At 39.1% G+C, this 47,390-nt stretch carries 39 protein-coding genes (1 of these 39 cut by a window edge); 18 read left to right on the top strand and 21 right to left on the bottom strand.

From position 1 onward, the window contains the following. The first annotated feature begins 219 nt into the window (after nucleotides 1-219). The 7 genes from L1283_RS06120 to L1283_RS06090 all read left to right on the top strand — a co-directional run bounded on the left by L1283_RS06120 (nucleotide 220) and on the right by L1283_RS06090 (nucleotide 9,472). Nucleotides 220-3,651 (top strand): response regulator, encoded by a 3,432-nt coding sequence (locus tag L1283_RS06120; RefSeq protein WP_429625952.1) that lies wholly within the window; start codon nucleotides 220-222, stop codon nucleotides 3,649-3,651. After that, a complete protein-coding gene (locus tag L1283_RS06115) occupies nucleotides 3,639-4,478 on the top strand; it encodes a CheR family methyltransferase (protein WP_232475681.1) in 840 nt (279 codons plus the stop codon). The genes L1283_RS06120 and L1283_RS06115 overlap by 13 nt, the downstream gene beginning before the upstream one ends. Before the next feature lie 6 nt (nucleotides 4,479-4,484). Further along, nucleotides 4,485-5,045, top strand: coding sequence for a chemotaxis protein CheB (locus L1283_RS06110; RefSeq protein ID WP_198386032.1), 561 nt, complete (start codon nucleotides 4,485-4,487; stop codon nucleotides 5,043-5,045). A 22-nt stretch (nucleotides 5,046-5,067) separates the two neighbouring features. Continuing rightward, nucleotides 5,068-6,669 carry a response regulator gene (locus L1283_RS06105; RefSeq protein WP_145327822.1) on the top strand — a complete coding sequence of 534 codons (1,602 nt, stop codon included), beginning with the start codon at nucleotides 5,068-5,070 and terminating at the stop codon, nucleotides 6,667-6,669. 176 nt (nucleotides 6,670-6,845) lie between these two features. Then, on the top strand, nucleotides 6,846-7,379 hold the full coding sequence (locus L1283_RS06100; protein WP_075991088.1) for a plastocyanin/azurin family copper-binding protein: 534 nt from the start codon (nucleotides 6,846-6,848) through the stop codon (nucleotides 7,377-7,379). 214 nt (nucleotides 7,380-7,593) lie between these two features. Further along, entirely contained in the window at nucleotides 7,594-9,000 is a 1,407-nt protein-coding gene (lpdA, locus tag L1283_RS06095; protein WP_075991087.1) for a dihydrolipoyl dehydrogenase, read from the top strand. A gap of 67 nt (nucleotides 9,001-9,067) precedes the next feature. Next, on the top strand, nucleotides 9,068-9,472 hold the full coding sequence (locus L1283_RS06090) for an acyl-CoA thioesterase (RefSeq protein ID WP_088160268.1): 405 nt from the start codon (nucleotides 9,068-9,070) through the stop codon (nucleotides 9,470-9,472). 85 nt (nucleotides 9,473-9,557) lie between these two features. Here the strand turns inward: L1283_RS06090 and L1283_RS06085 are convergent, their stop codons facing one another. Beyond that, nucleotides 9,558-9,857, bottom strand: a complete 300-nt coding sequence (locus tag L1283_RS06085; RefSeq protein WP_046674086.1) for a DUF3817 domain-containing protein — start codon at nucleotides 9,855-9,857, stop codon at nucleotides 9,558-9,560. A 245-nt stretch (nucleotides 9,858-10,102) separates the two neighbouring features. Here L1283_RS06085 and lpdA (L1283_RS06080) point away from each other — a divergent pair, with 245 nt between their 5' ends. Continuing rightward, nucleotides 10,103-11,491, top strand: coding sequence for a dihydrolipoyl dehydrogenase (gene lpdA, locus L1283_RS06080; RefSeq protein ID WP_070560650.1), 1,389 nt, complete (start codon nucleotides 10,103-10,105; stop codon nucleotides 11,489-11,491). A gap of 81 nt (nucleotides 11,492-11,572) precedes the next feature. Here the strand turns inward: lpdA (L1283_RS06080) and L1283_RS06075 are convergent, their stop codons facing one another. From L1283_RS06075 to L1283_RS06060, 4 genes are all read right to left on the bottom strand, one after another. Next, nucleotides 11,573-12,577 (bottom strand): LacI family DNA-binding transcriptional regulator, encoded by a 1,005-nt coding sequence (locus L1283_RS06075; RefSeq protein ID WP_145327823.1) that lies wholly within the window; start codon nucleotides 12,575-12,577, stop codon nucleotides 11,573-11,575. A gap of 127 nt (nucleotides 12,578-12,704) precedes the next feature. Next, a complete protein-coding gene (locus tag L1283_RS06070) occupies nucleotides 12,705-13,235 on the bottom strand; it encodes an HAD family hydrolase (protein WP_145327824.1) in 531 nt (176 codons plus the stop codon). A gap of 77 nt (nucleotides 13,236-13,312) precedes the next feature. Next, nucleotides 13,313-13,792, bottom strand: coding sequence for a hypothetical protein (locus L1283_RS06065; protein WP_145327825.1), 480 nt, complete (start codon nucleotides 13,790-13,792; stop codon nucleotides 13,313-13,315). Between the two features lie 29 nt (nucleotides 13,793-13,821). Continuing rightward, complete coding sequence (locus tag L1283_RS06060; protein WP_429625954.1) at nucleotides 13,822-14,472, bottom strand: ABC transporter ATP-binding protein; 651 nt, start codon at nucleotides 14,470-14,472, stop codon at nucleotides 13,822-13,824. 172 nt (nucleotides 14,473-14,644) lie between these two features. On the opposite strand from L1283_RS06060, the gene sucC reads away from it, so the two are divergent. From sucC to L1283_RS06045, 3 genes are all read left to right on the top strand, one after another. Next, entirely contained in the window at nucleotides 14,645-15,838 is a 1,194-nt protein-coding gene (gene sucC, locus L1283_RS06055) for an ADP-forming succinate--CoA ligase subunit beta (protein ID WP_046674091.1), read from the top strand. A gap of 319 nt (nucleotides 15,839-16,157) precedes the next feature. Then, nucleotides 16,158-17,603, top strand: a complete 1,446-nt coding sequence (gene asnS / locus L1283_RS06050; RefSeq protein ID WP_088160265.1) for an asparagine--tRNA ligase — start codon at nucleotides 16,158-16,160, stop codon at nucleotides 17,601-17,603. A 149-nt stretch (nucleotides 17,604-17,752) separates the two neighbouring features. Then, nucleotides 17,753-18,373 carry an L-threonylcarbamoyladenylate synthase gene (locus tag L1283_RS06045; RefSeq protein ID WP_120333498.1) on the top strand — a complete coding sequence of 207 codons (621 nt, stop codon included), beginning with the start codon at nucleotides 17,753-17,755 and terminating at the stop codon, nucleotides 18,371-18,373. A 365-nt stretch (nucleotides 18,374-18,738) separates the two neighbouring features. Here the strand turns inward: L1283_RS06045 and L1283_RS06040 are convergent, their stop codons facing one another. From L1283_RS06040 to tilS, 7 genes are all read right to left on the bottom strand, one after another. After that, a complete protein-coding gene (locus tag L1283_RS06040; RefSeq protein WP_286851550.1) occupies nucleotides 18,739-19,173 on the bottom strand; it encodes an SRPBCC domain-containing protein in 435 nt (144 codons plus the stop codon). 255 nt (nucleotides 19,174-19,428) lie between these two features. Continuing rightward, nucleotides 19,429-19,992, bottom strand: a complete 564-nt coding sequence (locus L1283_RS06035) for a Crp/Fnr family transcriptional regulator (RefSeq protein WP_088160263.1) — start codon at nucleotides 19,990-19,992, stop codon at nucleotides 19,429-19,431. 11 nt (nucleotides 19,993-20,003) lie between these two features. After that, a complete protein-coding gene (locus tag L1283_RS06030; protein WP_070560660.1) occupies nucleotides 20,004-20,330 on the bottom strand; it encodes a DUF721 domain-containing protein in 327 nt (108 codons plus the stop codon). Then, nucleotides 20,323-21,426 carry a DNA replication/repair protein RecF gene (gene recF / locus L1283_RS06025; RefSeq protein ID WP_088160262.1) on the bottom strand — a complete coding sequence of 368 codons (1,104 nt, stop codon included), beginning with the start codon at nucleotides 21,424-21,426 and terminating at the stop codon, nucleotides 20,323-20,325. The genes L1283_RS06030 and recF overlap by 8 nt, the downstream gene beginning before the upstream one ends. A gap of 33 nt (nucleotides 21,427-21,459) precedes the next feature. After that, complete coding sequence (locus L1283_RS06020) at nucleotides 21,460-21,780, bottom strand: DUF4834 family protein (protein WP_088160261.1); 321 nt, start codon at nucleotides 21,778-21,780, stop codon at nucleotides 21,460-21,462. Nucleotides 21,781-21,869: 89 nt separating this feature from the next. Next, nucleotides 21,870-22,364: a hypothetical protein gene (locus tag L1283_RS06015; protein ID WP_120333501.1), complete on the bottom strand. Its 495-nt coding sequence runs from the start codon at nucleotides 22,362-22,364 to the stop codon at nucleotides 21,870-21,872. 144 nt (nucleotides 22,365-22,508) lie between these two features. Continuing rightward, nucleotides 22,509-23,840 (bottom strand): tRNA lysidine(34) synthetase TilS, encoded by a 1,332-nt coding sequence (gene tilS, locus L1283_RS06010; RefSeq protein WP_088160259.1) that lies wholly within the window; start codon nucleotides 23,838-23,840, stop codon nucleotides 22,509-22,511. 54 nt (nucleotides 23,841-23,894) lie between these two features. Between tilS and L1283_RS06005 the strand changes: the two genes are divergently transcribed. After that, nucleotides 23,895-26,468 carry an OstA-like protein gene (locus tag L1283_RS06005; RefSeq protein ID WP_244294440.1) on the top strand — a complete coding sequence of 858 codons (2,574 nt, stop codon included), beginning with the start codon at nucleotides 23,895-23,897 and terminating at the stop codon, nucleotides 26,466-26,468. 162 nt (nucleotides 26,469-26,630) lie between these two features. Here L1283_RS06005 and L1283_RS06000 read toward each other — a convergent pair whose 3' ends face one another. Continuing rightward, nucleotides 26,631-27,206 carry a non-canonical purine NTP diphosphatase gene (locus tag L1283_RS06000; protein ID WP_088160258.1) on the bottom strand — a complete coding sequence of 192 codons (576 nt, stop codon included), beginning with the start codon at nucleotides 27,204-27,206 and terminating at the stop codon, nucleotides 26,631-26,633. A 201-nt stretch (nucleotides 27,207-27,407) separates the two neighbouring features. On the opposite strand from L1283_RS06000, the gene L1283_RS05995 reads away from it, so the two are divergent. Both L1283_RS05995 and L1283_RS05990 read left to right on the top strand, forming a co-directional pair. Further along, nucleotides 27,408-28,019, top strand: a complete 612-nt coding sequence (locus L1283_RS05995) for a hypothetical protein (protein WP_198386031.1) — start codon at nucleotides 27,408-27,410, stop codon at nucleotides 28,017-28,019. Between the two features lie 89 nt (nucleotides 28,020-28,108). Continuing rightward, entirely contained in the window at nucleotides 28,109-29,089 is a 981-nt protein-coding gene (locus tag L1283_RS05990; RefSeq protein ID WP_286852106.1) for an energy transducer TonB, read from the top strand. Between the two features lie 40 nt (nucleotides 29,090-29,129). Here the strand turns inward: L1283_RS05990 and L1283_RS05985 are convergent, their stop codons facing one another. From L1283_RS05985 to L1283_RS05965, 5 genes are all read right to left on the bottom strand, one after another. Further along, a complete protein-coding gene (locus tag L1283_RS05985) occupies nucleotides 29,130-29,792 on the bottom strand; it encodes a hypothetical protein (protein WP_232475679.1) in 663 nt (220 codons plus the stop codon). A 78-nt stretch (nucleotides 29,793-29,870) separates the two neighbouring features. Then, nucleotides 29,871-30,851, bottom strand: a complete 981-nt coding sequence (locus L1283_RS05980; protein WP_046674101.1) for a deoxyhypusine synthase family protein — start codon at nucleotides 30,849-30,851, stop codon at nucleotides 29,871-29,873. Between the two features lie 173 nt (nucleotides 30,852-31,024). Beyond that, entirely contained in the window at nucleotides 31,025-32,497 is a 1,473-nt protein-coding gene (locus tag L1283_RS05975; RefSeq protein WP_088160256.1) for a M56/M15 family metallopeptidase, read from the bottom strand. Next, on the bottom strand, nucleotides 32,490-32,861 hold the full coding sequence (locus L1283_RS05970; RefSeq protein ID WP_145327829.1) for a BlaI/MecI/CopY family transcriptional regulator: 372 nt from the start codon (nucleotides 32,859-32,861) through the stop codon (nucleotides 32,490-32,492). The genes L1283_RS05975 and L1283_RS05970 overlap by 8 nt, the downstream gene beginning before the upstream one ends. Nucleotides 32,862-33,115: 254 nt before the next feature. Beyond that, the gene (locus L1283_RS05965; protein WP_075991068.1) at nucleotides 33,116-34,213 is read right to left on the bottom strand and encodes a mandelate racemase/muconate lactonizing enzyme family protein; all 1,098 of its coding nucleotides are present in this window, start codon (nucleotides 34,211-34,213) and stop codon (nucleotides 33,116-33,118) included. Nucleotides 34,214-34,520: 307 nt separating this feature from the next. Between L1283_RS05965 and gltB the strand changes: the two genes are divergently transcribed. Further along, complete coding sequence (gene gltB / locus L1283_RS05960) at nucleotides 34,521-39,035, top strand: glutamate synthase large subunit (RefSeq protein WP_088160254.1); 4,515 nt, start codon at nucleotides 34,521-34,523, stop codon at nucleotides 39,033-39,035. A gap of 17 nt (nucleotides 39,036-39,052) precedes the next feature. Next, the gene (locus L1283_RS05955) at nucleotides 39,053-40,513 is read left to right on the top strand and encodes a glutamate synthase subunit beta (RefSeq protein WP_145327830.1); all 1,461 of its coding nucleotides are present in this window, start codon (nucleotides 39,053-39,055) and stop codon (nucleotides 40,511-40,513) included. 151 nt (nucleotides 40,514-40,664) lie between these two features. Here the strand turns inward: L1283_RS05955 and L1283_RS05950 are convergent, their stop codons facing one another. Continuing rightward, nucleotides 40,665-41,954: an esterase-like activity of phytase family protein gene (locus L1283_RS05950; protein ID WP_088160252.1), complete on the bottom strand. Its 1,290-nt coding sequence runs from the start codon at nucleotides 41,952-41,954 to the stop codon at nucleotides 40,665-40,667. A gap of 340 nt (nucleotides 41,955-42,294) precedes the next feature. Between L1283_RS05950 and L1283_RS05945 the strand changes: the two genes are divergently transcribed. Both L1283_RS05945 and L1283_RS05940 read left to right on the top strand, forming a co-directional pair. After that, complete coding sequence (locus L1283_RS05945) at nucleotides 42,295-43,848, top strand: VIT domain-containing protein (protein WP_380944241.1); 1,554 nt, start codon at nucleotides 42,295-42,297, stop codon at nucleotides 43,846-43,848. Further along, nucleotides 43,805-45,334 carry a DUF2135 domain-containing protein gene (locus L1283_RS05940; RefSeq protein WP_312350789.1) on the top strand — a complete coding sequence of 510 codons (1,530 nt, stop codon included), beginning with the start codon at nucleotides 43,805-43,807 and terminating at the stop codon, nucleotides 45,332-45,334. Before L1283_RS05945 ends, L1283_RS05940 begins: the two co-directional genes overlap by 44 nt. A 45-nt stretch (nucleotides 45,335-45,379) precedes the next feature. Here the strand turns inward: L1283_RS05940 and L1283_RS05935 are convergent, their stop codons facing one another. Both L1283_RS05935 and L1283_RS05930 read right to left on the bottom strand, forming a co-directional pair. Further along, complete coding sequence (locus L1283_RS05935) at nucleotides 45,380-46,291, bottom strand: DMT family transporter (protein ID WP_145327832.1); 912 nt, start codon at nucleotides 46,289-46,291, stop codon at nucleotides 45,380-45,382. Between the two features lie 97 nt (nucleotides 46,292-46,388). Next, nucleotides 46,389-47,390: the 3' portion of an LptF/LptG family permease gene (locus L1283_RS05930; RefSeq protein ID WP_145327864.1), read on the bottom strand. The gene runs 75 nt beyond the window's last position; 1,002 of the gene's 1,077 nt are visible here — the last part of the coding sequence; its start codon lies off the right edge, out of view; it ends in the stop codon at nucleotides 46,389-46,391.

The raw sequence follows: 47,390 nt of genomic DNA, 5'->3' as shown, positions 1-47,390 counted from the left end.
TCTCAGGCCGCCTATAAAAGGAAAAAAGGGACAGCTAAAGATCTTCGCAGATTGAAAAATAGGGGTCAATATCGAAATGATGAAAAAAGCTATGCTTGTACCACAGAAATCCAATCCTAAAATTTATTTAGGACACATATGATTTTACATATATCTTTTTCCCCAGGTACCATCGAAACACAATACCTACAGAAAAGTAAACGATAAACTCATTCTAACATGAATCGAAAAAATTATAGAAAGCAAATTACCATAGGAGTGATAATTTCTTTTTCGCTTATCTTCCTTTCAGCCCTATATTTTTTCATATCGCTGCATCATAATTTAAATAACGAGCGAAGTATTGTTCGTGTTGCCGAAAATAGATTCAATATTATTAATGAAATCAAATCAAGTGTAGACGAAGTAAATGACATCAAACTTGATTACCTGAATAAGAAAGACGCTTCACTATTTATTCCTTATAAAATGGAATTTAAAAAAATGGACGAACTGTTGCGATCTTTAAGTTTGAAAGATGATTTCTATCATGTTCAGCCAAACAGCACTGAAAACATCCGCAAAGATATCGTTGCATTTTACGACTTTGAGCAGGATATCGATCACACAAAGGAAACTCAATCCATATCACATAATATTCACGAGCGAAAGGCCTCGATATTAAATCAGATCGATCTCATGTCGAGAGATCTATTAGACCAACGGGCAAGACTCTTAGAAAAATCTAGAAATGAACTGCAACTGGCCCAGTACATTACTTACCTTTTCATCGCCATTGGCTTAAGTGGGTTCTTCTATATTCTCGCTAAAATTTCCTCGATCTCTAGATTTCTGAGGTCTACAGTGAAAAGTCAACAAGAATCCAATAAAAGTCTCCAACTATTGCAAGAACAGACCAATGGTGATAACTGGATTTTGAATGCGATTAATGGCATTGACGAACAATTACGCGGTGACTATACAGACAAGAAAATTGCCGAAATAAGCCTACATGCTATTGCTTCCACGACAAAAGCATTAGGTGGGACGATTTACATTTTCGATGATAACTATCAGGAGTATCAGCTTTGCCACAAAATTGGTATTTCCTCCACACAGTATATCAAACGAACGTTTAAGGAAAACGATGGTATTTTGGGCGAAGTCGCAAACAATCATGAAGTCGTTAAAATAAAAGACGTCGACCACAAGCATCTTATCTTAGAAACCTCGTTATCCGATCGTTTAGAAGCCGAGATCTATATTGTACCCTTCTCTTATGAAAACCATTGTGTCGGTATCATGGAAATTTGTTGCCCCATTACCAATGAGAAAGACGAGCAACTACGATTTAACTTCCTGGATAAAGCAAAAGATAACATTGCCGTTATCATCAAAGTAGCCCAAACTCATGGGAAGCTTGCCGATCTTTATGAGGAACTTCAACAACAAACCGAGGAATTAGAGACGCAACAGGAAGAATTGAGAACAACAAATGAGGAGTTAATCCATAAGACCCATTTGTTGGAGGCTTCTGAGGAAGAGCTTAGAGTACAGCAGGAAGAACTTATCCAAACCAATAATGAGCTTGACGAGAAGGCCAAATTGCTCTTTGCCCAAAATGAAGATCTGGAAAAAGCCCGTCAGGCCATAGCCCAGAAAATAGAGGAAGTAGAGCTGTCCAGCAAATATAAATCTGAATTTATGGCCAATATGAGCCATGAATTGCGGACACCACTTAATAGTATACTCATTCTTGCCAAATTACTTCAGGATAACAAAAAGAAAAACCTAAGTGAGGACCAAATAAAGTATGCTTCTGTTATTCACAGTGCTGGTTCAGATCTCCTACATTTAATTAACGAATTGTTGGATCTGGCAAAAATTGAATCGGGCAAAGTTGACGTCCAAAAGGAATGTATCAACACAAACTACCTTGTCAATTATATTAAAGATTTTTTCAGTGATACCGCAGCTTCGAAAAATATTCACTTCTTGCTCGATGTCAATGTAAATGCACCGCAGGAATTCATTGGTGATGAACATCGTATACAACAAGTCCTAAAGAATTTATTATCGAATGCGTTCAAGTTTACAGGTGAAAAAGGCGAAGTTTCTTTAGCGATAGAAGCTGAAGCAGAAAATCTTCTTTTTACGGTTAAAGATAGCGGTATTGGCATTGCTCCTGAAAAACAAGAGCTAATCTTTGATGCTTTTAAACAGGAAGATGGCTCAACGAGTCGTAAATATGGTGGAACTGGTTTAGGCTTATCGATATGCCGCGAAATTGCTAGCTTATTAAAAGGGAAAATAAACTTATCCAGTAAGGTTGGTGAAGGTAGTATCTTTACCTTCAGTATCCCGCTAGAACAGGAGATTCAAATTTCAGTCCCGAAAGTAACATCGATCGAAAAAGAAAGTAATCCGCCGCCACAAATTCCAAAGAAAAATCCTATAGTCGAAAAAACGAAGTCGATCGACAAGGATGGAAAACACAATAAACTGCTGATTATTGAGGATGATTTTATTTTTGCAGATATTCTAAAAGACTACGCCGAACAAAATGGCTACGATGTATACATCAGCTATGATGGGCAAGATGGTTTACAAAAGGCACAGAATTTACGACCTGCCGCAATTATCTTAGATATCATGTTGCCTAAAATGGATGGTTGGGAAGTTCTTCGTAACCTCAAAAAAATTGACAGCACCAAGGAGATCCCCGTGCACATGATGTCGGCAGGAACATTTTTACATGATGAACCTATTTCTGCCGGAGCCATCGGATTTATGGCTAAACCTGTGTCAGAAGAATCTTTGGCTGAAACATTCTTAAAAATAAAAGCATCGACTAGTCATCCATTGAAAAAAATTCTGCTGGTGGAAGATCAGGAAATCCAAAGCGATTTTATCAAACAATCTTTAGAAGAACAGCATATTCAGATATTTCAGGCCTTCAATGCAAAACAAGCCCTCGATCTATTAGATCAAGAGAAATTGTTTGACTGCATCATTATGGACCTGAATCTCCCTGACAAATCAGGCATTGAACTCCTGAATGAAATCAAATCGAACAATCAATTTAAGGATTTACCCATTATCATCAATACGGCAATGGAACTCACTACAGAGCAGACTTCCGAAATTTTGCATCATAGCCAGGCGATGGTCCTTAAATCGGCTAAATCAAATAATCGCCTGATTGATGAAGTTAATTTATTCCTAAATAAAATTCGCAGTGATAAGCACGAATACACGATGTTCAATCACTCAGGAGCCTCTGTAATTGCGGAAAACAATTTAGCTTCCAAAACAGTATTACTCGCAGATGACGATATGCGGAATATTTTCGCCCTGAGCACTGCATTTGAAAGCTATGATATGAACATTGAAATTGCCAACAATGGTCAGGAAGCTTTAGATATTCTTGAACGGAATAAACAGATTGACCTTGTTTTAATGGATATCATGATGCCCGTTATGGATGGTTATGAGGCTATTGAAAAAATAAGGGCAAACAAGAAATTTGCAAACCTTCCTATTATTGCTGTGACAGCGAAAGCAATGAAAGGGGATAGAGAAAAAACAATTGCTGTTGGAGCAAACGATTATATTAGTAAACCGGTTGATGTTGACAAATTAATATCTCTGATGCGCGTATGGCTGAGTTAACCGATAAAATAGTAGCAATGATAAGTTTTGAAGAGTTGGAAGAAGTTATTGATATAGTCAAAAATCTCCACGGCTATGATGTGTCCGGCTATACAAGAGCTTCCTTAAAAAGACGTGTGACTAGAATAATGGAACTTAACAAGCTCAATCTACAGGAGCTAAAGTCCAATTTGATTAATCAGCCCGGATTCAGCACCTATTTCCTACAGGAAATTACAGTCAATGTAACTGAAATGTTTAGGGATCCTGATTTTTATAAAGCTGTAAAAACGGATGTATTTCCCTATCTCGCTACTTATCCACATATAAAACTCTGGAGCGCAGGCTGTTCTACTGGCGAAGAAGTTTATTCGCTGGCCATATTGTTAGAAGAAGCAAATCTTTACCAACGTGCATTTATTTATGGTACCGACATTAACGGCAAAGTGTTAGAAAAGGCAAAACGCGGTATCTATTCGCTCGCGAAAGTTAAAGAATACTCGGAAAATTTTATTAAAACAGAACCAAAAAACTCACTGTCGGATTATTATACAGCGATGTACAACGCAGCTACCATTAATAATAGTCTGAAAAAAAATGTCCTTTTTTCCATGCATAGCTTGGTGTCCGATGGCGTTTTTAATGAATTTCAACTGATTACCTGCCGTAATGTATTGATCTATTTTGATACTGAACTGCAAAATAAAGTCCTGGATTTATTCTATCATTCACTATGCCATCTGGGCTTCTTATGTTTGGGAGCGAAAGAATCTTTAATCAACTATAAAGACGCTGCTAAATTTAAGGTCGTAAACAAAAAACAGAATATTTACCAAAAAATTGGTTAGTAGGTGATGGAAAGGAAAATTCTTTTGTTAGCGGGGTCTGCCGGTGGGTTTAGTGTCATTCTAAATATATTAAAGTCATTGGAACGACCAATCCGCATACCCGTTATTGTCATTGTACACAGAAACCCTAAATATGCTTCTAGTATTGAGGACACGCTTTCCAAAGCGCTTGTTCAAAAAATAAAAACTGCAGATGATAAGGAACCGATAGAAGATGGGACTATTTATTTTGCCCCTGCTGGCTATCATCTTTTAGTTGAACCAGACTATAGCTTTTCTTTGGATATCTCGGAACCTGTTCAATACTCAAGACCATCAATTGATGTAACTTTCGAATCTGTAGCCGAAATATATAAAGAAAATTGTACCGCTATCTTATTCTCTGGAGCGAATCAGGACGGTGCACAGGGATTATTAATGATAAAACGATACGGCGGGACGACTTTTGTACAAGACCCTACGACGGCTGAAGTTCCCATCATGCCCGAAGCAGCTATTCAACTCGATGCACAGGAACGCATTTTGAGCATTCAAGAAATAAAAGATTACATCAAGCAATTGACTTAAAATTGTATTTAGATTTGCTATAATGAAGAAGATAAATATATTGATTGTCGATGATAAAATTGAAAATATTATCAGTCTTACAGCACTGCTGGAGGATATCGAAAATATAAATATAGTGACGAGCACGGATCCCAACGAGGCTTTAAAAATCTGTTGGAAAGAGGATATTGACTTAGCGCTCGTTGACGTACAGATGCCAGAAATCAATGGTTTTGAATTTGTTTCCTTCCTAAAGAAGAATCCGAAAACAAACCATATTATCCCCATTATGGTAACAGCGATTTCAAAAGAAGACAAATACCTCATTCAGGGACTTAATAGCGGAGCTGTGGATTATCTATATAAACCACTGAACCCGGAAGCGACCATCGCAAAAGTAAAATCTTTTGTTCAGCAATTACTGATACAGCAGGAAATTAAAGAGAAAAACATTGCCTTAGAAGAATCAAAACAGGCCATTCTCAAAGCTAAAGAAGAGGCAGATCTTGCCAGAAAGTCGAAAGAAACCTTTTTAGCCAATATGAGCCATGAGATTCGTACGCCTATTAATGGTATTATGGGCATTACACAGATGTTAAAGAACTCCCAGCTCACTTTAGAGCAAGAAAACTGGATCAATAAACTGGACTCTGCCTCTCAAAATCTGTTGACTATTATCAACGACATATTAGACCTATCGAAAGTCGACTCAGGTATGATGAAACTTAACATGGAGTCGACATCAGTGCACGATATTACAGATGATCTAAACAACCTCTTTATTGATAAAGCCAACTACAAAGGGTTGAATTTTTCAATTGATGTAGACGATCGGATCACAAGTTATTTTCTGACAGATCCACTACGGTTGAAACAAATATTGACCAACTTTATCTCCAATAGTTTCAAATTCACCTCGGAAGGTTCTGTTGTATTAAAAATTCAGCTTCTAACAGAGGATAACCATAGCATCTGTTTACGGTTTCAGGTTATAGACACAGGAATCGGCATTGTAGAAGACGCCCTGGAAAAAATATTTATTGCGTTTGAACAGGGAGAAGATAGTATCACCAAAAAATTTGGCGGTACAGGATTGGGCCTCGCAATTGTAAAACGTATTGCTGCGCTGCTCAACGGTCGGGTTTTTGCATCGAGTGAATATGGTAAAGGAAGTATATTTTCCTTTGAATGTACTTTCGACAAAATCAAAGACAAACCCGTAGAAAAAGAAACGCAGATACTCTATACGGAATTGCCCAAGTTCAACTTTCCGATGATCCTGATTGCTGAAGACAATGAATTAAACAGTTTTATGCTGGCAAATATCCTGAAGAGCTGGAATTGCGAAATCACTTTGGCAACCAATGGCCTCATTGCATTAGAGGAAATCAATAAGAAAAAAATTGATTTGGTGTTTATGGATGCCCATATGCCGCTCATGAGTGGTTTTGAAGCGATCAAGGAAATACGTCGAAACACGAATCCGACAATCGCAAACATGCCGATTATTTCCATTTCAGCCTCTGTGCTCCAAGCCGAACAACAGGAAGCGCTCGATGCCGGAGCCAATGAAGTTGTCGGAAAGCCATTCGATCCTATCAAATTATATAAAACAATTGATACTTTATTGTCAAAATTGAAATGATAGTTTCAATTTATCAATGAAATCATTAATTTTAGAACATAATCAAGATGTTTTGATGTTATTTCTCATGAACGTGTATCCAGAAAGGAATTACGTTCGTCATAACTTCATCACTAAACCGCTAAAGGCTGCGGAAATGCCTACAATAAATAAAAGATAAACAAACAATCATTCAAATGAAAAAACTTTTTATGATACCAGCAGTTGCAGTTGCTTTATCAATTGCATCTTGTGGTGGAAACAGTGACAAGTCTGAAAAATCAACTAGTACAGAAGCGACAACTTCAACAGAAAGCCAAGCAACAGAAACAGTGCCTGGAATTGAAAACGTGGCTATTTCCAACAGCTTATCTTTAGAAGGTAACGATCAAATGAAATATAATAAGGATCTATTCCGTGTAAAAGCGGGTGAGCCAGTAGAATTATCTTTCAAAAATGCAGGTACTATGCCAAAAGAGTCCATGGGACATAACGTAGTTATCCTAAAACCAGGTGTTGACCTTCCAACTTTTGGTGCTGAGGCTGCTGCAGCTGCGGCAGACGAATATATTCCAAAATCAGCTTTATCTTCAATTGTTTCCCACACAAAATTATTGGGACCTGGGGAAACTGATAAAATCACTTTTACACTTGAAAAAGGAGTTTATACGTTTATTTGTAGCTTCCCTGGTCACTATGGTGTCATGCAAGGAAAAATTGTTGCAGAATAACGAATAAGTAAAAAAGGATATTCAAAATATGAATATCCTTTTTTCAATTTTATCCCCCCACTAGCACCGATTCATTGTTCCCCGAGGTGCATAATTTCCATTCTTTTATCAAAAAAATGTAAAGTAAGGATCTTTGGTCACAAATCGTAAGTTTTGATTTCCTATCCCATTAATAATCATTAAATTTGTGGTACAAAAAAATAAAACGTAATCAATGCAATACGACGTAATTGTAATCGGAAGTGGTCCAGGCGGATATGTAGGAGCTATCCGTTGTGCCCAATTAGGATTAAAAACAGCTGTTATTGAAAAATATAGCACATTTGGTGGTACTTGTCTTAACGTTGGATGTATTCCTTCAAAAGCGCTTTTAGATTCTTCGGAGCATTACCACAATGCTGCGCACAATTTTGATGCATTTGGCATCAGCTTGAAAGATCTGAAAGTAGACATGGCAAAGATGATTGCTCGTAAAGACGATGTCATTGCCCAAAATACTGCTGGTATTACCTTCTTATTTAAGAAGAATAAAATTGACAGTTTTCAGGGTGTGGGTTCATTTGTGGACAAAAACACCATCAAAATAACGAAAGCAGATGGTTCTACAGAGCAGATCACTGGTAAAAATGTAATTATCGCAACGGGATCGAAACCGACTTCATTGCCTTTCCTACCTGTTGATAAAAAAAGAATCATTACCTCAACCGAAGCACTTAACCTAAAAGAGATTCCAAAACACCTTATTGTCATTGGTGGTGGTGTTATAGGTTTGGAACTAGGTTCAGTTTATGCTCGTTTGGGTTCAAAAGTTTCTGTTGTTGAATTTGCAAAATCTATCATCGGTACAATGGATGGTGGCTTAGGAAAAGAACTACAACGTGTTTTGAAAAAATCATTGGGCATGGAGTTCTATTTAGGTCATAAAGTAACTGGAGCTTCCGCGAAAGGTAAAGTTGTAAAAGTAACTGCTGAAGATCCAAAAGGACAAGAAGTCACTTTAGAAGGCGACTATTGTATCGTAGCCGTTGGTCGTACCGCATATTCTGAAGGCTTAGGATTAGAAAATATCGGCATCACAGTAGAAGAAAGAGGTAAGAAAATCCCTGTTAATGCCCATCTGGAAACAGCTGTACAAGGTGTATTTGCAATTGGTGATGTGATCACTGGAGCAATGTTGGCACACAAAGCTGAGGACGAAGGTGTATATGTTGCAGAATATATTGCAGGTCAAAAACCACATATTGATTATAATTTGATTCCAGGTGTTGTTTATACTTGGCCTGAAGTTGCTTCTGTTGGAAAGACTGAAGAGCAACTTAAAGAGGCAGGTGTAAAATACAAAGCTGGATCATTCTCTTTCAAAGCTTCTGGTCGTGCAAAAGCATCTGGTGACACGGATGGTTTTGTAAAAGTACTGGCAGACGCGACAACTGACGAAGTATTAGGTGTACATATGATTGGTCCTCGTGCAGCAGATATGATTGGTGAGGCAACCGTAGCTATGGAATACCGTGCATCTGCAGAGGATATCGCACGTATTTGCCATGCACACCCAACCTATACTGAAGCAATCAAAGAGGCGGCGCTAGCAGCTACAGCAAACAGAGCAATACACGCTTAGGCGATAAATATCGGATACTCAAGGGGAAAAGGAAACTTTTCCCCTTTGTCATAAATACCTATACACGATGAATTTTTATACAAGAAAATGGGTCAAACCCGAAGACCTAAATCCCAATGGAACATTATTTGGAGGAACACTACTGCGATGGATTGATGAAGAAGCAGTCATCTATGCTATCGTTCAATTAGGAAATCCCAAAGTGGTTACGAAATTTATTTCAGAAATAAACTTTGTAAGCTCAGCCAAGCAAGGCGATATTCTCGAACTGGGTATTGAAGCGATCAATTTTGGAACAACATCTTTAACGATGCGCTGCGAGGTACGCAATAAAATATCCAGGAAAACAATTCTATCGATCGATAAATTGGTCTTTGTAAACTTGGATGACGATGGTAATCCAGCTCCTCATGGAAAAGATAGCATTACCTATGCGTATATGGGGATTGAAAAGACAGGTAGAGATGATTAAACATCTCCCCTGTCTTTATTAATTTGGTATCTCCCCCCTACCTAACCCTTTGCAAAAATTCATGCATTTGTATTTTTTAAACAAACTATGATTTCTGTCTCTTTCCTTCAATTTCTTTTTTAAGATCCAATTCCACCCAAAAGCCAAAAATAGGGATCAAAGAAGCCAAGAAATATTTCACCGCCTTTAATATAGGCCACTTGTATTCTACAGTTGACATGATCAGCATAACGACGAAGATAACGACAAAGAAGCCATGAATGGAACCAGCTATTTTGACTGCTTCGGGGATTCCCGCGAAATATTTCAACGGCATGGCAATAAAAAACAAGCAAATGGTGGAGATTGCTTCCCACAGGGCGATCTGTCTGAATATTCTTAACATAATGATAAACTGTGTATTGTGAACTTCAAAAATAAGACTCTAAAAACGCTTTAACTATTATTTTTCCCCCTTTGACCAGGATGTGACATTCAGCTAGAAACAGCGACAGTGTTTTATCAGAAACCGCCAATTTTACAATAAATAGTTCATATTCATCAGAAAAAATGCGTACTTTTGAATGAATATATGCTTCACAGATTTTGTCATTTGAAGCTATAACACTCAACTACAGAATATTTATTTATATGAATTACGACATCATTGTAATCGGTAGTGGTCCAGGCGGGTATGTTGCTGCCATTAGAGCCGCTCAGTTAGGGTTCAAAACAGCGATTATTGAACGCGAATCATTAGGCGGAATCTGTCTAAACTGGGGCTGTATCCCTACAAAAGCATTATTGAAAAGTGCTCAGGTATTTGAATATTTAAACCATGCCGCTGATTACGGCATCAATGTTCAAGGTGGTGAGGCTGATTTTGACGCTATTGTCAAAAGAAGTCGCGGGGTTGCTGAAGGAATGAGTAAAGGTATTCAGTTCTTGATGAAAAAGAATAAAATCGACGTCATCAATGGAACTGCAAAAATTAAAAAAGGTGGTAAAATCGATGTGAAAGGAGCAGACGGTTCTACTAAAGAATATTCGGCAAAACATACCATCCTAGCGACTGGTGCACGTTCACGTGAATTGCCTAATTTACCTCAAGATGGTAAAAAAATCATCGGCTACCGTCAAGCAATGACACTTCCTAAACAACCAAAATCTTTAGTTGTTGTTGGCTCAGGTGCTATCGGTGTTGAGTTTGCTTATTTCTATAATGCAATCGGAACAAAAGTAACTATCGTAGAATTTATGGATAGAATCGTTCCTGTTGAAGATGAAGAAATTTCAAAACAATTAGAGAAAAGCTTAAAGAAACAAGGTATCACCATCTTAACGAAATCTGAAGTTCAATCCGTTGACACAACAGGTGAGTTGAGCAAAGTTTCTATCAAAACAGAAAAAGGTATTGAAGTTATCGAAGCAGAGATTGTATTATCGGCTGTTGGTATCGCTCCAAATATCGAAAATATCGGCTTGGAAGAGGTTGGTGTAAAAACTGATCGCGGCCGTGTTGTTGTAGATGATTTCTACAAAACAAACATCGAAGGTGTATATGCGATCGGTGACATTGTTAAAGGCCAAGCCTTGGCTCACGTTGCCTCAGCAGAAGGGATCACTTGTGTTGAAAAAATCAAAGGTCTACATGTTGAGCCTATTGACTACAATAATATCCCTGGCTGTACATATTGTTCCCCAGAAATTGCTTCTGTAGGTTATACCGAAAAAGCGGCAAAAGAAGCCGGCTATGAAATTAAAGTTGGTAAATTCCCATTCTCAGCTTCAGGAAAAGCTTCAGCTGCTGGTGCGAAAGATGGCTTTGTTAAAGTTATCTTTGATGCTAAATATGGTGAGTTCCTAGGCGCACACCTTATCGGAGCCAATGTTACAGAAATGATTGCAGAAGTTGTTGTTGCCCGCAAACTGGAAACAACAGGTCATGAAATGATTAAAACGATCCATCCTCACCCAACAATGAGTGAAGCGATTATGGAAGCTTGTGCTGATGCTTACGGTGAAGTGATCCACTTGTAGTATTAAAACAACTAAAACTAAAAAGGGGAAAATCTAACGATTTTCCCCTTTTTAGTTTTATGATCGAATGGTTAATAGCGATTACATAACCAATCGCGACTTAAAGACGATCTGTTGATCGATAATTTCGGTGTTGTCAATGCGTTCAAATAAAATTTCAGCGGCTTTACGCGCTTGCATTCCCGGAAATTGCTCTATGCGTCCCATTGGCGGATTTTCCATATATTGCCATAACGGATAGTTGGCATAACTAATAAAGAAAATATCTTGATTTAAGACAAGCCCCTTCTGTCTGGCCGCTTTCATCAAATCAAGTGTAACAAAGTCATTAAAAGATATAATTGCAGAAGGTCGCTCAGACATCGCAAATATACTATCCATAGCCTTTTCATTTCCTTCCGTACTCAGGTCTGTTTCGATGATATTCTTTTCTAGAATATCCATACCATTCCTTTTCATGGCGGATAGATAAGCTACTTTTCGATCTTCACTAGCCGGCAAGGTTTTCGGCCCATTTACAAGGGCAATAATTTTATGTCCACGCGCTACGAAAGCATCCACAGCTTCGTTCATACCCGTAGAAAGATCGCTTTGTACTTTATTGATATTGGGTAAACTAGGCACACAGTCAAAGAAGACAATCGGGATACCAGACGCTTCCAATTTCTCAATGAATTCTAAATTGGTCGTCTTTTTACCTATAGACATCAAAATCCCATCGACACGATGGTTTTTAAATGTTTTTAAGATCTGTTCTTCACGCTCGGGGTCATCCAGTGATTGTCCCATCAGCACAGTATATCGGTGTTCTGATGCAACATTTTCAATTTCACTAATGGCGAAAGAAAAAAACGGTTCAGACAAACTCGGTAAGATAACAGCAATCGTAAATGTTTTACGCTGCTTGAAGAATATAGCCGTTTGATTGGGTTCATAATTCAATTCTTCGGCCATTTTTTTTACGCGCATTGTTGTCACCAATCCAATACTAGGATGATCATTCAATGCTCTAGAAACTGTCGAAGGACTGATTTTCAGCTTCTTGGCAATTTCTTTAATCGTGGCAGGCTTGTTCACTTTATTCATAAATCCAAGGGCTTTATATAAAAATAGGGCTTTTATATCCCTAATCATAATTTTTTCTCAACAATATCGACGACGACTTTAATAACAATTATTGTTGGTAGATTCAACAAAGATACTGACTGTAAACTTAGTCTACAAATTGAATTGCGGTCGTGTCCACCGTAAACTCATTTGCGAGGAACTCCAATGGATCAATTCCCCTAAAAACAAGTTCATCCTTAAAGTAAACTTTTACAGCATCCCCATATTCACCCCAATCCACAAATTTGACTTTATTGAGTTGTTCTAGCGGATTTCCTTTCGTCAAAATACAAACATGTTTATCTGCGGCTTTTAACTGCCTAAACAGCGTATTAATATGATCAAACAAATGTAACCGTAGTGGCAAAATTGCATTGACATGAAGCCGCTCAAAATTCTCCTTATATTTTTGATCAAATCCAAAGGTTTGCTGCGCATGTTCGAACAATAAATTCTCACCTTGATGCTCGAGGTGATTTTTCATAAATTGAACCAAATCTGCTTGAGCCGGAACAGTCTCTGTAAATTCTATAAAATTAGCAAAAAGATAATATACTTGAAGTAAGTAATCCTTTTTAGGAAAAACAACATCATCTAATTCAAAAACATATACCTTTTTTTCTTCTGGGAACATCATGATATGTAAAAGCTTAAAATTAAGGGCTGTGTCAACAGGGTTAAAACCTTAATGACACTAACCACAAAAATAAGATTCTATTTGGATACACAGATTAATGCTAAATCCTCCCCGGAATCCGAAGCAACAAACAATCCATCCAGTGATCTTTCGAAAGTCGCTGAGTCCAATAAATCGTTGCCCTTTGACAGAAGTCTATAAGGCAAATCAGCTGGCGGATTTTCCATAACAGGAATAGTTTCAAGCAGATCTTTATCGGGGACAAGAACTGAAATCTGATATTCCTCAAATAAAACTTTGGCTGCAGCCAATGGTTCCAGCTCAAAACCACCTAAAGGCAGCACATAATCAACCTGTTGGTCTAAACTTAATTTGAGTATCTCATGTGCAAAAGTAGGAAGAAGACCTTTTGGAATTTTGGCATATTTCCCTGACGCTAAAAGCAATTCGGGAATGTCTTCTGAACTTGCATATAATATTTCGAAATCAGCCCCAAGTCTTTTAGCGATACGCATCGCCAAAGGTCTAGTCCCGAAAGTTATGAGTATTTTCTTCATTAAAAATATAGTTATAATCCGGATTACTGTTACACGACTAACCCATCGCGCATATGTATCGTTCGGTCCGAAATTCGGGCAAGTTCCTCATTATGGGTAACGATAATAAATGTCTGCTGAAATTTATGTCTAAGATCAAAAAACAACTGATGCAAAGCTGCTGCATTCTCTGAGTCAAGATTACCCGAAGGTTCATCTGCCAAAATAATGGAAGGATCATTGATCAGAGCACGAGCCACAGAAACACGTTGTTGTTCTCCGCCAGACATTTCAGCAGGCTTGTGATCAACACGATGAGAAACCCCTAATAGTTCAAGCAATTCTCTTGCTTTAGCTTCCGCCTCGGACCTCCCCTTTCCTTGAATAAAAGCTGGAATACACACGTTTTCCAAGGCTGTAAATTCAGGCAGCAAATGGTGAAATTGAAAAACAAAACCAATATGTTCATTTCGGAAAGCACTGAGCTTTTTAGCATTCAATTTTTGAACATCAACACCATTGATGAAAACCGCTCCCTGATCAGGCTTATCCAAGGTACCAATGATGTGCAACAGTGTACTTTTACCAGCTCCTGAAGCACCAACAATACTGACGATTTCCCCTTTTTCAACAGCGATATCAACACCTTTCAAAATTGGTAATGACCCATAAGCTTTGTGAATTCCTTTGGCATGTAACATCATAGGACAAAGATAAATAAATTTACGATACCACGAGTTTGAATAAATAAGCTGTTATTTCTCTATTCCAGCCATTTTATTTTGTCTAAATGTCAAAAAATAGATAAAAGAGCAACTTATCCCTTGTCTTATCCCCCAAAAAATTATATTTTTACGCCAAATATTTTTGCAAATGAACATTCACGAATATCAAGGAAAGCAAATACTAAAGAGCTTTGGTGTGCGCGTACAGGAAGGTATCGTAGCAGATACTCCAGAGCAAGCTGTGGAAGCGGCCAAAAAAATGAAAGAAGACTACAATTCTGATTGGGTTGTTGTTAAAGCTCAAATTCACGCTGGTGGCCGTGGTAAAGGTGGTGGTGTCAAGTTAGCTAAGAACTTAGATGAAGTCAAACAAAGAGCAACTGACATCATTGGCATGCAATTGGTAACGCCTCAAACTGGACCTGAAGGTAAAAAAGTAAACAAAGTTTTGGTAGCTCAAGACGTTTATTATCCTGGCGAGAGCGAAACAAAAGAATTCTACATGTCTGTATTATTAGACCGTGCTAAGGGACGTAACATCGTTATGTACTCTACAGAAGGTGGTATGGACATCGAAGAAGTTGCAGAAAAAACACCACACTTGATTTTCAAAGAAGAAATCGATCCAAAAGTAGGCTTACAAGGATTCCAAGCACGTAAAATTGCTTTTAATCTTGGTCTTTCTGGTGCTGCACACAAAGAAATGGTGAAATTTGTTGCCGCTCTTTACAAAGCATACGATTCTACAGACTCTTCTATGTTTGAGATCAATCCGGTATTAAAAACTTCAGACGACAAGATCTTAGCAGTTGATGCGAAAGTAAATCTTGATGAGAACGCTTTGTACCGTCACCCAGATTACGCTGCTATGCGTGACGTAACTGAGGAAGATCCAACGGAAGTTGAAGCTGGTGAATCAAACCTAAACTACGTTAAATTAGATGGTAACGTAGGTTGTATGGTAAATGGTGCTGGTTTAGCAATGGCTACAATGGATATCATCAAATTAGCTGGTGGTGAACCTGCAAATTTCTTGGACGTAGGTGGTACTGCAAATGCTGAAACTGTAAAAGCTGGTTTCAATATCATTTTAAAAGACCCTAACGTAAAAGCGATCTTAATTAATATCTTCGGTGGTATTGTTCGTTGTGACCGTGTTGCTCAAGGTGTAATTGATGCTTACAGCGAAATCGGTAACATCCCTGTTCCAATCATCGTTCGCCTTCAAGGTACGAATGCTGAAGAAGCGAAAAAATTAATTGATGAGTCCGGTTTACAAGTTTATTCTGCAATCTTATTGAAAGAAGCTGCTGAATTGGTAACGAAAGTATTGAAAGGTTAATTCCTTTAATCATCATAACAAAAAACGCGGACTAGTTATAGTCCGCGTTTTTTGTTTCTACTCTTCCTATCGTTCGCCACACAGACAAAAAGTTCTCTTAGCAAACCTATATTCCGTAGCAAAACGAGCTGTGTGCCATTTCCCAATCTTGGAGTTTTCACCTGTCTTTATTTCAACATATATTTTCCTTGTGCAGGTTAACGAACCATCTTTAAGTGAATTAAATCAACATTTATAACCAATAAACCAACAGAATAGCTTATTTTTGTATTGCTTTTTTAACAAAGCATCTTTTACAAGTCAATCTCCAAAAATTAAGATGGAACACACAAGAATAAAGGAACTATTGAATGCCACAGAATTTGGCAAAGAGGTCGTTGTTAAAGGTTGGGTAAGAACTTTCCGCAACAATCAGTTTATAGCAATCAATGACGGTTCGTCAATCAATAATATTCAAGCAGTTGTCGATTTTGAAAATACACCTGAAGATATCTTAAAACGTATCACCACTGGAGCCGCAGTTCGCGTAAAAGGTCAATTGATAGAATCACTGGGTAAAGGGCAAAAAGTTGAGGTTAAAGCTACTGAAGTTAGTATTATTGGCGACTCTGACCCCGAAAAATATCCATTACAACCCAAAAAGCATAGCTTAGAATTTTTACGTGAAATTGCACATTTGCGTTTCCGTACCGGAACATTCAATGCGGTATTCAAAGTGCGTAATGCTTTAGCATTTGCGGTACACAAGTTTTTTCAGGAAAACGACTTTGTCTACATGCATACACCAATCATCACAGGTTCGGATGCGGAAGGTGCTGGAGAAATGTTTCAGGTTACAACCCTGGATTTAAAAAACCCGCCACGCAAAGAAAATGGAGATATCGATTTCAAAGAAGACTTCTTTGGAAAACCGACGAACCTTACTGTATCGGGCCAATTGGAAGGTGAGCTTGGTGCCATGGCATTTGGAAACATCTATACGTTCGGTCCGACATTTAGAGCGGAAAACTCAAATACAACACGTCACTTAGCCGAATTTTGGATGATCGAACCTGAAATGGCTTTCTATGAATTAGAGGACAATATGGACTTGGCCGAAGCTTTGCTGAAATATGTGATTAAATATGCTTTGGAAACCTGTCCAGAAGAAATTGAGTTCTTAACCAATCGTTTGTTGGAAGAAGAGAAATCTAAGCCTGCTGCAGAACGTTCAGAATTAAATCTTGTTGAGAAATTAAACTTCGTATTAACAAACGATTTTGAACGCGTTACCTATACCGATGCCGTTGAAATATTAAAGCGTAGCAAACCAAACCAAAAGAAACAATTCAAATATTTAATTGATGATTGGGGTGCTGATTTACAATCGGAACACGAACGCTACTTGGTTGAAAAACACTTCAAGAAACCTGTTATCTTAACAGACTATCCGCGCGAAATCAAGTCCTTCTATATGAAGCAAAATGAGCCGGATGCGCAAGGAAGAAACACCGTACGTGCCATGGATATTCTTTTCCCAGGTATTGGTGAAATGGTCGGTGGTTCGCAGCGTGAAGAAAATCTTGATCGCTTACTCGATCGCATGGCTGAAGTTGGTATTCCTGCAGAAGAAATGGAGTGGTTCTTGGATACACGCCGTTTTGGATCGGTACCGCATTCAGGATTTGGCGTAGGTTTTGAACGCCTCGTTTTATTCACGACAGGAATGACCAATATTCGCGACGTCATTCCATTCCCACGTACGCCGAAAAACGCAGAATTTTAATATAAAGAACAACAGCCAAAACAAAATATTTTGGCTGTTGTTCTTTTAGATATAGCGTATCTGAATGCAGATAATAACCATTGCCCTATTGACATCCTACAACAGCGGCTAAGATTAAACCTAATTCAGGTACTTAACAAAAATAGAAAATGCTTATTAAGATATATAACGACAATCCTAACCCTAAGGCAATAGAACAGGCGGTTGATATTCTACGGCGTGGAGGTGTAATCATCTACCCTACTGATACCGTATATGGTATCGGCTGTGATATCACGCAACAAAAAGCCATAGAACGAGTATGTGAAATTAGAGGTCTAAAACCAGAAAAGGCCAATCTATCATTTATATGCTATGATTTAACAGATATTTCGCAATACACAAAATCCTTCGATACCTCCGTATTCCGTGTATTAAAAAAAGCCTTGCCTGGACCTTTTACCTTTATTTTTAACGCAACAACTAAAGTCCCTAAGCTACTAAGTTCCAAAAAGAAGACTGTGGGTATACGTGTGCCAGACAATAATATTGTTCGTGAAATTGTCAAACAATTAGGCAACCCTATTGTGACAACCTCCATTCACGATGAAGATGAAATTATTGAATATTCTACTGATCCCGAATTAATTCATGAAAAATACGAAGATCTAGTTGATGCTGTTATTGATGGCGGTTATGGCGATAATGTCGCATCTACCGTGGTCGATCTTACAGAAGGAACTTTTGATGTTATTCGTGAAGGAAAAGGTGATTTGGAGCAATTCCTATAAAATCAACTTTCAATAGATACTCCCCTTATTAACTATTTGCAAAATTCCCAACAACAGCATTGTTGGTAATTTGTGTATAAACTACCCCCATCAACATACTTATCAACAAAACAGGCTACTTATTAACACAAGAAATGTTAATAAGTAGCCTGCCGACCTATATACATTAACATAAAATGTGCATAAGTACTCCTTTATCAACACTTAATTGTTAATAACGCAAACCAAAAGGATTCAAAAAAACAACAAAATGTGCAAAACTAAGGGGTTATACACATAAAAATGTGCATAAGATAACATTCATCGACAAATTTGTTAAATATCGTGTTTATAAATAAACTATACTAACAGATCCCTGTGGAAAGTTAAGAACGATACGCTACCCGTCTTTTTATCGCTATATTGAAAAGTTCAAATCCGCGCTTTGTTTCTATCAGTAGTTTTCCCAGAAAAGGAACCAACAATCCAGAAAACAATTCACCTTGGACAAATCTAACTTGCGTAGCGCCCACTTGCTCTAACCTAAAATAATGCTCGCCATCAAAAATACCTGGAAAGAATAAATCTCCTTTCCAGCGCAGCTCGATATGCTGTTCAATAGACAGGAATTTTGGATTCATTTTGATCTTGAATCCGTTTGGTTGTTCTAAAAGGACTTTGCAGCGTTTTCCGACTACCGGTTGCTTTTCAAACTGTTTGATTGTTGGGCTCCATTGGGAATAAGCCTTAAATTCACTTAATACCTGCCAAACCTCTTCTGCTGTTGCATCAATGAGAATACTCGTTTCAATCTTTTTCATTTTGTACTTTTTATCGCTGAAACGACAAAATAGCTCAAGCTTCTTCAGCTGTCTTCAAATAACGATAAAACGTATGTGATGCTATTCTAGTTTCATCTTAATTTCAATTATTACAGCTACAAACAAACTATTCCAAGCTTATTATGAACCGTATAAATACATAAAATTTTGGTTACGTGTTCGATTAAGCAAGTTGTTCGTTAACAGCTACAAGACAAAACTAGAAAAAGACAGGCAGCTCGCTCTTGACTTTTATCAAGAACTTATTTTTGTTCGAATACGACTCAAGGTTTCTGGGCTCATACCCAACACGGAGGCGATATATTGAAGGGGAACTTGTTGGAATAATAATTTATGTTGTTCAAAGTATTGGACATACCTTTCTTCCGCTGTTAGACAAATAAAATCCGAGATTCGCTGCTCCATGGTACAAAAGCATTTTGCCAAAAAAGCCTTCTCAAATTTATTCCATTCCACAATTTCGGATTCCATTCGCTGGTAATCGGACTTTGACAAACGGTATACCGTACAATCGCTAATGCATTGGAAATTCCATATGGAAGCCCTGTCAAACATGAAAGAAGCAAGATCTGTCACAAAATGATTCCTTGTACCTATCCATTGCGTAAACTCTCCTTTTTTTGACCAAGCATATTGACGGATTAATCCGGATTCTATCACAAACAGATTGGAAGAGTAATCGCCCGCCTTGATCAGATATTCACCTCGTTTTAATTCAATACGCTCGAAGTTTGAGAAAAGTTTTAAGGCACTAGCCTCAGAAATAGGAAAAAAATCTCGAAAGAGTTGATCTAACATGAAAGGAGGTTTTATAAAATCACGACTTCTTCAATAATGACGTGACCTACATATTCATTTACCCTTCCTAGAATTTGTCTTCGCATAAGCGCCAATTCATTCTTAATCACAGCAGACTCCACACGTACGAACAGTTTTTTATCACGAACATATAGCTGCTGTGTGCGATTAGCGATAGCTTTACCAATCAATTGAGGCCAAACAGATGCGATCGAAGTTTCATCAAATTTTCTTCGTAGTTTATAAGCCTCAAGAAGACGCTCAACCCCCTCCTTAATTGTCATATCGTCGCTTGATCGAATGAATTCCAGGCTTTTTTTAGTTTGCTTCTTATACATTGACTTGTCCTCCTTCAATATCAAATATACGAACAGGTCGGCTGATTTCGTCAAAGATTCGCTGAATTCTCACGGAATCCGTATCTGTCAGGAAAATCTGTCCAAAATCATCTTCTGAAACCATTTGCATCAATTTATGTGTACGGCGATCATCAAGTTTATCAAAGATGTCATCCAAAAGAAGTAGGGGCTTAAAACCCTTTTTCTGCTGGAGATAAGAATATTGTGCAAGCTTCAGGGCAATTAGAAAAGATTTTTGTTGGCCCTGAGAACCAAACTTCTTTAAAGGCATTCCACCGTGAATGGTAAAGATCAGATCATCTTTATGTATTCCTTGCGTTGTGCGTTCCAGCATACGGTCACGTTCCAAATTCTTCTCCAAAATATTTAGAAAAGAATCTGTCATTAAAGGCGATTCATATTGTAATTGAACAGACTCTGCATCCTCGGTGAGGAACTGATAGTGTCGGTCAAACTCCGGCTGAAACTCCTCCATAAAAGACCTTCTTTTTTGAAAAATAATATTTCCAACTTCTTCAAGTTGAAAATTGAGAATTTCGATTAGGCCAAGATCCAATACACTGGTTTGACGTGCTTGTTTAAGGAGACTGTTACGTTGGGCTAAAAACTTATTATAAATAATCAGGGTATCTAAATATTTATTATCTGTTTGGGAAATCACATTATCCACAAACTTTCTACGCTCTTCACTCCCATCTGTAACGATGATGCTATCGTTTGGGGATACCATGACCAAAGGAAATAAGCCGATATGATCAGCCAGTCGCGGGTAATCCTTCTTATTTTTTTTAAATTGTTTTTTCTGATTTTTTTTTAGGCTACAAGAAATGAAATCACTAATGGATTCTTTATCAAATTCACCCTGTACCATAAACCAATCATTTCCTGATTTGATATGCTGCGAATCAATTGGATTGAAATAACTTTTACAGAGTGATAAATAGTGAATCGCATCCAAAAGATTGGTTTTACCAACACCATTATTCCCTGTAAACGCATTTACCTCGGGGAGAAATTCCAAAGATGATTCCGAGTAATTCTTGAAATTTAGAACAGAAAGTTGCTTCAGCCACATAGCACAAAGATACGCTATTTGGATTGCTAAAAATTATTTTATTTCCTCAAAATCCACAAACTCACCAGCAGTTTCAGTCCCTTTGCGTTCAGGGCTTTCTTTCGGTGGAATGTAATCGACATGTACCTTACCTTCGGGCTGAGACCTTTTACTTTCCTGTTGCCCTTGACCATTAAATTCATAATAAAAGGTACCACCTGATCCTTGGCTACCGTATGCTCCACCCTGCTGCTGCGCTTTTTTCATCAACTTTTCAGCTGCTTTACGCATTGCAAATGGTAAAAATAATCTAAATAAGAATCTTACTACAAAGTAAACAGCGAATGTAATAAGTATAAATTTTAAAAATGCCATAGTTAATTCGTTGCTATTTTATCAAATTTAACCAATAACTCGATAAACTGTTGTCTTTAAAATGTCAGATAAGAATTTATTAACAAATTTTAAGACTTTCCTAATCGCGCTTTTGTTTCCATAATAATTCGATAGAGCTCTTCCTGGCGCTGTGTACCCAACACGTAGGTAAGACCATCTTTATCTGTTAAAAAAACAGCATTTTTGCCTCCAGCGAAGAATTTAATCTTTCCTTTAGTGTGCAGATTATAAACAGGATTATTGAAAAAGAATGTACTATAAGGCGCCTTTTCTATTTTTGTAATGGAGGCAAGATCGATTTTGACGACTCGAGTAGACCATAGTCCACTAATAAGTATATGGTCTTGAAATACTTCCGTACGAAATAATACCATATACATCATGACAATAGAAGTGATGATAATCCCTACTCCTACAATAAAGAACAATTGGCTCGATATCAAATGGTCTAAATTCAAATAAAATGCCGTAAAACAAAAAAGTACGAGCACTAAACGCACGCTGATCCAAACACGGTCACGACCTAAATATTGATTTTCCGAATAGAGTACACCTTCTTTCATTTACTTAAGATTTAGCTATTAATTTGGAGACTTCGCACCATTGTCTCTTACTATTTGAACTCCTCATTAGTATCATTTTTGCTGCTATAGATTTTGTATCATTCAGGATCCTTCCATCATTTTTAGCAGCAACAATTTTTCTTGCTAATCAGTTCTGCAAACTAAAGTAAGGACTTTTTTTGTATTGGCGGTAATTTTATAACGATTGTCCATGCGATAATTGGCTACCCAAAGGATATCTCCATTTCCATTCACCACGATCGGGATATTTTCCTTTTCAAATAAGCTGATCTTCTTATTGATAAAAAAATCACTCAACTTCTTGCGCCCTTCCATACCTAAAGGATAGAAGCTATCGCCAACTTTCCATGATCGAATCGTGAGCGGGAAAACTAATACATCATAATCCAGCTTTGCAACCTCACTCGCTTTGACAATAGCTAGATCCGCAGAAACATTGGCATGAAAACAATAGTGTTTCCACTCCACAGTTGAAGTTTCGGAAGTGATTAAAGCCTCATCGGGTGAAATAAATTCCTTTTCACGAATAAAAAGTTCATTTCTATCCAGGAGCATATGGTAGGCATCGGATTGAAAAATACGTCCAGACTCTCTTGACCAAGCTTGTTGAAGATCACTTAGTACCGGCTTTGAGAAATTAAAAGCCGAAAACAACTCATAGAGCAAAGGCAGATTATCTATATAGGGTTCCAGATCTTCCTTCCGAACTCCCCATCCTTCGTCAATAGGGTAAAACAGCTTTCTCCGAATGGGCTCCACAAATTGCTGCAACAGCTGGTAAGATTCCTTAAAATGATTGATATTCTGCTCGAAGACCATCTCAAAATCTGGCTGAAGTTTTTTAAAATGTGGGATGATATCAATCCTTATTTTATTACGTGCATATTTTGTTGAAAAGTTGGATTGATCGTCTCGATAAGCAATCCCATACATATTCACGAAATGTTCAATTTCGCTAGCCTTCAGAAAAAGTAGTGGTCGGATGATGCGCTCTCTGATAGGGAAAATACCCTGGAGGCCTTGGAGACCGGTTCCACGTGAAAGGTTCAGGAGTACCGTTTCGATATGATCGTTCAGATGCTGAGCTACTGCAATTCGGTCGAACTGCAGCTCATGTCGCAATTTCTCAAACCAAGCATAACGAAGTTCCCGTGCCGCCATTTGAATCGAAATCTGATGGTCCTTTGCGTAAGCTTGTGTATCAAAGTGCTTCACGTATATTGGCACATTATTTTCCGCTGCAAATTTTCTGACTAGAGCTTCATCCCCTTCAGATTCCGCCCCCCTTAATTGAAAATTGCAATGTGCAATAGCAATTGTATACCCTGCTTTTGCAAATAAATGTGCCATTAACATCGAGTCCTTCCCCCCACTCACCGTAAGCAATATTTTATCATGAGGCATCAACAAATGCTCCTTTTCAATATAGCCCATTAGTCTTTCCAGCACATTCATATAACAAAGTTACGGTATATTTTGTCCGAATGATAAATTCAAGTCTTAAAATTTGTGAAATCCAGTGAAGTAGCAATTAAAATCCATATTTTTGCCCTTGTGAAACAATACATTTATACACTTATTGTATTTATTTTAACTGGCTTGTCGGTCCAAGCACAGAAACAGGATGAACTAAAGCTTCTTTCATCATCCCATATTATTACTGGAAAAGACGGCAATATCCTCTTTTACCGCCCAGTCTATGAACATGTAGGCTCAACGCTATCATCAGATAGTGGCTATTTACACAAAGACAACATTGGTAGACAATTTTTTGAAGCCTTTGGAAATGTAATCATTACTCAACCCGACGGCACGCAGATATTTTCCAATAAATTACACTATGAAGCGGCCATGCAGCTCGCTACACTTACGGGCGCTGTACGAATGGTCAGCACCAGTGGCTCTATACTGACAACCGATCACCTTGTCTATAATATGCGAAGTAAAATCGGTAATTATTACAGTGGTGGGCGTATTCTATCAGGAAGCGATACAATTACAAGCCAGCGAGCTACTTATTTCGAAAATACAGGGGAATCTTATTTCAATCAAAAAGTTGTGGTCCGATCAACCAATGTAAAAGTCTACACGGACTCCATGAAATATAATGGTAATACTCGCATTACTGATTTCTATGGGCCTACCAATATCAAGGGAAATAAAGGGGAAAACCTGTATACTGAAAAAGGCCGATACCATATGGCAACGGGCCAGGCTTATTTCTCTAAAAACAACCTCTACACAGAAGGGACAAAGTTTCTTAAGGGAGACAGCCTATTCTACGATAGACAAGTGGGAATCGGTAAAGCCGTAAAAAATGTGGTCTTTGTTGATACCTTAGACAAATTTTACGCCTATGGTGGATTTGGTTTGTACAACGGGAGAAACGAATCCATTACGATGACAGACAAACCCCTGATCATTTCGGTTGTCAAAAAAGATTCAACACAAAAAGATTCTGTATCTTCTTTGTCTCCTGTCCAACAAAAATCGGAGAAAGAGCTAAAAAATGAAGCGAAAGAATTGAAGAAGATTGAAAAAGAACAACACAAAGATGACCTCAGATCAAATAAAACTACATCGCAAGTTGCTCTAGAAGAAAAGGAACATCCAGGTAAAAATATCAAAAGCGGCAATAATAAACCACTTAAGGCTGATTCACAGGTAGATTCTGTTTTTATGACAGCCGACACGCTCTTCTCACAGATGATATTTCGCCGGGATTATATTGCAAAAGATTTTAAATTGAATCGTGAAGGTGGGGCTATTGAGGATGATAATGAGGTCGATTATGGTGACCAGGATTCCAGCTCAACAACAGTTGATTCCACAGGTACATTAGAAAACATAAAAGATGACCTTCACAAGGGAATCGACAGTTTGCCTAAAAAAGACAGCGGCAAACCGGTTCTTGAAAAGAGCATTAAAAAAGTACAAGATACACTTACAAATAAGAAACCGATTGCAGCAAAGAAAACACCAGCTATTGTCGGTGACCAAAACAAGATAGAAATTGAAAAAAATCTCAAGGCTGATAGTGTATTGCGTAAAAAAGCGATCATCCCGAAAGGCGGTGAATCCGATAAACTGATGGGAGCAGCTTTAAAAAATGCCCAACAGGGTAAACGGGATTCTCTCGCCCAGGATACGGCCAAAACACGGATTATAAAGGCATACTATAATGCCCGATTATTTAAATCGGACTTGCAAGCCGTAGCAGATTCTATGTATTATGGTATGCAAGATTCCATGTTCAGACTGATGGGAAAACCAATGATGTGGGCCGAAAACTCACAAATATCCGGAGATACCATATTCTTACAGGTAAAGAATCAAAAATTGGACAATTCGCTACTCGTCGGTAACGCTTTCATGGTTAACGCAACAAGTGACTCATTGAAATTCAATCAGATTAAAGGTCGGAAGATTACCAGCTTTTTTACCAATAACCGTATGGAACGTCTGTTTGTTGATGGCAACGCTGAAAATATATTCTACAATATTGATGAAAAGACCAATATAACCACTGAGCTTGTCCATGATCGAAGCAGTCGTTTCAAGATCTTGATGGAAGATAATAAGCTGAAGGAATATGTATCTATTCGGAAAGTCGATGGCAAAGTATATCCTATTGCTGAAGTCACGGCCGACAAGGAGTTTCTTCCGAATTTCACCTGGCGCCCCGAAGATCGACCTAAATCAAAAGATGATTTATTAAATCGAAAAAGGGATCTTTCAAAAGCGTCATTTACGGTTCCGGCGGCACCAGAAGGTGAAGAATCTGGAACAATGAAGTCTATTAAAAAAGGCGATAAAACAACTACCCCTCAAAAGGGTGCCGCCAAGAAAGCTGGTGCTAACGAAACGCTCGAGAAAGAAAAAGAGGTGGACGCTACAAACAATAAATCAAGCGCTGTCACCAAAACAGCTAAGCCATCTGAAATAACGGATAAAGCTAACGTTACAAAAACAAGTGTTAAGACCGCAACTGACAAAGTAGCTGCAAAGTCCGACTCAACAACTAGTAAATCGGCGATAATACCTGCACAAGATAGTACACAGACAAAAGTAAAAGCTAAATAACCGGCCAATACTGAGTCGCACAAAAAAGCAGCGCAAAACAAATTGTTTTGCGCTGCTTTTTTGTATTTAAGTTATCTGCTGATCCTATCAGATGTGCTCATTCCCTACCTCAGATAAATGGAAATTTCTATTTTACAACTCAAATGAGTTCCTTAATATAACCTATTTTGTTTTTAGGTATTCAGCAAGTTTACCGACAGCAATCGCGCGATGGCTTATGCTGTTTTTTTCCAGGGCAGTCATCTCCGCAAAAGTTTTATCATAGCCATTCGGAATAAAAATGGGATCATAACCAAAACCATCAATACCCTTGCGTTCTTCAGTAATTTTCCCCTCGATACTTCCTTCAAAAAAGTGCTGCTGCTCATTCAAATATAATGAAATAACTGTTTTGAATCTCGCTGTACGATTGGGGTTATCGCCTAAATTTTTCAGGACAAGATCAATATTCTTTTCCATATCCCTCGATCCGGAATAACGTGCTGAATAAACTCCCGGTTCACCATTTAATGCGTCTATCTCCAATCCCGAATCATCACCAAAGCAATAAAGGCCATATTTATTAACCAAATAGTCTGTTTTCTGCTGTGCATTTTCCTCAAATGTTATACCTGTTTCTGGAATATCATCCTGACAGTCAATATCGTTTAAACTTTTAATGACAAAAGCATCCCCAACGATCGCTTGGACCTCTTCTAGTTTATGGGCATTATTGGTTGCAAACACTAGTTCTAGCATCTTCTTGAAAATAAAGTAAAATCCAAAAGTAAGAAATACTTACGAAACTATGCTATTTATACCTCCCTCCCGAAAAACCCCAATCCTTAATAAAGAATTACAACACGTATTCAGATCCAGCTTCAAATTACTTCGTAATACACATTTGGTAAGAAAAGAATTTTTAATTTATATTTACGCATTATTAACCCACTAACAAAAATGAAAAGTTTAAATGTTGCAATTAAATTAATGCTACTTGTATTGATGGCTATCCCTGCGGTTTCTATCGCACAAAGCTTAAAAGTTCTATCCGGAAATTTTAATTTTTTACAAGATCAGAAAGAGCTAAATGTTCAATTTGATTATACCCCATTAACGTTTTACAATGAGAAAATCTCAGAGGAAGAATATGTCAAAAGAAGGGTAAAGGAGATTTCCGACAGCAAAGGAAAAATGGAAGGAGAAATCTGGAAATCCGATTGGGAACAATCAAAAGCAAATGATTTTCAGAATAAATTCATCTCTTTACTGAACAGAAATGTGAATATCGAAAGCAGCAAAAATCCAAATGCGAAATATACACTTATTGTGCAATCCATATGGATTTACCCAGGATGGTATGCTGGCGTAATGGCACAGGCTGCCAAAGTGAGTACAGTTCTTAAATTTGTTGAAACAGAAAATCCATCGCATGTATTGCTGGAAATAGATAGTGAAAAAGCTCCTGGAAGTGCTTATGGTGGTGTCGCAAACAACAACGATAGAATGGCAGAAGGTTATGCCAAGACAGGTAAATCGCTAGGAAAATTAATCGCAAAGAAGATTAAATAGTACATGTTACATGCGGGCGTGAGCTACGGCTTGCCCCCGTTTGATTTGCTTAGTTTTAAAATAACTTCTGGAGATTAAATATCTTATTTATGAAAAGAGTCTTATTACAATTATTATGTTTATTGCTGTTTGGAATTAGCAAGGCCAACGCCCAATATTATTTGGACGAAACCGGAAATCATACAACAGATATGAACAAAGCCTATTATTCAAGAAAAGTTACTCCCGAATTTAAAGATGGTAAACAGCAATATATTGTTTTGGAAAAATTTGTGAGTAATGATAAAGTCAAAACAAGCGGAATATCGTTGTCCGGTAAGGTACCCTATAATTATATCGGGCATAAAGAGACCTACTACCCAGATGGCATGCCTAAAAGCAAAGAAACATTTAATGCTAAAGGATATTTGATCGATACGGCTTACTATTATTATCCATCTGGAAAAATCCACTTAATAACACTTAATAATGGAACCAATAACATAACTTGGCAATATAATAGTACCACACAATATCTAGCCTATTTTGATTCTTTGGGAATAAGAAAAATTGAAAATGGGAATGGGATTATACATTTTAAAACCGGATTTAAAAATGATTTTGAAGAAGGCCCTTTAGTTAATAACAAGCGTGAAGGTGAATGGCAAGGAAAGAGTACTGATATTATCCCATATACATTCAAAGAATACTATAAAGATGATAATCTGTTATATGGCGAAATGACCAAAAACGATGGAACTATATCACGTTACGATTCTACGAATTATAATATTGACCCGACCTATTCTGAAGGAATAGGGAAGTTAATGCAATTTATCTCAAATAATTATAATTGTCCATCAAAAGCTTTAAAAGCTGGTGCAAGTGGCACAATACTTATTGGCTTTTTTATTGAAAAGGATGGTAGTTTATCTGATTTTAGGATCTTTCAGGACCTCGGATTTGGCACTGGAGATGCAGGAATAGCTGTCATCAAAAAATCGAAGAAATGGATCCCAAGGGTATATAAAGGCGAATCCGTTCGTGTTGCTTACATGTTACCTATTCGGCTTAACCTGCAGAAAGATTGAAGAACCGTCGCAAAAGTTGGAAGTTAATCCCATTTACAAATTATGATACGATAAAAGTTTTAAATTCATTCCAGAACAGCTTCTTTTTATTCACATCAACAAACATCTCTTCAAAACTGAACGTATTAAAAACCGTCGCAATACGGCCTTTCATGTAGGAATTATGTTCAATAAATGGAAGTTTCAAAGACGCGGGTTCCACACCCAACAATATAATCTTAGTCGGTTGGAAAAACTGCATAATACGCTTAAAATCATTCGGGTTATGGGGATTTGCCAAATTGAGTACCGCAACGGTCTCTTTCGTCAATTTCAAAGCACCAATTGTTTTTTCAAAAGCGCCCAATGCGGCTGGAGAAAAATAGGGGTATTGCTCGTAACGCAAAATAAAGAGTATTCCCTGATCCTTATTTCCTTGATATATAAATTCACCACCCAATACCTCCAGATGATTAACAGTATCGCCGTCCCTGCCGGACTCAATAGCTACAGCGGCTTTCTCTGCACCTAAGCCCACCGCCACATACGAGGTATCCTTCATTTCCGATGATGCTTGTACAACAGCTGCTTGCGCATGAGCACTATTCTCCTCCTGTAAAGGATGTGTAGACAGATCGGCTTGAAAATCAAAACCATTACCAAAGATTGTTTCATCCATTAAGGTCTGAAGTGCAACGGGGTTATCTGTTGTAAGATTGCTCATCGGAAAAAGAAATATTAGACAGTAAAGATAAAGAAGAAAAAGGAGCGAAGAATCGCTCCTTTCTGTATGTCAAAAAGATTAATGACCTAAGATATACGAGAAGATTAATGGCGCAACGATCGTCGCATCAGATTCTACGATAAATTTAGGTGTATCAATATCTAATTTCCCCCAAGTGATTTTCTCGTTTGGAACAGCACCAGAGTAAGAACCGTACGAAGTTGTTGAATCTGAAATTTGACAGAAATAAGCCCAGAAAGGTACTTCTTCCCATTCAAGATCTTGATACATCATCGGAACTACACAGATTGGGAAGTCACCAGAAATACCACCTGCGATTTGGAAAAATCCAACACCTTTACCTGCTGAGTTGTTACGGTACCACTCTGTCAAGTAAATCATGTACTCAATACCAGATTTAACAGTACTCGCTTTCAATTTACCTTTGATCACATTGGAAGCGAAGATATTACCTGTCGTTGAATCTTCCCATCCTGGACATACAATTGGTAAATTTTTCTCCGCAGCAGCAACAATCCAAGAATCTTTTGGGTCGATTTCATAATATTGCTCCAACACACCAGAGTTAACAACCTGATAAAGAAACTCATGTGGTAAGTAACGCTCACCTTTAGCCTCAGCAGCATGCCAAACATCTTCAAGATGTTTCTGCAAACGACGGAAAGCTTCCTCTTCCGGAATACAAGTATCTGTAACACGATTATAGTGATTATCCAATAGCTCTCTTTCTTGCTCAGCTGTCAAATCTCTATAATTCGGGATTCTTTTGTAGTGTGAGTGTGCCACAAGGTTCATCACATCCTCTTCCAAATTAGCACCAGTACAAGAAATAAAGTGGACTTTATCTTGACGGATCATTTCTGCCAAAGAAACACCCAATTCAGCGGTAGACATTGCACCTCCCAAAGAGATCAACATTTTTCCACCATCCAATAGATGTTCCTCGTAACCTTTTGCAGCATCTACTAATGCAGCTGCGTTAAAGTGACGGTAATTATGCTCAATAAATTGAGAAATAGGTCCTTTTTGAGTACTCATGATATTTTCTAACTTTTATAAAATAATAAGTATCGCAAAGGTACTGAATATAATCTATTTTCGTCCCAATAGAGATTCAAAACGCGTATAGACCACATTTTTTTAACAAATGTAAAAAAAATGGTATTCCTAGGCTGCGATTATAAACGTGACGCTTCTCCTTCGATCGAAGCTTAGTATTCGAAGCTTTGATCTATTGCATTGGCTAATTTCTGAACAAAATCAGGTTTCACATTTTTATCAATGGCATTGATGTTATCCAGCTCAAGAAGAAGTGCCGGTATTTTAGCACTACGTAAAACAACATGTTTTGTACTGATCTGAGGCCTATTCACCGATAATCCATTTTGGATTAGATTCTGATCTAGGCTAAATGCAAACCTCTGATTATGCTGTTCCAATATATCGTTGGTGACCCCCGATTGGTACAGAATACGAATAGGAAGCTCTTCTCTTGTTTCTACACGATCAAAATGAATGGAAAGCAATAAATCCCCTTCAAAATTGGAACGCTCCTTCAACAATTTAAATTCATCACCTCCACGCGATAATATCACTTTATAGCCTTTATTTTCCAATTCTTGTTTCAAAAGTAAACAGGTTTCCCAGGTCAATGATTTTTCCATCAATCCAGAATATGCCGTTGCACCAGAATCCTTCCCGCCGTGCCCCGGATCCAGGACAATTGTCTTCGTAGTTCTTTCTTTTCCAAAATAAAAGATAGACCAGGAATGCATTGGTGGATTAATAAAAGAGTAAAATAGCAGTAAAAGGCCTAATAAAGGAACGGTCAGCACGTATTGCCATCTTTTCTTTTTAGAGGAAGGTTTTGCCATCATGGCCTGAACCCGTTCAACCAGCTCATGCCTATTGTTAAATAAACTGCTCTGCAATCCAGCAGGACAGGGCTGTTGTGTTAAAGTCAGTAGAAAACGGGCATAGCGGGTGTTACCATATCGATTGGCCAATACCTCGTCAACCTGATATTCATGCACCAAATACAACTGTCTACGCATCCAATAAACAAATGGATTTAGCCAAAAAAGGCAACGAAAAATTTCTATAAACAATTTATCCCGGCGATGTTTAAAAACAATATGCTGGCTCTCATGTTCAAAAATCAATTTTCCATCTGGTGTATCAAGCTGATCTTCTTCCATAACAATTACATGCTGAACTGAACAATTTGCATAATGTCCAAAGGGAGCAACCATCGTAAATCCTTCAAATTTATACTGACTCAGCTGTCCAATACGACGGCCTAAGCGGATATAGCGTAACGCAAATCGGCATAACAAAACAAAAGATACAAGCAGATAACCATAAGCAATGCCATATCCAATCGAAAAGGAATGCCAGAAAGAATCGACCATTTCTGTTTCAGATACGAGATCACCCGAAGCTCCTATCGAATGAGCAACTGTGTTCGATTGTTCAAAAGCGAGCACTGGACTTGTCGGCGAAAGAAATAGTTCGCCCAAACGTACAGTTCCAAATGGCAGAAGCAGACTCAACAAACATAAACCCAGGATAAAATAACGGTTCCATTGAAAAAATGAAAGCTGTCTGAATACCAGAAAATAAAGAACTGCCCCGATTACCAGACTGCAGTTAACTTCAAATAAATAATAAAGTAAGCTATTCATGATCTTCGTGTTTTTTGATGAGTTGTTCTATTTTCTGAATATCCTTCGCCGAAAGCTTCTTTTCTTTTACCATAAAAGACAGTAAGTTTTCAACCGAATCATCAAAATAATGATCGAGCACTCTTGAGAATGATAACTTTCGGTATTGCATCTTCGAAATCAAAGGATAATATTGATAAGTCTTTCCGAAGGCTCTATAACCTACATACTCTTTCTTTTCCAATATTCTTACAATCGAGGAGATTGTATTATAGGGTATGGAACCACTTGGATCCAGATACTCAATAATATCTTTGACAAAGACCTCTTTGAGCTTCCAGATCACCTGCATGACTTCCTCTTCTTTTTTTGTTAATTCTTCCATAATTTGATACGTTGTTTATGCTAACATAAAGCTATAACTTATTTTTCAGTTTTACAACTGAAAAATAAGTTATAAAACTTAAAAATAAGTTTACAGAAGATATTCAATCAAAAAAAAGAAATTAAAACCTACTTTTTCAATAACTTAGAGAAAAACAAATAGGCCGCTACCAAAAAGATAATGATAATAATCAGGACAATAATCTCTTGTGTCCCTATTCCCCAGTTCATACTATTCATAATTTTTTTTCCAATTTAAATGATCCATTTCTCGCATTGATCTAAAAAAGTTTGGTCTATATCTGCCCCGATTCCAATTTGGTCTGAGATATGTATTTTGTATCCGTCATATTGAATACCACCGATAACAGGATCCTCCAGATGGCCAACCATACATGTGTCCAGATCAAAAAACTTGACATTTGGGGCAGCATACGCGAAATGTACCTTAGCAGCCAAAGCCAAGCGAGATTCCAGCATTCCTCCGATCATACAAGTAATGCCGTATTCCGCAGCAATATGATTAATTTTTAAGGCCTCTTGAATACCTCCTGATTTGGAAAATTTAATATTGATATAATCGCAAGCATCAGCTTTACAGAGACGCTCTGCGTCATGGTGAGAATAAACAGATTCATCCGCCATCACGGGAACAATAGTTTCTGTGCGCAATTGCGGTAAATATTCGTCATCCCAGGTACGCATTGGTTGCTCACAAAATTGTATCTTAAAAGGTTCTAGCCCCTGCAAAGCTTCTATTGCCCCCGCATAAGACCAGCCTTGATTTGCATCCACGCGAATAGGCATTTCGAATCCAACAGCCTTACGTATTTCACGAATACGCGCAATATCCGTTTTTGGCTCCTTCCCCAGTTTAACTTTAAACATGACCGCACCTTCGTCCTGTAAACGCTTTGCCTTCAGCGCCATCTCTTCCGGAGACGCAATTCCTAAAGTGATATCTGTCGTAATTTCTCGTTTCGTTCCCTTTAGAAACTGATAAAGCGGTAGACCAGCATGTTTGGCGGCCAAGTCATACAAGGCCATATCAAAAGCCGATTTGATCGTTTTGTTACCGGCAATATACAAATCCAATTCAGCCAAACGCTCTTCTATGGCCAAAGGATCGCGCCCCTTCCAGATCTTTGCAAAATCTCTAGCCAGAACTAAGCAAGTATCTTGTGTTTCTCCAACGATCATCGGAAAGGCAGAACATTCGCCCACACCATATATATTGGCATCGGTATATATACGTATAAAAGTATTTTGCGCATAGTCCATTGTCCCTGTCGCAATGACAAAAGGTTCCATAGGAATGCTTAGTCGATAAATTTCAATTTCAGTTATTTTCATCTCATTCTCTTTAGTTAAGCCATGTCGATACAGCATAAAAGGATATGCAATACTTTGCCTAATTTATATATATTCTCGCAATCTTGGGATGCTTTTTCCATATCGCACAAAAAAATATTGCCAAATGTTGCATTATTCAGCTACGCATCAAACTGTATTAACAGCCACGAATACCAAATACAATATCAGCAACAAAACACTTCAAAAGAAATGATAAAATCAAATTAAACACATTTTCATTAGAATATTTACAATATTTACGTTTTTTATTCCTATATTAGCAATGTATAATATTTGAAAAGGAAAGATGATTCAACAAAGACCGAAAACGGAGGGCCTCTACGACCCTAATTTTGAGCATGACGCCTGTGGGGTAGGCTTTGTCGCCCATATCAAAGGAAATAAATCACACGCACAAGTAAAGGATGCATTGACCATGTTGGAAAACATGGAACACCGCGGTGCTTGTGGCTGTGACCCAGAAAGCGGTGACGGAGCAGGTATCATGATCCAGCTTCCACATGAATTTTTATGGGAAGAATGTATCAACTTGGGTATACAACTGGAAGAGCCAGGTTATTATGGCACAGGTATGGTCTTTCTTCCTAAAGAAGAAGACATGAACAAAATATGTCGGGATTTGATTGAGGAAGCGGCAACAGAAAGGGGTATGAAATTCCTTGGCTACCGTCCAGTACCAGTCAATCGTGAAGGTATTGGACCAACAGCGCTCAGTGCAGAACCTGAAATTGTCCAATTTTTTGTCAGCAGACCGGACGGCGTTTCAAACACTGAAGAATTTGAACGCAAACTTTTTGTACTACGTCGCCTGATCATTCAAAAAGTTAAACAACAACAAGAATATCCTCTCCCGCTTTACTTTGCATCGCTTTCTTGCAAAACAATTATTTACAAAGGTCAATTAACAACATACCAGGTCGGAACTTATTATCTTGATTTACGCGATCCTCGTGTGGTATCTGCTTTTGGCTTAGTTCACTCGCGCTTTTCCACCAACACCTTCCCTTCATGGTCGCTTGCTCAACCATTCCGTATGCTGGCACACAATGGCGAGATCAATACGTTGACAGGTAACCTGAATTGGTTTTATGCAGGTATGCGCGCTTTATCATCGCCCTATTTTACGGAAGAAGAGATGGAAATCTTACTTCCAATCGTTGACCGTGGTCAGTCCGATTCGGCCTGCCTCGACAATGTAGCGGAACTTCTTTTACACAGCGGTCGTAGCCTCACCCACGTCATGTTGATGTTGGTACCTGAAGCTTGGGATGGCAATACACAAATGGATCCTTTAAAACGTGCTTTCTACGAATACCATGCGACGTTGATGGAGCCTTGGGATGGTCCTGCAGCCCTCTGCTTCACCGATGGTAAGCATATTGGTGCTACACTAGACCGCAACGGTTTACGTCCACTACGTTATGCCGTAACCTCAGACGACCGCGTCGTTGTTGCTTCTGAAGCGGGAGCACTTCCGATCGAGGAGTCTACCATCATCAAAAAAGGCCGCCAACAAGCAGGCAAGATTTTTCTTGTCGATATGGAACAGGGCCGTATCCTTACCGATAACGAAGTAAAAGATCAGCTGATCAACCAGCAGCCCTACAGCGATTGGTTGGACAATTACAAAATCAAACTGGAAGAACTGGAAGAGCCTCGTGTAACCTACACCTATCTTTCCAAAGATTCCGTTTTCAAATATCAAAAGACATTTGGTTTCTCCCGCGAGGATCTGGAAACCATCCTGACTCCAATGGCATTGACAGGGTACGAACCGACAGGCTCAATGGGGTCCGATGTTCCGCTGGCCATTCTTTCCGATCAACCACAGCATATTTCAAGTTATTTTAAACAATTTTTTGCCCAAGTAACTAACCCTCCAATCGATCCGATTCGCGAACGCTTGGTCATGAGTTTAGCAACATTCATCGGTAATGCAGGCAATATCCTGATCGAAGACAAGAAATTCTGTCACTGTGTGACTTTACCGCATCCGATCCTGACCTCCAAAGAACTGGAGAAATTGCGTTCGATCGACACAGGATTGTTCCAAGCAAAAACCATTCAGTCTTATTTCCGCTCAGATGGTAAGCCTGGATCATTGGAAGCAGGTCTGGAACGCTTGTGCCGCTATGCGGATGATGCCGTACGTGATGGTTTTGAAGTCTTAATTCTTTCAGATCGTGCGATCGATTCCAAACATGCAGCAATACCATCGTTACTTGCTGTTTCAGCAGTCCATCACCACTTGATCAAAACAGGTAACCGTGGCGCTGTAGGTCTAGTGGTCGAAGCCGGTGATGCTTGGGAAGTGCACCATTTTGCCTGCCTATTAGCTTTCGGTGCCACTGCGATCAACCCGTATATGGCATTGGCGAGCATCCGTACGATGAAGGAACAAAATACCTTAGATACAGAGCTCACTTGGCCAGAATTATCCAAAAACTACGTCAAGGCCGTCAACAATGGTTTGTTGAAAATTTTCTCCAAAATGGGGATCTCCACATTGCAATCCTACCACGGAGCGCAGATTTTCGAGGTACTCGGCATCGACAAATCTGTCGTTGATAAATTTTTCTGCGGAGCAGTCTCACGTATCGGTGGCATGACATTAGATGATCTTGCCAAAGAAGCCCTCTCAAAACACTGGCGTGGATTTGAAAAAAGCCGTACACCGCAAAATTTATTGCCAGAAGGCGGTATTTACCAATGGAAACGCCGCGGTGAAGGCCACCTTTGGAATCCCGACACGATTCACCTATTGCAACAGGCCTGTCGCACCGGAGACTACGCAACCTATAAAAAATACGCACAGAAAATCAACGAGCAGAAGGAACATATGTTTACCCTTCGTGGATTGTTGGACTTTGCAAAACATCGCAATTCTATTCCATTGGAGCAAGTAGAACCTGCTAGTGAAATTCTAAAACGTTTCGCAACCGGAGCGATGTCCTTTGGATCAATTTCCCACGAAGCGCATAGTACCCTTGCCATCGCCATGAACCGCATCGGTGCAAAATCGAACACTGGTGAAGGTGGAGAAGATGAATTGCGTTATCAACCGCTTCCAAATGGAGATTCTATGCGCTCGGCTATTAAACAGGTTGCCTCGGCTCGTTTTGGTGTCACGTCCAATTATCTGACACAAGCGGACGAACTACAGATCAAAATGGCCCAAGGTGCCAAACCGGGAGAAGGAGGTCAATTACCTGGTCCCAAAGTGGATGCCTGGATTGCAAAAACCAGACACTCTACACCGGGTGTCGGTCTGATTTCACCCCCCCCCCACCACGATATTTACTCCATCGAAGATTTAGCGCAGCTGATCTTTGACCTAAAGAATGCTAACCGTCAAGCAAGAATCAACGTAAAATTGGTCTCTAAAGCAGGTGTTGGTACCATTGCTGCCGGAGTTGCAAAAGCCCATGCCGACGTCATTCTTATTGCAGGTTTTGATGGTGGTACAGGTGCATCTCCAATCAGTTCAATCAAGCACGCTGGACTACCTTGGGAATTAGGCCTTGCAGAAGCGCATCAGACACTTGTTAAAAACAAATTGCGCAGTCGTGTCGTGTTACAAGCGGACGGCCAGGTAAAAACAGGTCGCGACATCATCATCGCTACACTATTGGGCGCTGAGGAATGGGGCGTATCTACAGCAGCATTGGTTGCCGGCGGCTGTATCATGATGCGTAAATGCCACCTGAATACGTGTCCTGTAGGTGTTGCAACTCAAGATCCAGAACTGCGTAAATTATTCTCTGGAAAACCAGAAGATATTGTCAACTTATTTACCTTCCTCGCGGAGGAAGTCCGGGAAACTATGGCTTATCTAGGCTTCCGTACCATCAACGAAATGGTGGGAAGAGCTCAATTCTTGAAAAAACGCGAGAATATAAACCATTGGAAAGCTAAGAAAATTGATTTCACAGACATTCTACATGTGGAACGCAACGAGCCTGGACAATCGTTATACAATACCGAAGAGCAGGATCACGGTATGGCCATGATTTTGGATTGGGGCCTCCTAAAACAATCAAAATTGGCTTTAGACAGCAAAACTCCTGTATTTGGCACCTTTAAGGTCAAAAATACAGACCGTACGATCGGAACAATGTTGTCCAATGAAATTTCAAAACTCTACGGTTCTGAAGGCCTGCCTGATAATACCATCAATTTCAAATTTGAAGGTTCCGCCGGACAAAGTTTCGGTGCATTTTCAACAAAGGGTCTTTCATTTGAATTACAAGGTGAAGCCAATGATTATGTTGGAAAAGGGCTATCAGGAGCTCAGCTAGCAATCTATCCAGTTGCAGAAAGTGCTCTCGTACCGGAAGATAATATCATTATCGGCAACGTTGCACTATTTGGAGCAACCTCTGGACATCTATTCGTGAACGGACAGGCCGGCGAACGCTTCGCCGTACGTAACTCAGGTGCAACAGCTGTCGTTGAGGGTGTTGGTGACCATGGCTGTGAGTATATGACTGGGGGCCGTGCGCTGATCTTAGGGGCAACGGGTCGTAACTTTGCTGCCGGAATGAGCGGTGGTATCGCATGGATCTACGACATTAACGAGGATTTCCGCGAAAACTGCAATCAGGAAATGGTCGATCTGGACCCATTGGAAAGTGAAGACGAAACCGCAATTATCGCTTTGCTGAAACGTCATATTTTGCTTACCAATAGCCGCAGAGCAGATTTCATCCTGCAAAACTGGTCAAGAGAAAAAAATAAATTCATTAAGGTATTCCCTAGAGAATACAAAAATGTCATTCGTCAAAAATTAGTTGAAGCATAATATAGGAAGCACAGATCATGGGAAAAATTACAGGTTTTAAAGAATTTGAGCGCGTGCTTCCGACAAAAGAAGCTGTGGAAGGTCGCGTAAAGCACTTTAAGGAATTCAATAAAGGATATTCAGAGAATGAGCTCAATAAGCAAGCTGCTCGCTGCATGGATTGCGGCATTCCATTTTGCCATTCAGGTTGCCCACTGGGCAATGTCATCCCTGAATTTAACGATGCCGTATACGATGGAAAATGGGAAGAGGCCTATCAGATTTTGTCCTCCACCAATAACTTCCCTGAATTTACAGGTAGAATATGTCCGGCACCATGCGAATCAGCCTGTGTACTTGGCATACATAGTACTCCGATCACTATTGAGGAGATCGAAAAACATATTATTGAGATTGCTTTTAAAAAGGGTTATGTCAAAGCACATAAAAGCTATTTAAAAACAGGCAAACGCGTCGCTGTCGTGGGCTCTGGTCCAGCAGGACTAGCGGCTGCCGCTCAGCTCAATAAGGCTGGGCACGATGTTATCGTCTTCGAACGTGATGACCAGGTTGGAGGTTTACTCCGTTACGGTATTCCGGATTTTAAATTAGAAAAATCGGTGATCGATCGCCGTGTCAATCTCATGAAAGAATCGGGAATAGAATTCAAGGTTAACACAGAAGTTGGCAAAGATATCAGCTTTTATGAATTAAAAGCTTATGATGCAGTTATATTGGCCACTGGTTCAACCGTTCCTTGGCACATGCAATTACCGGGGCATGAAGCTAAAGGCATACATTTTGCCATGGACTTTTTGACCCAACAGAATAAAGAAGTAAGCGGAATCGCTATCGAACAAGACCGCATCTTGGCAACAGACAAACATGTTGTTGTCATCGGTGACGGTGATACCGGATCAGACTGTATTGGTACATCCAATCGTCATCGTGCAAAAAGTATTACACAGATTGCCCGCAAACCTACACCATCTAAACATCGCCTAAAGAACAATCCTTGGCCGATGGACAAGCTCACATTCGGAACCTCCTCTTCCCAAGAAGAAGGCTGTGAAAGACTTTGGGCTACAGAAACCCAGGAATTTGTCCAAGACGAAAATGGTCATATTAAGGGAGTAAAAATCAAGGAAGTTCAATACGAAGTTGATGAATTTGGAAAAAGAACCCGCTTAGGAGAATCCGAGATCCGTGAAATACCGGCAGACCTCGTATTACTGGCTATTGGTTATCAACATACTGAACATACGCTCTTAGAACAGTTAGGTGTTCGTGTAGATGAAAAAGGAAATATCCTCGCAAATGACAAAGAATACCAAACGACAATTGATAATATCTTTACAGCCGGAGACTGCCGTAAAGGCCAATCGCTTGTTGTTTGGGCCATCTCCGAAGGACGCGAATGTGCTCGAAAAGTCGATGAATACCTAATGGGTTATTCAGAGCTTGAAAGCAAAGACTTCCTGACCACAATAAATGCTTAAAAGTAGGCCGCGCTCAACAGAGAGTTCATACAAGTGGTACACCAAGCCACCGTATAATCTTTAGCGATAAGAGCAAAAGCGTGAACAGTATAAAATCATAAAAAGGTCCGTTGAGAATTCAACGGACCTTTTTATGATCAGTCATTCGTCCCTATTTCAGTGGGTCCTTAAGTTTAACAAAATAAATGCTGTTTTTATCTACAGTCTTTATGTAAGGCAATATTTTCGACTCATAGAAACCTTTTCCGGTTACCCCAAAATCATCATCATTACATACCGCGATCATGAATGGATTAATGACAGCCAAGCCCTCTGCTTTATCATGCGGATACAATTCCTTGATGTCAGTCATTAAATCAGCAACCAATGTCTTATTGACTGGTTTAATATTATACTTTGCCAATGTAGCTGCGTCTTTGAGTTCCTCGACAGTTTTACCGTCAAATAATTTCCCAGTTGCGGTATTATTCGCATCCGAGATATCTGTTGCGCCAGAAAGATCTATTTTATAAATTTTCTTAAATACAGTAGAGCGAGTTGCTTCTGTCGCGTATTCCCCATCACGTTCCAAGACAATAAATGTTGAATTGCTCACGGCAGCAATTTCACTTACAGCCTGCAAATCGGTACGCTCCATCATATAGACATATTGTTTCGTGGCACCGCTCGCAATATCGAGCGTAACAATACGGATTGCCAACGAATTTTTAATCGCATCTTTAGATGGATTATACAGCGGAAATTGCATGATTCCGACCAGTGTTTTACCGTCAGGCGTAAGCGTCAATCCTTCCATTCCGCGATTAGGACGACGTTTGGCAAATACTAAAGGCAACTTTTTACCCGTAGACCAAGGATTAATCCGTTCGATTTCTTTTCCCGAAGCGTCAAAATGAACGATATGTGGTCCGTATTCGTCACTGACCCACCAAGAACCATCCGCCGCTCTCGCTAGTCCCTCTGAATCGATTCCATCCTCGCTTTTCCCTAGATCTTTACCATCAACCCCCAATGCTTTTTCTCCAGAACCACCCTTCCCTTCAGGATTTGGCAGACCATTCAATTTCACACCATCTTTATTTTTCAATTCGATAACAGATTCCAATGTTAGCGTATTTTCCTTTAATCTGAATTTACCGATCTGCGGTGCAAATGCCGGAGTAGCAAATACTTTACTATCGCTTTCTGTCCCATCAATATTTGGTCCCCTATCAGTTAAAAGATAAAATATAGATTTATCAGTAGGATCTTGGACCATCGAAGACCCATAGCCTCCATTATACACTTTTACATCATTAATATCACTTAATACTTTTGGGTCTGTTGCTATTGCCTTTTGCGGATAGGTCAGTTCTGTCGGGTCAGTAATCTGCGACACATCATCTTTACTACATGAAGCACACAATAGGGCTATCCCCAGTACACTGTATATTTTTTTCATCTGTACAAATTTTTCAAATAATGTTTACTGCTATTCAGGTTCATTCCAATAGCCAAATTCTATTCCTGTTGCCTTGCATATCCGATAAAACAGTAAGGTTAGTCTAAACAATCTATACTTGGCTGGCTGTCCGAATACTGATGCAAACATAATTGCCAGATATTAGCCAATCATTAACATAAGTTTAAATAAACTGCATCTATCGTAAAAAACATCCTATAAAAATTAAATACCCCCGGTTATGGAATTTTGAATTTTCCTGCATCACTAGAAAAATAACAACTAATTGTACCGCGAACCATCGATGTATTCACGGACCTCACCTACTAAACATAGAAAGATGAAAAAGATCATAGTTGCCCTGTTCATAATTTTGGCATTTTCCAATGTGGATACGAAATCTCAGATCAAAACTACACGCGAAATACCCAGCTTAAGAATTAAAAATGACGATAGCCAGCAAAACAAGGTGATGTTGGCAGACCTAAAAGTAGATGTTGCGATCTTCGGAAATATGGCCAAAACGACGATGACAATGGTCTTCGACAATAAGACCAATCGCGATCTCGAGGGCGAACTGACATTCCCTATGCCGGAAGGCGTTTCCGTGAGCGGTTACGCCTTAGATATCAACGGCAAATTACGCCAGGCAGTTCCAGTCGATAAAAATAAAGGTACCGAAGTATTTGAAAGTATAGAAACACGCCGGGTCGATCCGGGTCTATTGGAAAAAGTCGAAGGCAATAATTTCCGAACTCGGATTTACCCATTACCAGCGAATGGGAAACGCACCGTTCAGATTAGCTATTCGGAAAATCTGACAACAGCATCCGATCAGGCTCGTTACTACCATCTACCCTTAAACTATACATCCCCCATTGAAAACTTCACCTTGGATATCCATGTCTTTCAAGACACACATAAGCCAAATTTCACAGAGAAACCAGATGGTTCGTTGGCATTCTCACAACATAACAGCAATTACACAGCTTCTTTACATAAACAACAGTTTAAATCCCAGCGAAATTTAGTCATTCAACTGCCGACAGACAACAGGGAAACATCAGGTCTATTTCAGGCAAATAATGACAATACATTTTATTTTCTTGCCAATGCAAGCGTCAACTCCATAAAACCTGCTCAAAAGAAATGGGGGCACAGCATTGGAATTATATGGGACCGTTCGCTCAGCAGTAAAAATAGAGATATAGAAAAGGAACTCGCGCTATTAGATTTCTTTTTTAAAGAAAACCCCAATATGACTGTTGATCTGGGCTTATTGGACATCCGCTTTGTAAAAGGGCATACGTTTCAGGTAAGTCAAGGTAATTGGAATGATCTCAAAAACTACATCAAAGGAATTAATTACGATGGCGGTACAGATTATAGCCAAATAAAGGCCGGTGTAATAAAGGCCAGCAATTACCTGCTGTTTAGCGACGGCCTTTCTACATTTGGTCAAAGTAAAATGAGCCTTGACAATCCAGTCTATTGCATTACTTCATCCAGCGGGTCCGACTATGGTGTCCTAAAACAAATTGCCCAAAAACATATTGGAAAGATGATCAATTTAGTCAATACCTCAATAACTGAAGCTTATCATAATCTAAATACGATAAACCTTATCTATCTGGGGATAAAAGAAAAAAATGATTTTGAAGAAGTTTATCCTCAAAAAGGTACCCCAATACAAGCCAATTTTTCTATCGCGGGCTTAGGGAAACACCCAGGATTGAAGCAGCTCACCGTACTTGTAGGAGATGGGCAACAAGCACCACAAGAGATTAGTATAGCGCTGCACCCTGACCATGGTGAAATTGACCTACAGCAGATCTGGGCACAAAAGAAAATTGAAGCGCTGGATCTTCAATACGAAGACAATCGAAGAAATTGAAACCCTTGGTAAACAGTTCGGTATTGTTACCCGAAATACCAGCTTAATTGTACTGGAAACTGTAGAAGATTACATACGTTATGCAATAACTCCACCTGCCGAATTGCTTTCCGAATTTAATCGGCTCATAAAAGAAGAACGTATCGCAAAGGAAGAACGTGTAGCAGACTTGTTGGATCAGGCTCAAGACATTACCAAACAGCTTCAGTCCTGGTGGAATACCGATTTTCAGCAAAAAAAGAAATATCCAAAGCGTAAAAGATTAATTCGCATTCCAGAACCTGCCGTTGCTGAAGAGATGGCTACCGGTGTTGCTCCTGTTACACCCATTCCGTCGCGTCGCTCAGCTAGTCCTGCAGCTCCCACGCTAGCCTTAGAATCGCGTTCATCTGACCGAACCTCAGCGAAAAGCATCTCGGCAACTGGCAATTCAAGCACTGGCCATACAGCAACCAGCGAACTGGCGAGGGCGGCCGCATCTGAGGACGTTCTTCAGGAATTCGCTGTTGTTCAATCCTTAGAAGGACGTGTAGCTGGCCTACAAACGCCAAGCAGCACTAACAACATACGTGGAAAAATCAGCATCCCCGAAATTAAAGAAGACCAAGCCTATTTACAGGACCTTATTCAATCCAAAGATCCTTACAAAAGCTATCTCCAACTTCGGGATCAGTATATGGGAACGCCAACTTTTTATTTTGATGTCGCAAACTTCTTTTTCAAAAGAGGAGATCGAGACAAAGCGCTACTCATTTTAAGTGCACTCGCAGACTTACAAATTGAAAATGCAGATCTCTACAAAACCATCTCTTATAAGTTACGGGAATGGGGCGATTACGACAATGCACTATTCATTACAGCTAAGGTTTTAAAATGGCGTCCAATGGATCCACAAAGCCACCGCGATTATGCCCTTGTCTTACAAGACAAAGGTATGTTCAAGGAAGCACTAGAACAATTATATGGGATTTTGACCCAGAGCTACTCCCCGGAAGCAGCCGACCGCGATGACGGTATTGAAGAAACATTGGTTATGGAAATCAATAATATCATTAAAGCAAACAAAGCTGCAAGCTCCACAGTTACCGTGAACAAAAAATTGATTGCGGATCTGCCCGTCGACATTCGTGTTGTCATCAATTGGAATTCACAAAACACCGATATAGACCTTTGGGTAACTGATCCAAATCAAGAAAAATGCTTTTATAGTAATCCAGCCACAGCGATTGGGGGTCGACTCAGCAATGACTTTACTGGCGGCTATGGCCCTGAACAATTTTTATTGAAAAAAGCACTAAAAGGAAAATATAAAATTGAAGTTGATTTCTTTAACGATGGTTCCCTGACGCTAGCAGGTCCAGCGGCTGTGATGGCTGAAATTTATACCTACTATAGCAGTGGAAAGCAAGAACGAAAAATCGTTACGATCTACCTTGACCGCAATAAGGAGCGCAATATTGGTATTGGCGAATTTTCATTCCAGTAGATTACCAGAGACAGTGAAGTCAATAAATTGACTTCACTGTCTCAATTAATGCAATTTACGAATAACCAGATCTTTTTGTCTATTCTCTAATTTGGTTTTTACATAAGGGTAAGTAAATACTGCTCCTAAAACGATACAGGCTCCAAGATAAAACCCGCCGCTCATGGTCTCCTTTTGCCCAAATATCAACATCGCTAACAGAATACCATATACAGGCTCCAGATTGGTTGTCAGCGCAACAGTAAAAGCAGATAATTCCTTCATAACAGCAACGCCCATAACATAAGCCACCGCCGTACAAACCACACCTAACAACAGCAGATAAATTAAATCTTGCCGCCCCAGTCTCATTTCAGCATTGAAATCTCCTGTAAACAACATCAATATGCTGATCCAAAAGCATGCCCCCATCATCTCATAGAACGTAATCAGGGTTGGGCTCGATTTTTTAACCATACGCGCATTGGCGATAGAAAATATACTCGCGCAAAACGCACAACCAAGCCCCGCCAATAGACCAACGAGGTAATGTGTTTCAAAAGAAAAGATCGTATAAATACCGATGATAATTACCAAACCAACTACAATATCCAACAGTGCAATGCGCTTTTTATTCACAATAGGCTCCAATATTGCCGTAAATAAAGTCACCGAGGATAGCGTAACCAATGTCACCGATACGGTCGATACTTTGATCGAATAAAAAAATAATACCCAATGCAGCCCAACAACGGCCCCCACCATAAAAAACTGGAGAAACTGTTTCCGCGAAACTACAATCGATTGTTTGGTTACCAAGAAATAGATCAACAGCGCGATAGACGCTATTGCAACACGATACCACACTAAATGAAGGGCAGATACGGAAATCAGACTACCCAAAATCCCGGTAAATCCCCAAATAAGTATTGTTAAATGCAGAATTAGAATATTCCGATTTAATTGAATTTTAGCCATATTCTCTAGAATACATTTGTATAGAAATGATGAGCAATACCTATTATTTCCCTTTATAAGGCAGGCTCACTGAAGTTATTGAAAACTGAACAAAAAATTACTTTGGCGCTTTTATCGCCAGGTATAGTGCTACCAAAAAGAAGGTAACATTCGGAATTAATACGGCTATCAACGGTGGCAGTCCCCCTTTCAAAGAAAACATCGTTGCAAACTGTATAAAGACGATATATGTAAAACTTAACGCGATACCAATCCCAAGACTCAATCCTATCCCCCCACGAACTTTCTTAGAGGACAGTGCCACACCCATCAAGGTCAGTACAAAAGCTGAAAATGGATACACATAACGCTTGTATTTCTCAAGCAATAAATCGTTCATGACTCCTGTTCCTCTGATCTCCTCCTTATGGATACGAATATTTAATTCGCGTGTATCCATGGCGGTAAACATATTGTCACGTACCTCAAAATCCGAAGGTTTCATATCCAAAGTCGTGTCTTTAACGGCTCCTTTGTCCATGCGTTCATGCAGTCCATTGATAATACGATTGGTATATCCTTCGATCTTCCATTTTGTTGCCACCGAGTCCCAGGTAATACGGTCAGCCATCATTTTTTCCTTGAGGGTATCCCCTTTGAAAATTTCAAGTACAAAGCCGTATCCTGTTTTGGTTGTATTATCAAAATTGTCTATATAAACATAGCTGTTTTTGTCCAATTGCATGTGAGTAGAAACCCTCGAGTTATCCTTGGGTGGCTTTACGTAGATATTTTCAAAATCAACCTTCATCTTATTGGTATTCGGAATAATAAAAATGTTGAATACCAAAGAAATAGCAAATATCAGGGTTGCAGCCATCATGTAGGGACGAAGCAAACGGTTAAAGCTATACCCGGCGCTTAGAATCGGGACAATTTCAGTTTGGTCCGCCATCTTGGAGGTAAAGAAAATAACCGCAATAAAGTTGATCAGCGGACAAAGAAAATTTAAGTAAAAGGGAATAAACCCCGCATAATACTCAAAAATAATCTTATCGAGGGGTGCATGATATTTTAAAAAATCATCCAATCGTTCGGACACGTCAAAAACCACCATGAC

Origin of the sequence: Sphingobacterium sp. HSC-15S19, from assembly GCF_050433745.1 — a bacterium.
Taxonomy (GTDB): Bacteria; Bacteroidota; Bacteroidia; order Sphingobacteriales; family Sphingobacteriaceae; genus Sphingobacterium; species Sphingobacterium siyangense.
The sequence above is the reverse complement of the archived record's forward strand: the minus strand, read 5'-3'. Positions and strand labels throughout refer to the sequence as shown.

What these genes read in the sequence shown, in the direction of transcription:
- L1283_RS06015 (WP_120333501.1), bottom strand. Translation starts at nt 22,364, where the DNA reads ATGAAAGAAGGTGTACTCTATTCGGAAAATCAATATTTAGGTCGTGAC.
- asnS (WP_088160265.1), top strand. Translation starts at nt 16,158, where the DNA reads ATGGAACACACAAGAATAAAGGAACTATTGAATGCCACAGAATTTGGC.
- L1283_RS06090 (WP_088160268.1), top strand. Translation starts at nt 9,068, where the DNA reads ATGAATTTTTATACAAGAAAATGGGTCAAACCCGAAGACCTAAATCCC.
- L1283_RS06085 (WP_046674086.1), bottom strand. Translation starts at nt 9,857, where the DNA reads ATGTTAAGAATATTCAGACAGATCGCCCTGTGGGAAGCAATCTCCACC.
- tilS (WP_088160259.1), bottom strand. Translation starts at nt 23,840, where the DNA reads ATGAATGTGCTGGAAAGACTAATGGGCTATATTGAAAAGGAGCATTTG.
- L1283_RS06035 (WP_088160263.1), bottom strand. Translation starts at nt 19,992, where the DNA reads ATGTTAGATCAACTCTTTCGAGATTTTTTTCCTATTTCTGAGGCTAGT.
- recF (WP_088160262.1), bottom strand. Translation starts at nt 21,426, where the DNA reads ATGTGGCTGAAGCAACTTTCTGTTCTAAATTTCAAGAATTACTCGGAA.
- L1283_RS06040 (WP_286851550.1), bottom strand. Translation starts at nt 19,173, where the DNA reads ATGAAAAAGATTGAAACGAGTATTCTCATTGATGCAACAGCAGAAGAG.
- L1283_RS06020 (WP_088160261.1), bottom strand. Translation starts at nt 21,780, where the DNA reads ATGGCATTTTTAAAATTTATACTTATTACATTCGCTGTTTACTTTGTA.
- L1283_RS05935 (WP_145327832.1), bottom strand. Translation starts at nt 46,291, where the DNA reads ATGGCTAAAATTCAATTAAATCGGAATATTCTAATTCTGCATTTAACA.
- L1283_RS05980 (WP_046674101.1), bottom strand. Translation starts at nt 30,851, where the DNA reads ATGAGTACTCAAAAAGGACCTATTTCTCAATTTATTGAGCATAATTAC.
- L1283_RS05990 (WP_286852106.1), top strand. Translation starts at nt 28,109, where the DNA reads ATGAAAAGAGTCTTATTACAATTATTATGTTTATTGCTGTTTGGAATT.
- L1283_RS06100 (WP_075991088.1), top strand. Translation starts at nt 6,846, where the DNA reads ATGAAAAAACTTTTTATGATACCAGCAGTTGCAGTTGCTTTATCAATT.
- L1283_RS06115 (WP_232475681.1), top strand. Translation starts at nt 3,639, where the DNA reads ATGGCTGAGTTAACCGATAAAATAGTAGCAATGATAAGTTTTGAAGAG.
- sucC (WP_046674091.1), top strand. Translation starts at nt 14,645, where the DNA reads ATGAACATTCACGAATATCAAGGAAAGCAAATACTAAAGAGCTTTGGT.
- L1283_RS05985 (WP_232475679.1), bottom strand. Translation starts at nt 29,792, where the DNA reads ATGAGCAATCTTACAACAGATAACCCCGTTGCACTTCAGACCTTAATG.
- L1283_RS05995 (WP_198386031.1), top strand. Translation starts at nt 27,408, where the DNA reads ATGAAAAGTTTAAATGTTGCAATTAAATTAATGCTACTTGTATTGATG.
- L1283_RS06065 (WP_145327825.1), bottom strand. Translation starts at nt 13,792, where the DNA reads ATGAAGAAAATACTCATAACTTTCGGGACTAGACCTTTGGCGATGCGT.
- L1283_RS06000 (WP_088160258.1), bottom strand. Translation starts at nt 27,206, where the DNA reads ATGCTAGAACTAGTGTTTGCAACCAATAATGCCCATAAACTAGAAGAG.
- L1283_RS06105 (WP_145327822.1), top strand. Translation starts at nt 5,068, where the DNA reads ATGAAGAAGATAAATATATTGATTGTCGATGATAAAATTGAAAATATT.
- L1283_RS06120 (WP_429625952.1), top strand. Translation starts at nt 220, where the DNA reads ATGAATCGAAAAAATTATAGAAAGCAAATTACCATAGGAGTGATAATT.
- lpdA (WP_070560650.1), top strand. Translation starts at nt 10,103, where the DNA reads ATGAATTACGACATCATTGTAATCGGTAGTGGTCCAGGCGGGTATGTT.
- L1283_RS05950 (WP_088160252.1), bottom strand. Translation starts at nt 41,954, where the DNA reads ATGAAAAAAATATACAGTGTACTGGGGATAGCCCTATTGTGTGCTTCA.
- L1283_RS05955 (WP_145327830.1), top strand. Translation starts at nt 39,053, where the DNA reads ATGGGAAAAATTACAGGTTTTAAAGAATTTGAGCGCGTGCTTCCGACA.
- L1283_RS06060 (WP_429625954.1), bottom strand. Translation starts at nt 14,472, where the DNA reads ATGTTACATGCCAAAGGAATTCACAAAGCTTATGGGTCATTACCAATT.
- L1283_RS06045 (WP_120333498.1), top strand. Translation starts at nt 17,753, where the DNA reads ATGCTTATTAAGATATATAACGACAATCCTAACCCTAAGGCAATAGAA.
- gltB (WP_088160254.1), top strand. Translation starts at nt 34,521, where the DNA reads ATGATTCAACAAAGACCGAAAACGGAGGGCCTCTACGACCCTAATTTT.
- L1283_RS06110 (WP_198386032.1), top strand. Translation starts at nt 4,485, where the DNA reads ATGGAAAGGAAAATTCTTTTGTTAGCGGGGTCTGCCGGTGGGTTTAGT.
- L1283_RS06075 (WP_145327823.1), bottom strand. Translation starts at nt 12,577, where the DNA reads ATGAATAAAGTGAACAAGCCTGCCACGATTAAAGAAATTGCCAAGAAG.
- L1283_RS06030 (WP_070560660.1), bottom strand. Translation starts at nt 20,330, where the DNA reads ATGTATAAGAAGCAAACTAAAAAAAGCCTGGAATTCATTCGATCAAGC.
- L1283_RS05945 (WP_380944241.1), top strand. Translation starts at nt 42,295, where the DNA reads ATGAAAAAGATCATAGTTGCCCTGTTCATAATTTTGGCATTTTCCAAT.
- L1283_RS05975 (WP_088160256.1), bottom strand. Translation starts at nt 32,497, where the DNA reads ATGAATAGCTTACTTTATTATTTATTTGAAGTTAACTGCAGTCTGGTA.
- L1283_RS05970 (WP_145327829.1), bottom strand. Translation starts at nt 32,861, where the DNA reads ATGGAAGAATTAACAAAAAAAGAAGAGGAAGTCATGCAGGTGATCTGG.
- L1283_RS05965 (WP_075991068.1), bottom strand. Translation starts at nt 34,213, where the DNA reads ATGAAAATAACTGAAATTGAAATTTATCGACTAAGCATTCCTATGGAA.
- lpdA (WP_075991087.1), top strand. Translation starts at nt 7,594, where the DNA reads ATGCAATACGACGTAATTGTAATCGGAAGTGGTCCAGGCGGATATGTA.
- L1283_RS06070 (WP_145327824.1), bottom strand. Translation starts at nt 13,235, where the DNA reads ATGATGTTCCCAGAAGAAAAAAAGGTATATGTTTTTGAATTAGATGAT.